51 protein-coding genes and 1 pseudogene (2 of these 52 only partly in view) are annotated in these 57,524 nt (G+C 60.2%); 21 read left to right on the forward strand and 31 right to left on the reverse strand.

Annotated features, from left to right (window positions below; genetic code table 11):
- Together ACI2KG_RS06120 and purL are read right to left on the reverse strand one after the other, a co-directional pair.
- Nucleotides 1-310: the 5' portion of an NGG1p interacting factor NIF3 gene (locus tag ACI2KG_RS06120; RefSeq protein ID WP_404661220.1), read on the reverse strand. Its footprint begins 2 nt before the window's first position; 310 of the gene's 312 nt are visible here — the first part of the coding sequence; the start codon lies at nt 308-310; only part of the stop codon is in view: it crosses the left edge, with 1 base visible at nt 1.
- A 3-nt stretch (nt 311-313) separates the two neighbouring features.
- Nucleotides 314-4,213 (reverse strand): phosphoribosylformylglycinamidine synthase, encoded by a 3,900-nt coding sequence (gene purL / locus ACI2KG_RS06125; RefSeq protein ID WP_404661221.1) that lies wholly within the window; start codon nt 4,211-4,213, stop codon nt 314-316.
- Between the two features lie 585 nt (nt 4,214-4,798).
- Here purL and mltF point away from each other — a divergent pair.
- A complete protein-coding gene (gene mltF, locus ACI2KG_RS06130; protein WP_404661222.1) occupies nt 4,799-6,256 on the forward strand; it encodes a membrane-bound lytic murein transglycosylase MltF in 1,458 nt (485 codons plus the stop codon).
- Nucleotides 6,257-6,381: 125 nt separating this feature from the next.
- On the opposite strand, the gene tadA is transcribed toward mltF, so the two are convergent.
- Both tadA and ACI2KG_RS06140 read right to left on the reverse strand, forming a co-directional pair.
- Nucleotides 6,382-6,861 carry a tRNA adenosine(34) deaminase TadA gene (gene tadA, locus ACI2KG_RS06135; RefSeq protein WP_404661223.1) on the reverse strand — a complete coding sequence of 160 codons (480 nt, stop codon included), beginning with the start codon at nt 6,859-6,861 and terminating at the stop codon, nt 6,382-6,384.
- Nucleotides 6,861-8,243, reverse strand: a complete 1,383-nt coding sequence (locus tag ACI2KG_RS06140; protein ID WP_404661224.1) for a multicopper oxidase family protein — start codon at nt 8,241-8,243, stop codon at nt 6,861-6,863. Before ACI2KG_RS06140 ends, tadA begins: the two co-directional genes overlap by 1 nt.
- 271 nt (nt 8,244-8,514) lie before the next feature.
- Here ACI2KG_RS06140 and tri1 point away from each other — a divergent pair, with 271 nt between their 5' ends.
- The 6 genes from tri1 to ACI2KG_RS06170 all read left to right on the forward strand — a co-directional run bounded on the left by tri1 (nt 8,515) and on the right by ACI2KG_RS06170 (nt 15,328).
- Nucleotides 8,515-9,582 carry an ADP-ribosylarginine hydrolase Tri1 gene (tri1, locus tag ACI2KG_RS06145; RefSeq protein ID WP_404661225.1) on the forward strand — a complete coding sequence of 356 codons (1,068 nt, stop codon included), beginning with the start codon at nt 8,515-8,517 and terminating at the stop codon, nt 9,580-9,582.
- A gap of 326 nt (nt 9,583-9,908) precedes the next feature.
- A complete protein-coding gene (locus tag ACI2KG_RS06150) occupies nt 9,909-10,727 on the forward strand; it encodes a hypothetical protein (RefSeq protein WP_404661226.1) in 819 nt (272 codons plus the stop codon).
- A 160-nt stretch (nt 10,728-10,887) separates the two neighbouring features.
- Nucleotides 10,888-11,892 carry a protein NO VEIN domain-containing protein gene (locus ACI2KG_RS06155; RefSeq protein ID WP_404661227.1) on the forward strand — a complete coding sequence of 335 codons (1,005 nt, stop codon included), beginning with the start codon at nt 10,888-10,890 and terminating at the stop codon, nt 11,890-11,892.
- Between the two features lie 651 nt (nt 11,893-12,543).
- On the forward strand, nt 12,544-13,434 hold the full coding sequence (locus ACI2KG_RS06160) for a sce7726 family protein (protein WP_404661229.1): 891 nt from the start codon (nt 12,544-12,546) through the stop codon (nt 13,432-13,434).
- Nucleotides 13,392-14,300 carry a sce7725 family protein gene (locus tag ACI2KG_RS06165; protein WP_404661231.1) on the forward strand — a complete coding sequence of 303 codons (909 nt, stop codon included), beginning with the start codon at nt 13,392-13,394 and terminating at the stop codon, nt 14,298-14,300. Before ACI2KG_RS06160 ends, ACI2KG_RS06165 begins: the two co-directional genes overlap by 43 nt.
- A 35-nt stretch (nt 14,301-14,335) precedes the next feature.
- A complete protein-coding gene (locus ACI2KG_RS06170) occupies nt 14,336-15,328 on the forward strand; it encodes an RES domain-containing protein (RefSeq protein ID WP_331844003.1) in 993 nt (330 codons plus the stop codon).
- A gap of 154 nt (nt 15,329-15,482) precedes the next feature.
- Here the strand turns inward: ACI2KG_RS06170 and ACI2KG_RS06175 are convergent, their stop codons facing one another.
- The gene (locus tag ACI2KG_RS06175) at nt 15,483-16,520 is read right to left on the reverse strand and encodes a PIN domain-containing protein (RefSeq protein ID WP_392483997.1); all 1,038 of its coding nucleotides are present in this window, start codon (nt 16,518-16,520) and stop codon (nt 15,483-15,485) included.
- Nucleotides 16,517-16,711, reverse strand: coding sequence for a hypothetical protein (locus ACI2KG_RS06180; protein ID WP_331844001.1), 195 nt, complete (start codon nt 16,709-16,711; stop codon nt 16,517-16,519). The genes ACI2KG_RS06175 and ACI2KG_RS06180 overlap by 4 nt, the downstream gene beginning before the upstream one ends.
- Nucleotides 16,712-17,416: 705 nt before the next feature.
- Between ACI2KG_RS06180 and ACI2KG_RS06185 the strand changes: the two genes are divergently transcribed.
- The 6 genes from ACI2KG_RS06185 (at nt 17,417) to ACI2KG_RS06210 (ending at nt 21,019) form a co-directional block, all read left to right on the forward strand.
- Nucleotides 17,417-17,626, forward strand: coding sequence for a TraC family protein (locus tag ACI2KG_RS06185; protein WP_331844000.1), 210 nt, complete (start codon nt 17,417-17,419; stop codon nt 17,624-17,626).
- Between the two features lie 2 nt (nt 17,627-17,628).
- Nucleotides 17,629-17,853, forward strand: a complete 225-nt coding sequence (locus ACI2KG_RS06190) for a hypothetical protein (RefSeq protein WP_331843999.1) — start codon at nt 17,629-17,631, stop codon at nt 17,851-17,853.
- A gap of 265 nt (nt 17,854-18,118) precedes the next feature.
- Complete coding sequence (gene trbJ, locus ACI2KG_RS06195; RefSeq protein WP_404661232.1) at nt 18,119-18,916, forward strand: P-type conjugative transfer protein TrbJ; 798 nt, start codon at nt 18,119-18,121, stop codon at nt 18,914-18,916.
- A 2-nt stretch (nt 18,917-18,918) separates the two neighbouring features.
- Entirely contained in the window at nt 18,919-19,107 is a 189-nt protein-coding gene (locus tag ACI2KG_RS06200) for a hypothetical protein (protein ID WP_404661233.1), read from the forward strand.
- A 2-nt stretch (nt 19,108-19,109) separates the two neighbouring features.
- On the forward strand, nt 19,110-20,696 hold the full coding sequence (gene trbL, locus ACI2KG_RS06205) for a P-type conjugative transfer protein TrbL (RefSeq protein WP_392483999.1): 1,587 nt from the start codon (nt 19,110-19,112) through the stop codon (nt 20,694-20,696).
- A gap of 2 nt (nt 20,697-20,698) precedes the next feature.
- A complete protein-coding gene (locus ACI2KG_RS06210; RefSeq protein ID WP_392484000.1) occupies nt 20,699-21,019 on the forward strand; it encodes a hypothetical protein in 321 nt (106 codons plus the stop codon).
- A gap of 301 nt (nt 21,020-21,320) precedes the next feature.
- Here ACI2KG_RS06210 and ACI2KG_RS06215 read toward each other — a convergent pair whose 3' ends face one another.
- From ACI2KG_RS06215 to ACI2KG_RS06255, 9 genes and pseudogenes are all read right to left on the reverse strand, one after another.
- Nucleotides 21,321-21,770: a GNAT family N-acetyltransferase gene (locus ACI2KG_RS06215; protein ID WP_085616738.1), complete on the reverse strand. Its 450-nt coding sequence runs from the start codon at nt 21,768-21,770 to the stop codon at nt 21,321-21,323.
- A 273-nt stretch (nt 21,771-22,043) separates the two neighbouring features.
- Nucleotides 22,044-22,796, reverse strand: coding sequence for an ABC transporter ATPase (locus ACI2KG_RS06220; RefSeq protein ID WP_392484001.1), 753 nt, complete (start codon nt 22,794-22,796; stop codon nt 22,044-22,046).
- A complete protein-coding gene (locus ACI2KG_RS06225; RefSeq protein WP_404661234.1) occupies nt 22,783-23,661 on the reverse strand; it encodes a helicase RepA family protein in 879 nt (292 codons plus the stop codon). Before ACI2KG_RS06225 ends, ACI2KG_RS06220 begins: the two co-directional genes overlap by 14 nt.
- Nucleotides 23,662-23,664: 3 nt before the next feature.
- Nucleotides 23,665-23,895, reverse strand: coding sequence for a helix-turn-helix transcriptional regulator (locus ACI2KG_RS06230; protein WP_404661279.1), 231 nt, complete (start codon nt 23,893-23,895; stop codon nt 23,665-23,667).
- 282 nt (nt 23,896-24,177) lie between these two features.
- A pseudogene (locus ACI2KG_RS06235) lies at nt 24,178-25,292 on the reverse strand (tyrosine-type recombinase/integrase).
- Nucleotides 25,293-25,598: 306 nt separating this feature from the next.
- Nucleotides 25,599-27,176 (reverse strand): glutamine-hydrolyzing GMP synthase, encoded by a 1,578-nt coding sequence (gene guaA, locus ACI2KG_RS06240; RefSeq protein ID WP_404661235.1) that lies wholly within the window; start codon nt 27,174-27,176, stop codon nt 25,599-25,601.
- A gap of 77 nt (nt 27,177-27,253) precedes the next feature.
- Nucleotides 27,254-28,723: an IMP dehydrogenase gene (gene guaB, locus ACI2KG_RS06245; RefSeq protein ID WP_392523648.1), complete on the reverse strand. Its 1,470-nt coding sequence runs from the start codon at nt 28,721-28,723 to the stop codon at nt 27,254-27,256.
- 86 nt (nt 28,724-28,809) lie between these two features.
- Entirely contained in the window at nt 28,810-29,367 is a 558-nt protein-coding gene (locus tag ACI2KG_RS06250; RefSeq protein ID WP_404661236.1) for a sugar ABC transporter ATPase, read from the reverse strand.
- A gap of 47 nt (nt 29,368-29,414) precedes the next feature.
- Nucleotides 29,415-30,170: a sulfite exporter TauE/SafE family protein gene (locus ACI2KG_RS06255; protein WP_404661237.1), complete on the reverse strand. Its 756-nt coding sequence runs from the start codon at nt 30,168-30,170 to the stop codon at nt 29,415-29,417.
- Between the two features lie 97 nt (nt 30,171-30,267).
- On the opposite strand from ACI2KG_RS06255, the gene ACI2KG_RS06260 reads away from it, so the two are divergent.
- From ACI2KG_RS06260 to leuA, 4 genes are all read left to right on the forward strand, one after another.
- Nucleotides 30,268-31,146 (forward strand): LysR family transcriptional regulator, encoded by an 879-nt coding sequence (locus ACI2KG_RS06260; RefSeq protein ID WP_404661238.1) that lies wholly within the window; start codon nt 30,268-30,270, stop codon nt 31,144-31,146.
- An 876-nt stretch (nt 31,147-32,022) separates the two neighbouring features.
- On the forward strand, nt 32,023-33,402 hold the full coding sequence (gene xseA / locus ACI2KG_RS06265; RefSeq protein WP_404661239.1) for an exodeoxyribonuclease VII large subunit: 1,380 nt from the start codon (nt 32,023-32,025) through the stop codon (nt 33,400-33,402).
- Nucleotides 33,403-33,405: 3 nt separating this feature from the next.
- The gene (locus ACI2KG_RS06270; protein ID WP_404661240.1) at nt 33,406-34,233 is read left to right on the forward strand and encodes a peptidoglycan DD-metalloendopeptidase family protein; all 828 of its coding nucleotides are present in this window, start codon (nt 33,406-33,408) and stop codon (nt 34,231-34,233) included.
- 432 nt (nt 34,234-34,665) lie between these two features.
- Nucleotides 34,666-36,339 carry a 2-isopropylmalate synthase gene (gene leuA, locus ACI2KG_RS06275; RefSeq protein WP_404661241.1) on the forward strand — a complete coding sequence of 558 codons (1,674 nt, stop codon included), beginning with the start codon at nt 34,666-34,668 and terminating at the stop codon, nt 36,337-36,339.
- A 113-nt stretch (nt 36,340-36,452) separates the two neighbouring features.
- Here the strand turns inward: leuA and ACI2KG_RS06280 are convergent, their stop codons facing one another.
- From ACI2KG_RS06280 to zwf, 5 genes are all read right to left on the reverse strand, one after another.
- Nucleotides 36,453-37,181, reverse strand: coding sequence for a monalysin family beta-barrel pore-forming toxin (locus tag ACI2KG_RS06280; RefSeq protein ID WP_404661242.1), 729 nt, complete (start codon nt 37,179-37,181; stop codon nt 36,453-36,455).
- Between the two features lie 26 nt (nt 37,182-37,207).
- Entirely contained in the window at nt 37,208-37,879 is a 672-nt protein-coding gene (locus tag ACI2KG_RS06285; RefSeq protein ID WP_404661243.1) for a monalysin family beta-barrel pore-forming toxin, read from the reverse strand.
- Nucleotides 37,880-38,017: 138 nt separating this feature from the next.
- The gene (locus ACI2KG_RS06290) at nt 38,018-38,698 is read right to left on the reverse strand and encodes a bifunctional 4-hydroxy-2-oxoglutarate aldolase/2-dehydro-3-deoxy-phosphogluconate aldolase (RefSeq protein ID WP_404661244.1); all 681 of its coding nucleotides are present in this window, start codon (nt 38,696-38,698) and stop codon (nt 38,018-38,020) included.
- Nucleotides 38,699-38,715: 17 nt separating this feature from the next.
- The gene (gene pgl, locus ACI2KG_RS06295) at nt 38,716-39,429 is read right to left on the reverse strand and encodes a 6-phosphogluconolactonase (protein ID WP_404661245.1); all 714 of its coding nucleotides are present in this window, start codon (nt 39,427-39,429) and stop codon (nt 38,716-38,718) included.
- Nucleotides 39,416-40,885 (reverse strand): glucose-6-phosphate dehydrogenase, encoded by a 1,470-nt coding sequence (zwf, locus tag ACI2KG_RS06300; RefSeq protein WP_201200136.1) that lies wholly within the window; start codon nt 40,883-40,885, stop codon nt 39,416-39,418. The genes pgl and zwf overlap by 14 nt, the downstream gene beginning before the upstream one ends.
- Before the next feature lie 211 nt (nt 40,886-41,096).
- Between zwf and hexR the strand changes: the two genes are divergently transcribed.
- On the forward strand, nt 41,097-41,960 hold the full coding sequence (gene hexR, locus ACI2KG_RS06305) for a DNA-binding transcriptional regulator HexR (RefSeq protein ID WP_201200233.1): 864 nt from the start codon (nt 41,097-41,099) through the stop codon (nt 41,958-41,960).
- Here hexR and ACI2KG_RS06310 read toward each other — a convergent pair.
- The 11 genes from ACI2KG_RS06310 to edd form a co-directional block, all read right to left on the reverse strand.
- Nucleotides 41,953-42,807, reverse strand: coding sequence for a D-hexose-6-phosphate mutarotase (locus tag ACI2KG_RS06310; protein ID WP_404661246.1), 855 nt, complete (start codon nt 42,805-42,807; stop codon nt 41,953-41,955). The two genes, hexR and ACI2KG_RS06310, sit on opposite strands and share 8 nt — an antisense overlap.
- A 117-nt stretch (nt 42,808-42,924) precedes the next feature.
- On the reverse strand, nt 42,925-44,268 hold the full coding sequence (locus ACI2KG_RS06315) for a carbohydrate porin (protein ID WP_404661247.1): 1,344 nt from the start codon (nt 44,266-44,268) through the stop codon (nt 42,925-42,927).
- Nucleotides 44,269-44,309: 41 nt separating this feature from the next.
- Entirely contained in the window at nt 44,310-45,464 is a 1,155-nt protein-coding gene (locus ACI2KG_RS06320) for an ABC transporter ATP-binding protein (protein WP_400615469.1), read from the reverse strand.
- Between the two features lie 3 nt (nt 45,465-45,467).
- Nucleotides 45,468-46,313 carry a carbohydrate ABC transporter permease gene (locus ACI2KG_RS06325; protein WP_404661248.1) on the reverse strand — a complete coding sequence of 282 codons (846 nt, stop codon included), beginning with the start codon at nt 46,311-46,313 and terminating at the stop codon, nt 45,468-45,470.
- Nucleotides 46,306-47,214 (reverse strand): carbohydrate ABC transporter permease, encoded by a 909-nt coding sequence (locus ACI2KG_RS06330; protein WP_009683405.1) that lies wholly within the window; start codon nt 47,212-47,214, stop codon nt 46,306-46,308. Before ACI2KG_RS06330 ends, ACI2KG_RS06325 begins: the two co-directional genes overlap by 8 nt.
- A gap of 180 nt (nt 47,215-47,394) precedes the next feature.
- Nucleotides 47,395-48,681, reverse strand: coding sequence for an ABC transporter substrate-binding protein (locus ACI2KG_RS06335; protein WP_404661249.1), 1,287 nt, complete (start codon nt 48,679-48,681; stop codon nt 47,395-47,397).
- 107 nt (nt 48,682-48,788) lie between these two features.
- Complete coding sequence (locus tag ACI2KG_RS06340) at nt 48,789-50,036, reverse strand: AGE family epimerase/isomerase (RefSeq protein ID WP_404661250.1); 1,248 nt, start codon at nt 50,034-50,036, stop codon at nt 48,789-48,791.
- 227 nt (nt 50,037-50,263) lie between these two features.
- A complete protein-coding gene (locus ACI2KG_RS06345; RefSeq protein WP_404661251.1) occupies nt 50,264-51,718 on the reverse strand; it encodes an ATP-binding protein in 1,455 nt (484 codons plus the stop codon).
- Nucleotides 51,699-52,424, reverse strand: coding sequence for a two-component system response regulator GltR (gene gltR, locus ACI2KG_RS06350; RefSeq protein ID WP_404661252.1), 726 nt, complete (start codon nt 52,422-52,424; stop codon nt 51,699-51,701). Before gltR ends, ACI2KG_RS06345 begins: the two co-directional genes overlap by 20 nt.
- Before the next feature lie 173 nt (nt 52,425-52,597).
- Nucleotides 52,598-53,560, reverse strand: coding sequence for a glucokinase (locus ACI2KG_RS06355; RefSeq protein WP_404661253.1), 963 nt, complete (start codon nt 53,558-53,560; stop codon nt 52,598-52,600).
- Nucleotides 53,557-55,383 carry a phosphogluconate dehydratase gene (edd, locus tag ACI2KG_RS06360; protein ID WP_404661254.1) on the reverse strand — a complete coding sequence of 609 codons (1,827 nt, stop codon included), beginning with the start codon at nt 55,381-55,383 and terminating at the stop codon, nt 53,557-53,559. Before edd ends, ACI2KG_RS06355 begins: the two co-directional genes overlap by 4 nt.
- Before the next feature lie 263 nt (nt 55,384-55,646).
- Between edd and gap the strand changes: the two genes are divergently transcribed.
- The 3 genes from gap to ACI2KG_RS06375 form a co-directional block, all read left to right on the forward strand.
- Complete coding sequence (gene gap, locus ACI2KG_RS06365; protein ID WP_404661255.1) at nt 55,647-56,648, forward strand: type I glyceraldehyde-3-phosphate dehydrogenase; 1,002 nt, start codon at nt 55,647-55,649, stop codon at nt 56,646-56,648.
- Nucleotides 56,649-56,896: 248 nt separating this feature from the next.
- A complete protein-coding gene (locus ACI2KG_RS06370; RefSeq protein WP_404661256.1) occupies nt 56,897-57,409 on the forward strand; it encodes an RNA polymerase sigma factor in 513 nt (170 codons plus the stop codon).
- Nucleotides 57,410-57,497: 88 nt separating this feature from the next.
- Nucleotides 57,498-57,524 carry the start of a FecR family protein gene (locus ACI2KG_RS06375; protein WP_404661257.1) on the forward strand. Its footprint extends 936 nt past the window's final position, so the window shows 27 of its 963 coding nt (coding positions 1-27); it begins with the start codon at nt 57,498-57,500; its stop codon lies off the right edge, out of view.

Consider the following 57,524-nt stretch of genomic DNA (forward strand, 5'->3'; position numbering starts at 1 on the left):
AGAACTCGGCGAGCCGCCAGACTTCATAGGCTGGCGTCTCGTACGGGTGGCTCTGCTTGAGCGCAGCGACGACCTGGGCTACCAGCTCGTCAGCCACCACCAGCTCCACCTTCCACTCTTCCACCACCTCGACCTGCCCGGTTTGCCCGAGGAACGGCTGGCTGCCGTCCAGCGGGCGGAACTGGCCATGGCCCAGGGTTTGCCAGGCGCAGTGGTCATAGTCACCGATGCGCCCGCCACCAGCGGCGAACACAGCGGCCTTGACCACGTCGACATGGCTGCCGGGGACGAAGAAGGCGAGCTTGTACACGCCTTAGTTCACCCACACCCGTGCGTTGCGGAACATACGCATCAGCGCAGCATCTTCCTGCCACTCGTCCGGGCGCCAGGAGTTCTGCACGGCGCGGAACATACGCTCCGGGTGCGGCATCATGATGGTTACACGGCCGTCACGGCTGGTCAGGCCGGTGATACCACGCGGCGAGCCGTTCGGGTTGGCCGGGTAAGCTTCGGTGACCTTGCCATGGTTGTCGACGTAGCGCAGGGCCACGCAACCGGACAGGTCCGCTGCCAGCAGTGCTTCTTCGCTGGCGAACTCGGCATGGCCTTCACCGTGGGCGATGGCGATCGGCATGCGCGAACCGGCCATGCCCTGCAGGAAGACCGAGTTGGACTTCTGCACTTCAACCATGGCCACGCGCGCCTCGAACTGCTCCGAGCGGTTGCGCACGAAGTGCGGCCAGTGCTCGGTGCCCGGGATCAGCTCGTGCAGGTTGGACATCATCTGGCAACCGTTGCACACGCCCAGGGCGAAGCTGTCGGTACGCTCGAAGAAGGCCTGGAATGCATCGCGGGCGCGGCCGTTGAACAGCGCCGACTTGGCCCAGCCTTCACCGGCACCCAGTACGTCACCGTAGGAGAAACCACCGCAGGCGACCAGGCCCTTGAAGGCTTCGAAGTCGACACGGCCCGCGAGGATGTCGCTCATGTGCACGTCGATGGCCGCGAAGCCCGCGCGGTCGAAGGCAGCCGCCATCTCGACCTGGCCGTTGACGCCCTGCTCGCGCAGGATGGCCACTTGCGGGCGTATACCCTTCTTGATGTACGGGGCGGCGATGTCGTCGTTGACGTCGAAGCCGAGCTTCACCGACAGACCCGGGTTGTCTTCCTCGAGCAGCAGGTCGAATTCCTGGTCGGCGCAGTCGGCGTTGTCACGCAGACGTTGAACCTGGTAGCTGGTCTCGGCCCACTGGCGCTGCAGCATGCGACGGTCGTCGTCGAACAGCACTTCGCCGTTCAGGCTGATGGACACTTCAGCGTTGTTGACCGGCTTGCCGATCACCGCGACGCACTCTTCGCCCAGGCCTGCGGCGCTGAACTGTGCCAGTACGTCCGGGGTGGCGTCCTGACGCACCTGGATGACTGCACCCAACTCTTCGTTGAAGAGGATGGCAGCCACGTCGGCCTTGCTGTCGGTCAGCGGGTCGAGTTGCAGGTCGAGGCCGCAGTGGCCAGCGAAGGCCATTTCCAGCACGGTGGTCAGCAGGCCGCCGTCGGAACGGTCGTGGTAGGCCAGCAGGTGGCCATCTTCGTTCAGGCCCTGGATAACTGCGAAGAACGCTTTCAGGTCTTCGGCGTCGTCGACGTCCGGCGCCTGGGCAGCGATCTTGCCGTAGGTCTGGGCCAGGATCGAGGCGCCCATGCGGTTCTTGCCACGGCCCAGGTCGATCAGGATCAGGTCGGTCTCGCCCTTGTCCATGCGCAGTTGCGGGGTCAGGGTCTTGCGAATGTCGGTGACCGGGGCAAAGCCGGTGATGATCAGCGACATCGGCGAGGTCACGCTCTTCTCGACGCCCTCGTCGCTCCACTTGGTCTTCATCGACATGGAGTCTTTGCCGACCGGAATGGTAATGCCCAGCTCCGGGCACAGCTCCATGCCCACAGCCTTGACGGTGTCGTACAGGCGCGCGTCTTCACCCGGGTGGCCGGCAGCGGACATCCAGTTGGCCGACAGTTTGATGTCGGACAGTTTGCCGATGCGCGAGGCCGCCAGGTTGGTCAGGGTTTCGCCGATGGCCATTCGGCCGGACGCTGGGGCGTCCAGCAGTGCCAGCGGGGTACGCTCGCCCATGGCCATGGCTTCGCCGGTGTAGACGTCGAAGCTGGTGGCGGTAACGGCGCAGTCGGCGACCGGAACCTGCCACGGGCCGACCATCTGATCGCGGGCAACCAGGCCGGTGATGGTGCGGTCACCGATGGTGATCAGGAAGCTCTTGCTGGCCACTGCCGGGTGGTTGAGCACGCGCTGCACGGCGTTGTCCAGGTCCAGCTCGCTTGGGTCGAAATCATCGCCCAGCTCGGCTTCGCGGGTCACCGAACGGTGCATGCGTGGCGGCTTGCCTAGCAGCACGTCGAGTGGCATGTCGACCGGGGTGTTGCCGAAGTGGCTGTCGCTTACGGTCAGGTGCGGCTCTTCGGTTGCCTCGCCCACGACGGCGAACGGGCAGCGCTCGCGCTCGCAGATGGCCTGGAAGCGCTCGAAGTCGACGGCGCTGACAGCCAGCACGTAACGCTCCTGCGATTCGTTGCTCCAGATTTCGTGCGGGGCCATGCCCGGCTCGTCGTTGGGCACGTTGCGCAGTTCGAAGCGGCCACCACGGCCACCGTCGTTGACCAGCTCAGGGAAGGCGTTGGAGATGCCACCGGCGCCGACGTCGTGGATGAAGGCGATCGGGTTGGCGTCGCCCAGCTGCCAGCAGCGGTCGATGACTTCCTGGCAACGGCGCTCCATTTCCGGGTTTTCGCGCTGTACCGAGGCGAAGTCCAGGTCTGCCGAGCTGGCACCGGTGGCTACCGACGAAGCGGCGCCGCCGCCCAGGCCGATCAGCATGGCCGGGCCGCCGAGCACGATCAGCTTGGCGCCGACAGTGATCTCGCCCTTCTGCACGTGGTCTTCACGGATGTTGCCCATGCCGCCAGCAAGCATGATCGGCTTGTGGTAACCGCGCACTTCTTCACCGTGCGGGGTGTTGATGGCCTGCTCGAAGGTACGGAAGTAACCGGTCAGCGCCGGGCGACCGAATTCGTTGTTGAACGCGGCGCCGCCCAGCGGGCCCTCGATCATGATGTCGAGGGCGTCGACGATGCGCTCAGGCTTGCCGTAGGCCTGTTCCCATGGCTGCTCGAAGCCCGGGATACGCAGGTTGGACACGGTGAAGCCGGTCAGGCCGGCCTTTGGCTTGGCGCCACGGCCGGTCGCGCCTTCGTCGCGGATTTCGCCGCCGGAGCCGGTGGAGGCGCCGGAGAACGGGGCGATGGCGGTCGGGTGGTTGTGCGTCTCCACCTTCATCAGGATATGCACCGGCTCCTGCACCGCGCCGTACTGGCGGGTTTCAGGGTTCGGGAAGAAGCGGCCGGCAACGTTGCCGACGATCACCGAGGCGTTGTCCTTGTACGCAGACAGCACACCTTCGTTGTGCATCTGGTAGGTGTTCTTGATCATGCCGAACAGGCTCTTTTCCTGAGCCTGGCCGTCGATGTCCCAACTGGCGTTGAAAATTTTGTGGCGGCAGTGCTCGGAGTTGGCCTGGGCGAACATCATCAGTTCGATGTCGTTCGGGTTGCGCTTGAGCCCCTGGAAGGCGTTGACCAGGTAGTCGATCTCGTCTTCGGCCAGGGCCAGGCCCAGGTCGACGTTGGCCTTGGCCAGGGCCTCGCGGCCACCGGCCAGGATGTCGACCGAGGTCATCGGCTTGGGCTGGGCGTGGCTGAACAGGTCAGCGGCCTGCTCCAGCTGGCCGAGCACGCGCTGGGTCATGCGGTCGTGCAGTTCGGCGGCGACCAGGGCGGCGTCAGCGTCGCTCAGGGTGCCGGCCACGTAGTAGGCGATACCGCGCTCCAGGCGCTGGATCGACTGCAGGCCGCAGTTGTGGGCGATGTCGCTGGCCTTGCTGGCCCACGGCGAAATGGTGCCCAGCCGCGGCACGACCAGGAACAGGCGGCCGGTCGGCTCCTGTACCGGCACGCTCGGGCCGTATTTGAGCAGACGGCCCAGCACCTGCTGCTGGTCGGCGGTCAGCTCGCCTTCAACGTCGGCGAAGTGGGCAAATTCGGCATACAAACCAGTAACAGCGGAGACTTTCTGGCTCAGTTGCTCGAGTAATTTACCGTGGCGAAAGGCAGAAAGGGCAGGAGCGCCGCGCAGGATCAACATCGTCGGGACAGCCTCAGGAAGGGGTGTGCTTAGAGGCCGTGCATTCTAGCCTAATTCGATTGCTTTCGGCACCCGCTCTACGCCATGGCTGCCGGGCGGCGGAACCGGACTTGCGGGTCAGATTTTGCAATGTCTGCCAGGGCCTGCCTTCAGATGTCTGGCGCCTGTGAGATCGAGCGCCGCCCGCGCGGCGCTTCGCGGGACAAGCCCGCTCCCACAGTCTGTTTCGGGCCAATCTGTCCTGTGCAATTACCGGTGCCCGCCTTGGTGCATGGCTGAAGAGAGATGAAAAGCAACTGCGCCACCTCAGATATCAAAGGGGACAAACAAGGCGGACTGTGGTGAGCTCACAGGAGGGACTGGCCCGAAACAGACTGTGGGAGCGGGCTTGCCCCGCGAAGCGCCGCGCGGGCGGCGCTCGATCTCACAGGCGCTGAAGATGTTGTGCCAGGCACCTGGCGGCCTTGATGCAATCCCCACCTAACCCACCACCATCTACCCACCTCATACCCCACAACCCGCTACCAGACAACCTAACAGTTGTCGAGATATGGTTGGGCCGGTCCTTTGCGTATACTGCAACCTATGTTCGCCCACACTGCTTTGCGCCAGCGTTGCGCCAAATGGCTCCTCGCAACCGGACTCTTTCTGCTGCTCGGTGCCTGCGTTGAAAAACCCAGCACCCTCGAGCGCGTGAAGGAGGACGGCGTGCTGCGCGTGATCACCCGCAACAGCCCGGCCACCTACTTCCAGGACCGCAACGGCGAAACCGGCTTCGAATACGAGCTGGTGCAGCATTTTGCCGACGATCTTGGCGTAAAGCTGCAGATCGAAACCGCCGACAACCTCGACGAGCTGTACGACTCGCTCGGCAAGCCCTCCGGCCCGGTGCTGGCCGCCGCTGGCCTGGTCAGCAGCGAGCGGCGCAAGGCCCAGGTCAAGTACTCGCACCCGTACCTGGAAGTGACCCCTCAGGTCATCTACCGCAACGGCCGCCCTCGCCCGACCAACGCCAAAGGCCTGGTCGGCAAGAAAATCATGGTACTCAAAGGGAGCAGCCACGCCGACCTGCTGGCCGAGCTGAAAAAGCAGAACCCGGGCCTGGAATATGAAGAGTCCGACGCCGTCGAGGTGGTCGACCTGCTGCGCATGGTCGACGAAGGCCAGATCGACCTGACCCTGGTCGACTCCAACGAGCTGGCGATGAACCAGGTGTACTTCCCCAACGTGCGGGTGGCCTTCGACGTCGGCGACACCCGTGACCAGCGCTGGGCGGTGGCGGCGGGCGAAGACAACAGCCTGCTCAACGAAATCAACGAATTTCTCGACAAGGCGCAGAAGAACGGCACCCTGCAGCGGCTGAAGGACCGCTACTACGGCCATGTCGACGTATTGGGTTATGTCGGCGCCTACACCTTCGCCCAGCACTTGCAGCAGCGCCTGCCCAAGTACGAGAAGCACTTCAAGAGCTACGCCAAGGTCGAGCAAGTGGACTGGCGCTTGCTGGCCGCCATCGGCTACCAGGAGTCGATGTGGCAGCCGGAAGTGACCTCGAAGACCGGCGTGCGAGGCCTGATGATGCTGACCCAGCGCACCGCCCAGGCCATGGGCGTGTCCAACCGCCTGGACCCGAAGCAGAGCATCCAGGGCGGCGCCAAGTACTTCATGAAGATCAAGGAAGAGCTCGACGACAGCATCCAGGAGCCAGACCGCACCTGGTTCGCCCTGGCGGCCTACAACGTCGGCAGTGGCCACCTGGAAGATGCCCGCACCCTGGCCAGGCGCGAGAAGCTCAACCCGAACAAGTGGCTGGACGTGAAGAAGATGCTGCCGCGCCTGTCGCAGAAGCAGTGGTACCGGCAGACCAAGTACGGTTATGCCCGCGGCGGCGAGCCGGTGCACTTCGTGGCCAACATCCGCCGTTATTACGACATTCTTACCTGGGTGACCCAGCCGCAGCTTGAAGGCCAGGTGGCCGAGGGCAACCTGCATGTGCCTGGGGTGAACAAGGACAAGCCGGCGGATCAGTCGCCGCCGATGTAAGCCTGCTCTGGCCTCTTCGCGGCGGTTCGTCGCCACGATGAACCCGCTCCCACAGGAATATCACACCTCTCAGGCCTGTATTTAACCTGTGGGAGCGGGTTTACCCGCGAAGAGGCCGGCACAGATTAGCCCTTGGCCCGACGCGCCTTGAAGAATTCACTCAGAATCTGCCCGCATTCCTCCGCCAGCACCCCACCCTCCACCATCACCCGATGGTTCAAAAAGCCCTGGCCAAAGAACTGCCCCTGGCTCTGCACGATTCCCGCCTTGGGCTCCAGCGCGCCATACACCACGCGCATCACCCGCGAATGCACGATCAGCCCCGCACACATGCTGCACGGCTCCAGGGTCACGTACAGGGTGCAGCCAGGCAAACGGTAGTTGCTGGCCGCCTTGGCCGCCGCGCGGATCGCCACCATCTCGGCATGCGCACTCGGGTCGCTGTCGATGATCGGCCGGTTGAAGCCCTGGCCGATCACCTGCCCGTGTTGCACCAGCACCGCCCCCACCGGCACCTCACCCAGCGCCGCACCTTCGGCAGCCAAGGCCAGGGCCAGGCGCATGAATTCCTGATCGCGGCTGCGATCGACGATCTGCGGGCGCATCAGACCACCGCAATCGCGGCCATCAGGCCGGTTTCCATGTGGTCGATGACGTGGCAGTGGAACATCCAGGTACCCGGGTTATCCGCCACCAGCGCCACCTGGGCGCGTTCGTTCTTGCCGAGCAGGTAGGTGTCGGTAAACCACGGTTCCTTGATGTCATGACGGTTGGAGGCGATCACCTTGAAACTCATGCCATGCAGGTGGATCGGGTGCTGGTACTGGGTCATGTTCTTCAGCTCGAAGATGTAGCTCTTGCCCTTCTTCAACGTGGCAATCGGCCGGTCGGCGCAGGTCTTGTCGGTGATATCCCAGGCCTGGCCGTTGATCTGCCACATGCTTGATGGCTTGCTCTCGTCAGGGGTGACCGAGACGCTTGCCGACCACTCGAAATTGAAGTTGAGCTTTTCGGCATTCTCCAGGTCCGGCTCGGCGATCGGGTTAGGCGGCAGCGCGGGTGGCCAGTCGCTCGGCGCGTCGTTGCTGGCTACCGAACGCAGGGTGCCCAGGCGCACGAAGCCGTCGCGCAGGGAAATCTCCTGGCCCGCCTCGGGAATGCGGATGGCCAGGCAGATGCGCATGCCGGGGCCAAGCCAGTAGTCATCGTCCAACGGCCGTGGCGTCACCGGGTTGCCGTCGAGGGCATAGATTCTCGCCTCGCAGTTGCCTTTGAGGTTGATGCGGTAGGTCCAGGTGTTGTCCAGGTTCAGCAGGCGCACGCGCACCACCTGGCCGGCCGGCAACTCGGTGACCGAGTCGGGCTGACCATTGATGGTGATCAGCCGCCCTGCGGTGCCGTTGCGCGCGGCCTCACGCGGGATACTGAAAGGTAGCCAGGCGCCCTGCTCGTCCACGTGCCAGTTCTTCAGGCTCAACGTGCGCTCATGCTGGAAGCCGGTCGGCTCGCGCTCCTCGACAATCAGCGGGCCGACCAAGCCGCGCCCCAGCTCCTCGGAGCTGCTGACATGCGGGTGGTACCAGTAGCTGCCGGCATCCGGCACGCGGAACTTGTAATCGAAGTACTCGCCCGGCTTGACCGGCAGTTGCGACACATAAGGCACGCCGTCCATTTCCAGCGGCAGGCGAATGCCGTGCCAGTGAATGGTGGTTTCCACCGGCAGGTGGTTGATGAAGCGCACCCGCAACCAGGTGCCCTGGCGCACACGCAACTCGGTGCCCGGTGCCGAGGGGCCGAAGGCCCAGGCCTCGGTCTTGAAGCCCGGCACCAGCTCGACGTCCAGGGGCGCGGCGATCAGCTCGTAATCATGCCCGGCATTGTCATCTTCGACCTTGCCCAGCCAGTAACGCGCCGCGCCCCCGGCGCCCAGGCCAACCACAACCAGGCCAGTCAGGCCTTTGAGCATTTGTCGACGGGTGAAGGACATCGGTGCGGGTACCTCGTGTTCTGCGCAATCAAGCTGCCAGCAGTGGCTGGCGATGAAGGGCGAATACGATACACCTGCAAATGGGAAATATTAAGTGAAGTATCCAGCCATTGCTCGCTTTGGCTACCGTGTTGGCCATACGACAGGCGTGACGGAACCAATCGACAAGAATGAGATCAGATTGACACCATTGCCAGAGGCACCTCAGGTGAGAAAATGCCTCGCAATTCAATCGCCAGCTCGCTTGGCGGTTGGCTTGAGAAGAAGTTCTATGATCGACCTGCACAGCCCCACCCTCGAAGTTACCGAGTATGCCTACCGGTACAACCACTTGTTGCCAGCGCCCACCCCACGCGAGTCAGCAGGCCGCGCCTACGTGCACCCGCAATGGCAAAGTTCGCGCGCCTGCACATTAACCCCCGATCAATCGCTCGACAGAGCCAAGGGTGCATTACTGGGGTTGGCCATTGGCGATGCCGTAGGCACCACGCTGGAGTTTCTGCCCCGTGATGCCAAGCATGTCGATGACATGGTCGGCGGCGGGCCGTTCAGGCTCAAGCCAGGTGAGTGGACCGATGATACGAGCATGGCGCTTTGCCTGGCGGACTCGTACCTGGCTTGCATGCGATTTGACCATGCAGACTATCTCGACCGCTTGTGCAGGTGGTACAAGCGTGGGGAAAACAGCGCAAACGGTGTCTGTTTCGACATCGGCAATGCTACACGCCTTGCCCTGGAAGGGTGGCTACGGCAAGGCCTGGACTGGATAGGCAACACAGAACCGAATACGGCCGGCAACGGCTCGATCATCCGGCTCGCCCCCACCGCCATATTCAGGCGCCACATTCTGCCATCCACGTGGCGCGAAGCCCAAAGCCAGAGCCGGGCCACCCATCGGGCGCCCGAAGCAGTGAGTTGTTGCGAACTGCTGGGCGCGCAGCTGCACCTCGCACTAAACGGCACGGACAAGGATGAAATGTGCAGCCCTAGGGTCCGCCCGCTGCAACCCCGTGCCACCATCATCAATGCTGGCGAGTACAAGGACAAAACACGCGACCAGATCCGCTCCTCAGGGTATGTCATCGATACCTTGGAAGCTGCGCTATGGGCGGTTTGGAATACCGACAATTTCAGGGACGCAGTGCTTCTGGCGGCAAACCTGGCAGACGACGCCGACAGTGTGGCAGCCGTGGCTGGGCAACTGGCCGGAGCCTTGTACGGGGTATCCGGCATGCCCGAGGAATGGGTAAAGACAGTGGCGTGGTCCGAACACATCCAGGACCTCGCCCAAGCGTTGCACGACCAGGCGCCTGAAAGCGACCCGTTTTACTCGCTGTGATGGTGCGCCCGGCGGCGCAGACTGCAGAATGACAAAGGCCCGCGATTAAGCGGGCCTTTGTGTATCCCTCGTCATCTGACACTGGCGACAGCCGTATGCCGGATCACTCCCACTCTATTATAAATAACAGCAGGAAACCTATAAAAACATGGTACTTACCAACGCGATGCATTCTAGTACCATGAAAAACACCATTAAACTATCCTTTAGTGGAGAGCATCCATCTAATGTCATTTTTGAGCCTCGGTGAATCGCCCCGCGTCTGAAAGGCTCAACAAGCGTGCCGATCCCACGCGCCTCGATGCCTCATTAAAGTGATAATGGGGATGAATGATGGCATTCTGTATCCCTTTTCTCCTTGTCCGATCTCAATCAGTAAGGACGTGGAATCGCATCTCAGAACCACTATTGAAAAAGGATTTTTAATGAGCCTTCCTTTTGTAGACACGTTCGTCCCCCCTTACCAGAAATGGGAAATGAGGCGTCCCTCCTTTGAGGAAATGCTGTCATCCGGCAATCCGCACATGTGGATAAGGGTCAGATTAGAGGCGACCGTCGCGAACGCTCACGACGCCGCCACCTACATGGGCCGCGTCGGTGCCGACAACGGCCTTGGGGATTCCATCAACAGAGCACTGGATAACAGTGTCGCCTATAAGCATTGGCGGCAAGCTATGCCATCCAAAACTCCTGATGCACTGTCGCGATATCAGAAGTCGTACCCAAATTGCGACTTTGCACAGGTCTCAGCAGAGATTGAAGGAATCGGGCAGGTGCTTAGTGAAGGTCAATGCCTCTTTCATGCAGGGTTGTGGCCGGGGGGCGACAGATTGACCACAGATCGCCCTCTATCTTCGTCATTTTGCCCCCAAGTTGCGCTGCGGAACGCAGACCATAAGGGCAAGGGATACGACGCAGGCCGTATTGATCTGTTCGTACTAAGAGCGACCAACCCGAGGACCAATGTCTTCGCATATAAGCGCAAAGGCACGAACCTCGGCCATGAGAACGAGGTCTTGTTTGCCGCAGGCGCGAATCTAACGCTGACATCGAGCGAATTGGTCAATGTCGACTACACCGCAGGGAAGTATGGACTCCCTAACAAGCTAATATCGGTTCGAGTACTCGCCATCGACATCTCATAGTCAATCTTCGAAGTAACGCACTTCGTGTTTACCTGCGCATGGAGCAGTGTTGTTGCATGAGAAGCACCGCTTCCTATCTGCAACCGATAGCCGCCAGGTCTCTGACGGCCTGCTGATCAAGCTCGATAGACAGGAATAAATCTGAAAAAGGGAATAGTCTGTGAAAAAGATCCTGTGGGTGAAGTTTGGTTGGTCAGAATACTATCGCGGCGGACCGGTCGACGGTAATTTTGGGTGGCTCAACGAAAACAAGGGCAAAAAAAACGAAGGACGGGGACACGAGGCGTTCAACTTCAACTCTGGGCCTGATGGAACCTACTATTGTTATGTTCCGCCCCAAGCAAGCGAGTATGCACCGTCAAACGACGATCCAAATGGCTGGACAGTGATTTGCCTCGCAAAAAACCCAAAGCATACTGGCGTCCATGTTGTCGGTTGGTACGAAAATGCTACCCTACATGGCGAATGGCTTGATCCTCCAGAAAGCCTGATCAAGAAGCGAGGGGATGCTGCGCACCCGGCCTATGACTGGTCGTACTGCATTTCTAGTAAGACCGCATACTTCGTTCCACCTGAGTACCGAACTATGCCTTTCTCGGACCCATCCGTAAGGCAGGGCAAATATTCCTTTCTAGAAGGGCCAGACGTAAACACCAATAAGAATAAAATTCGTGTACTGAAACTTCTCAACAGTCGTCTGAAAATGATGACCCAATTTGCTATTCAGAACCCTAGCGAGGGCTCGTTACCCGATCCCGAACTCGACGCAGCCGATCCTCTAAAGGGATTCGGTACACCAGAGCATCGGAAAAAGGTGGAATTTGCAGCAGAATGCGCCGTCATTGAGCATTACAAAACTAAAGGGTACACCTGCGAACGCGTTACTCACCTACCCTGTGGGTATGACTTTGTTTTTACCAAAGGCAAATCGGTGCGGCACGTCGAGGTAAAAGGCACATCCAGTCCCACCCCCCAATTCTTTATTACTCGGAATGAGTATGGGAAAGGTCTACAATCCAATCCAGCATGGCGTCTTGCTATGGTTACCTCTGCACTTTCCGAAGCCCCAAGCATAACTGAATATGATGCTCTCGGGCTGAAGCGAGCGTTCGACCTGGAACCTTACGTATACATCGGAAAATTCATACCAAAGTCGGAGAGCTAGTCTATTGACCTTACTAATATAGCCCATACGCTATATTAATGAAGAGCCCATACTAGTTAAATAATATGCTCGCCGGAGCATCCCGATGCCATGTCAGCAATCCCAAATTTGACATGGTACCGATGTCCTGTTTCCAGTGAACGTGTTGGCTTGGCTTGGCTTGGCTTGGCTTGGCTTGGCTTGGCTTGGCTTGGCTTGGCTTGGCTTGGCTTGGCTTGGCTTGCGAAGCGTGAAGGTTGAGCAGCCCGCGTCAAGATGCATGAGTCCAGAGTATCGAGGAAAATCTATCCACCCCATTCACCCGCTTACCCCAACAGAGCAAGAGCAATCCCAGCTGGTGAATCGTAAGGGTAAGGCGCATGCGGCTTCGTTAGCACCGCCCTCCTCCAGCGAGGGTGGATTGCTACTGGTTAGGCCGCCCATTTCTAGAGCTGAGCAAGCATTAGCTTGTGCGCGGCCTTTCATGTTGGCGTATCCTTACCCACAGGTACGTGCTGGCCATCATGCACTGACCGAAACACCCTGTATTCTGCTCCCAGGGTGCTGCATTCAGCGTATTTTGGCTAGCGTAGAAATGAAAATAGCACCGTCTGTCGGAAAGATGCCAGCCAAGGGATCAACGATCGCTGACGTGGTGTAAGAGGTCCAAAAGTGTTCACTACAAGAGATGCAGCGAGACTGTTCTCCAGCAAACGGCTCACGGAAGTGGCATCCGGAAATTTCGACTTTCTTTTGAAGGTTGCCACCCATTTTAGAGGTGAGCTCAGAGAAGAGTTTACGGCCGCAGAAGTATTTGAACACTCATACTCAGCCCTCTCAAGAGAATATAGGACTGAGTATTTTTTTAAAAACATTGTCGCCGAGCGATTGCTTTTGGGGAGGCACTCCCTTAATACAGCAACTGTATTGCCAGAATTCAGAGTTGGCCGAAACAAGGCCGATTGCGTTATTTTAAACGGCAGTTCTACATGCTACGAAATAAAATCAGACTTCGACAATCTAGATCGTCTTCCCGAGCAACTAGCCTCCTACAAGAAATTATTTGACAAAGTTTATGTTGTCGTAGGGAAATCGCACTTATCAAAAGTATTGAGCTCTATCGATAGCGACGTGGGAATTCTGGAGTTAACCCCTAGAAAAAACCTCCGGACAATCCGAGAAGCAGTGACATCAACAGAGCCGGTGGACATCTCAATTCTAATGCGCTCACTTCGCGTGCATGAATATCGAGATATTGTATCGGCGCTTTCAGATCAAAGCTTAGATTACCCAAACACAGAAATCTTTTCTGCATGTGAAAACATTTTGCAGAAATTACCCTCTGTTGATGTTCGAAGAGCATTTTGCACAACTCTTAAAAAAAGCAGAAAGATTGAAAAAGATTTCATCCTATCTCTTCCGCGTTCCTTATTGATGGCAGGAATTGGATTTAAACTACGAACTGATCACAGGCGAAGCCTGGCAGAAAACCTAAACAAGACCTTTAGTAAGGACACTACATGTACTACCCAATATTACGGGGCAAGCAATTTGAACTGCTAGCTCTGAGAGAGCTAGCAGAAACAATTTCTCCTGAGCTCATCCGCCCTGTTATTGAGCCTGTACGGGGGAACCTTGCCCCTCTACATAAAACAATAGAAGCATTACACAAGTCAGGAATCAAGCCGCTTGTGATTATAAACCCTAGCATTGGGGACTTTTCTAAAAGCGAAAAAATCGTACTTGAAATCGCAGGAGATCGAGACTCGTTTGTTCCCTGTATCAAAGCAAAAAGTATCGCAGACCTCTCTATCTTACCAGATTTTGGTTTCTCCCTGTCTGACAGCGCAATTTTGATAGATGGAGGTATCGACAAAGAGTTTGTCGAAAAACTTAGCTCCGCGTCCTGCGTTCTTGTTAACAAAGAAAAAATCCATCCCGGCGCGCTGTCTTTATTGAAAAATGTTGTTCTATTTGGCGATTTTTTTGATAAAAAAATCCGAAATGCCGATTACGAGGACAAGTCCTTTTACTCATCATTACACACCGAATGGAAATCCTACTCAAACGCCATTGGTTTTGGTGATTATACAATTCTAAGCGAGGAATATAGTGAGGCCGGTGGTCCCGCATATGTGGTAACTATCCACCTAAGCTATATTAATCGAGTCGAATTTGACGCCATGTACGTTCGTCATTTCTCCTCATTCAACGATGACTCACCCGCCAACCCGGGCGGCAAGTTTAAATCGGCGCTTGAAAAACTTTGGGAATTCTCCACCGCAAACCCTGGGATATTCAATAAAACGCAAGGCTTTCAAGAACTTGTATCACTAAGAGGCAATCCGTTCCCTGGGCTAGGTCAAGTAAAAAAATACTCAATTAAGCATCATATTGAAACCACTTGCGATTTCGTCAGAGGTGAGTGATGCCTAGATGCTGCGTTCAGTGTTTTCATGACTCCGTGATAGTTGCCAAAATAAACGCAGAGGGCGAGATAAGTCGATGCAGTTACTGTGGCACGAGCCAGGTTTCCTGTATCGACCCCGCTGGCCTAGCTGACAAGCTGGAACTATTCACCTACGGTTTACGCGAGGATGAAAATGGGATTCCTTTCTCTGAGGTCTTAAAATCCTATGGCGTTTTGAGTAACGGGATTCGACAGACAGAGATACTCGTTAACGATATTTTTGGGAACAACACAGCAGAAAAGCGCTTTGCGTTTGATTTCGATGTCGCTAGCTATACCGATCAATGGGAAGATTTCAAGATCGAGTTGAAGCACAAAAATCGATTTTTTCCAAAGGCCACTATACACTCCTCACTATTTAGCAGATTAACACCCGGCAGTAATGAAGGTGTGCTATTCCAGCTTTTAGAACAGCTTAAAATCCCGGTCGATATTAGGGAAAGTTTCTTCAGGGCACGAATATCAGAAACACCCTTGGATGCAAATCAGATGGGCTGCCCTCCACGCGAGATAGTGACAGGAGGCCGAGCGAATCCGCTGGGAATTCCATATTTATATGTAGCGGACAGCCTGATTACTTGTATAAGCGAGGTGCGCCCAAGCAATTCAAGCGGTGTATATGTTGCGCAGATGACTCCTGTGCGCGAGCTGTCGGTCCTTGATTTGACAACACCAAGAAAACACTGCTCCGCCTCAGCTTTCGGGGAGGAACAACTATCAGCTGTATTAGGATTTCTTGGACTACTTGAACTGTTCTCCAACGAGCTTTCTAAGCCTATCAGACCTGAAAACAGCAATCTGGACTACATCCCCACTCAGTTTTTATGCGAATTCATCAAAAGCGAAGCAAAATTTGATGGCATTGTCTTTAACAGCTCGTTCGGCCAAGGCAAAAACTATGTATTCTTCGATGGAGAATCATTAACTCCAGCACCCCCAATAAAATACATCGTAAACAAGACAGTTCATCATTACGAGCAGGCCTAATCACGAAACGCATGAATTACTAAAAAGCCCGCTACTGCGGGCTTTTTGGAGTTAGCCAGCCACACCATTACACATAACCACAAACAACGCAATAAAACCAAACAACAAGCAGCAAAGCCTCTAGCCCTATAAAAACGCAGCTCTATCCAAAGACTCAAGTATCTAGCATATCCCACTCGTCACCGAGAACCCAACGGATCGCCGACAACTTTCCGTTGATCATTCCCCATTCAAAATCAGTCCAAGGACCAAGCTCTTCCTCCCCGAGGTCCTCCTCAGCCCGCTTCATAGCGGCGATCATTCCCTCCCAGATTGAGTCCACGAGCAAGCCTCGCCGCTCCACGGGACTGGCCGCATCCCAAATTTCTCTCGATACAATTTTATCTTCACCGTCTTCAACGCGAGCAATGATTCCCCATTTCCTGTTGTACCAGACCTGTGTTGTAAGCTTGTTTTCAGCATCCAACAATTCAGAAAGTTGTCGAGGATCCTGGCTATACTCTCGTTCAAATCTAGTTTCTTCCACCAGCTCGCTAGCAAATTCGCTAAGTAAAATACTAAGGTTGGTTTCATATCGGGACGTCGCGCCATCAAAAATGGATGCTAGATCAGGGTGCGGTACACGGGTATCAGCCCCTTTTTGACTGAAGTCATGAATATTGTGGGTGACGAATGCGAACACATCCCCTTCTTCACGCGCAGACAGGGCATCAATGTAGGTTTCGATGATGATCGCATCGCCAATTCCATTCATCTGCCGATGGAATGGGGCGATTTTTGAGATCGCTCGATCTGCCGCACGTACTTTAATCTTGTCGCTGACTGGGATTGACCTGCATTTGCCGAAAAGCCCTTCGATCAACTCAACCGCTTCATTTACCGCTTCTCCGCCAGTCGCTACCCGGTGATCAACCTCATTGAGCTGTCTCAACGTCGCATCCCGCCCTTCCTCGGGAGCGAATTGGAGAATTGCCTCTCTTACCCGCTTAAAGTGACTGGAAAGGCTGGCTCGGCTCGCAGCCATCACTCTATCTCGGTTCCGTTCAAATTCCTCAAGAATGATTTGAGGCATTACGAGCACCGCTTCTTCCGCTTCGACCATTGCAACAAGTGCGTCCAGCAAAGGAAGGTGCCTATGGTCCTTGGTGAGGTCAAGCCATACCGACGTATCTATCAATAGATGAAGACTCATTCAGTGCCCTTCTCGCAAACGATCCATGTAAGAGAGGAGTCAACGTCATGGACACCTCTTAATTGGCGGAACAACACAGCTATTTCATCACAAGCACCGTCTTTGCCGAGTTCATCCAGCAAAGCTTGGCCGTAAGCTGGGTTGTCCCGGAAATATGCAGCCATCACTTCGTCATGTGCCTTGTCTCTCATTTAACGCCTGGCCTCCATCGGCATCGTGCGGTTCTGGCCGATCAGTATTGAGGATCGGCTAGAAAAGCAGATTTCAAGGCTCCAAAATACATTGAAAGAGAAATTTTTCACACATCATGGCCCCAAGCTCACAAATTGCGCATCTTGCTGCTCTACAGCTAGATCCGAGGGCCCGTTACCAATATCGGCCTTCTGCACCGCCGAGGATGAGCCATTCCTTTGGTGCCCTCTGACATTGCTAGTGCTCCTGTTGTTGCTTTCCGCTCTTACACGCGGCAGCGGCTGCGGGCCTCGCAGAGCAAGGTGCCGTTGAGCCGAAGGTGAATAAGGGGCGGTGTTGGATGGGGACGGGCTTGCCCGTACCCGTACAACACACATCTTGCCGTCTATTCCTATGCGCTTCTATGCAACTGGAGCAGAGATGCCATTTGCATTTCGTCTAATCGCGTAGGTTCGCATACATCCGCATAGCGTCGCATTAATAAATGGTTTCAATCGCATAGAGTCGCGCAGAATCGCATAAAGCCGTCACAGTGAACGAGGTCAATTGAATTATCTAGCCTCTGGCACCAATACAGACTGTTTAGCGGCGAGCGCTGCTAATGTGCAAAGCATGCACCTTGAAAATTACGCACCTCGAATGAGAGCATTCATAGGCTTACGCACTTTAACCGAAGAAAATCATCAGAAATATCGGAGCAATCAATGGCACGCAAAACTCTCGCTGAGCGCCGTTCTGACGCCATTTCCGAACTGGAAACCGCTAAAGCACGACTGGCAAAACTCGACAATGAGGCCGCTGAGAGAATCGGCAGAATTGCAATAAAGTCAGGATTGGTTAATCTGAAGCTTACGGACGATCAGGTCCGGGAAGAATTCGACCGCATAGTGGAAAAGATCTGCAAGGGGAATTGACCATGAAGACAGCTCACCGCATCAGCGCATTTGCCAGTCGACTCGATGAATTGCAAGCCTGCCTCGGTCGAGCCAGTAACCGGGCTGCAGAAAATGTTACCGAAGCCCAGCGCATCGCGGCTGAGCTGGCTTTATCCCTCGAAGACTGGCATCTCGACGCGCTGCGCATACCTAAGGCGGAGCGTGCGCCCTACCGAGCACAGAATCCATATTATTCAGCACATTGACTCTGCCGCTCTCGTTAAAAAGTCCACTCCGGTGGACTTTTTTGTGTCCGCAAAACGTATAAAACCGGACAAACCTAACCCCTCCCCTCCTCACAACTAACGCCTTATAAATCAGACCGATAGTTATTATTTCTCGCCCAGATACCGGACAGTTTACGGACAGACCACGAAAACTTTATGCGGATAGCATAGTTATCCGCATATTTTAAACAGGCCAATATCGGTAAATAATCGAGCCACCAAGGTTAGAAATGAGGTATTCGGCATGAAAAGGGAATTACTCATAAAAGCGTCGTCCCGTGTACGCAAAGCCGGGCGTCATGCGGTTTTGAGCATTGCGATGGTCGGAACCAGCTTAGTTGGCGGGACCTTATCCGTTGCACCTGCCACGGCTTACGCCATCTACTGCGCAAATTGTTCCACGTTCTATCAGCAAATGTTTGAGTACGCTGAGGCGGTTAACACGGCTCTGAACACCGCCGAGCAACTGCAAACCCAGGTGCAGCAGTATCAAAGCATGATCACGCAGGGCACAGGCTTGCCTGATTCGATGTTCGGCAGTATCGCGGCCGATCTTAAAAACGTGATGAACGTCTACGACCGCTCGCAGGCGTTGGGCCGTCAAATCCAGAACATGGATTCGCAGTTCAACACGGCTTTCCCCGGTTTCAATTCGTACCTGAATCAAGCTGCCAACTCGGCTGAATCACCGGCACAAGATCGCTATCAGACGTGGTCTGAGCAAGGCCGCGACAACGTGAAAGCTGCGCTAAAAGCGGCGAACCTCAATACCAGCACCTTTGAGTCTGAGGGCGAGCAGCTTGACCGCATGATGACCCGTTCACAGTCGGCTGTGGGCCGGATGCAAGCACTTCAGGCGGGCAACGAAATAGCCTCACAGAACGTACAGCAGTTGCAAAAGCTGCGCGATCTGGTGGCTACGCAAATCAACATGCAGGGCAACTATCTGGCTCAGCAGGGTGACCGTGCAGCAGCCAGCGAAGCTACCGAACAGCAGTTTGAAGCGCGCAAAAATACACGCGGCGGCGTGAAGGGGTACTGAGAATGACTATTTCGAAATGGCTCATCGCGTTGATCTGCTCCGGCTCTGCACTAATCGGTTCTATGGTCACCGTGGCGGTTCAACGCAACAGCGAATGTACATCGGCGGCGGAGCAGCAACAGCAACAGCGCGATGCTGATGCCTCGTTTGAAGCGCGCCCGAACACTCGCGGCGGCGTTAAGGGGTACTAGCTATGGATCATCGCCTACTGTTCTTCCTCGTCTTGGCGAGTGTATTCGTGAGCGGAGATGCTATGGCCGCGACCGACCTTTCCCATGCTGACACTTCGGTCCAAGGCCTACTCGACCTCGTTTTACAGCAGTCGCACCAGTGGTCAGGAAAGCTGTATGACTACGCGATCAGATTATTCTGGCTGTTGGCCTCGATTCAGTTCATCTGGACGTTCATGCCTCTTGTCATGAAGCAAGCCGACTTCGGCGAGATTGTCGGAGAGCTGCTGCGCTTCGTCCTGGTGGTCGGTTTCTTCCTTGCCGTTATGAAGTACTCGGTGGAGTGGTCATCTGCCATTGTCGATAGTTTCCGCGATGCTGCGGCATCCGCTAGCGGCCTCGGACGCGCATTAGAACCCGGCGATATGCTGGCGGTCGCACTGGATTTTGGCCGCACCATGGTGAAGGGCATATCAGTGTTTTCTCCGGCCAAAGGACTTCTGATCGCAGTTTGCGCAATCCTTGTGTTGGCGTGTTTCGCCTTCATCGCTGCATTCATGTTCGTAACGCTCGTAGAGTCTTACGTCATCATCAATGCTTCGGTGCTGTTCTTTGGCTTTGGCGGGTCACAATGGACGCGTGATTTTGCAATCGCCCCAATGCGCTTCACCGTCGCAATCGGAGCCAAGCTGTTCGTCTTAACGCTGATCGTCGGCCTGATCGTTCAGTCGGCCAAGCAGTGGTTGGCCGCCTACACCAATGACGAAGCCTCGTTGATGACGATGGTTGGTCTGGCCTTGGTGTGCTGCTATCTGACAAAGACCATTCCTGACCTCATCGGCGGCATGATAAGTGGCACCTCGATGGGTGGTGGATCAGCCATCGGTGGTATGGCGGCGGCTGGTGCTGCCGGCGCAGCGGCGGCAATCGCAACCATCGCCACCGCCGGGGCGGCCGCTCCTGCCGCAGCCGGTGCTCTCGGCGCTGCTGGCAGCAGTGGTGCTGCCGGTGCAGCGGGTGCCGGTGGCATCAGCAACGGCGGTCTGGCAGGAGCTATCAACTCCAGCTTTGCCGGTGCAACCTCCGCCGGTGGTGCCGCTTCGTCTGTAAGTGGCGCTACGTCCTCCGGCGTGGGGGCCAGCACTGGCGGCGGCGCAGCGACCAAGGGGGCAAGCTCCGCAGGTGCAAAGACTGGCGGTGGTGTAGCTTCCCCATCGGCTACACCCAGCAACGGCGTCCAACAGGCCGCTAAGCAGGCCGGGAAGGCCGCGCAGAGCGGCGGTGACAATGATCAAAAAGCGACACCAAAAAGTGGAGCTGTCAGCTCCGGCAGCGCACTATCCCAAGCGGCCAATGGTGGAGCAAAAGCACTCGGCGTGATCGCCTCGCTGTCAGTGCCCGGCATGGAGAATGCGCACTCAGCGTCTCTTGGTGCTGGTGTTCCAACATCAGCTCTCGGCGAAGCCAGATCGACCACAAGCGCAGAACCGCCCGTGGAAACGGTAGGCGCGGAGTCAAACGTCATCCGACCTGATGCCAACACCAGCACCAATCCCGGTCGCGTCGACGCTTCGAGCATGACCTCGAGCAACGACCAACAGGAGAAATAACCATGAATGACATTCTGATGTTCGCTGGATTCGTAGTACTCGCCTCGACCTTGGCCATCGGTATGTGGGCGCTCGGCCGGTGGCTGCGTAGCAAGGGCTACGGGGCGCAGCTGGATAATTTGAATCGCTTATTCACGGCCTTACAGCTTCGGGTCAGGCCGCTTGCTCTGTCGGCCTCCTATCGCATGTTTGCGGGAACGCGGACCTTGAGTCGTCTACCTCTGCTGGGAAGCAAGAATAGCGCTGCTCTGAGCCATCAAGTGATGATTGCCATCCAGGCTGCGCAGGAAGCACAGAAGCGAGAAAACCCCGGCAATCGCTGATCGCTGGCCAGCCTCCCAAACACCCCGCCTCAGTGCGGGGATTAATTTTCTGCATCTAGCCTCTTCTGCCTCATAAGGAGTCCTGGAGGATCGCGGGAGCACTTTCATCATGAACACGGACAACGGCCGTTTACAGTTCGGGGCTTCATGATTAGTAATACGCACGGACTTTGAACAGCCTGATACTCCCCCTTAAAGGCCCTGAGCTGCGTTCTCAGCGACTCTATCGGTCCTTCACAAGCGGGCAAGTGGGATCACTACTTTGTTGCCGCATCAGTAGGGTAAGCAGCCTGGACTAATCCTAGAGCCGTTTTTCCATAACGATGGTGCGTTCAGCCCCATGAAACTCGTCGCGGATTTTCTGATAGCCCAACGTGGCATAAAACTTTTCAGCTGTAATCGACGACGGCACACGTACAACTCCAATTCCAGCGCTGGCAGCAGTTGCATGAATGACATCCATCAAATGCCTACCGATACCGCCTTTTTGGTGAGCCGGGTCAACGAAAACACTTCTGACCACGTCACCGTCGAGACCGGCAGTACCAATAATGTTTTCGCCCAGCAAGGCGACGAAAACCCTGCGCTTAGCAAGTTGTGTGGTGATGGATTCAGGAGAAAAGCTTTGCTCAACCTGAGCGATCACATCAGGCGGGTAGTCTTGTGAGTTTGACTCACGCAGGGCAGCTAGAACTACATGACTAATCGCTGCTGCATCTCTGCTCGTGGCAGGACGAACGTGACATTCCATGCTGAGACCTCAATCCTAAAGGGGTACAGATTAGCCCAGCGCAATGTCCCAGGTGCTCGAAGTGGTGTGTGTTCGACGGAACCGCCCTTTCTTTTGGTGCCCAACGGCCGCAGGCCGAGTAGCAAGGCCGGACCGCGCCTAAGCGCGGGCTGCGCCGCGCAGAACTGAATATCCTGAATATCCTGCCAACTCCGAGCGGGTGTGCGACGTTTCGGGCGGGTGTGCGACGCTCTCGGGCGGATGTGCAACGCTATCGGGCGGGTATACGACGCTTCAAGCTTCACCAGTACCTTTTTTCTTTACCCTCACGCCGTCCAGAAGCAGGCCTAACGCTTTCAATTCGGCGGCGTCTTCCCTCAACCTGTACCGCGCATCGCGCATCGCCTTACTCTGCACCGCACCGGCGACAGCCACGATGACGGTGTCAAGATACCAACCACCTGACGGCTCGAACTTGTGGCTCAAAACGTGCCGCGCAACCGCTTGGCTGATGCCATGCTGGAGGCGGGCAATGGGTGCCGGGTCGTAGTACAAACTCAAATCATGCTCAAGTAGCATCACTAGTGCTACGCCAAGCCGCACCCTCCACAGATATCGCTCTCCCCTTGTCAGCGGATCAAGCCGCGTCATCGGAGAAGGGATAACGTGATCGATCAATCCGCCGATTATTGGGAAATCGAATTGTGGCGTTTCGATTGTGATCGTCGCGGCTCGCAGTTCGGTCAAAAGCTTTTCGATCTGTGTAAAGCTGTAGCGACTGTCAGACAGTGTTTTTCTCACCCGAGCGGGGTCAACCAGAAGCTCTACACCGCCATCAGAAACATCGCGTCGCCGCTCCGCGCAATACAAGATCGCTTCGACTATATCGGCGTGTCTCTGGCCTAGTCTGCCTGTCACACGGCAGCGACCGAATGACGTATCGGCCCAGTCACTTTCCCGTAATCGAGGGCGCTGGCTAGGTTGATAGAGCATCACGCGCGCCTGCGCGCTTGTACTGGTGGGGGTCACCGCATTACCACCGCTCATCGTCGCCTCCATTGACGATGTGCAGAGCTCCTCCCTTCTTCGTCTCCAGCAGTTCCACTGGCACAAGGACACCGCCGTCATGGCGCTTGTACCATTGGTCGACTGGGGTGACATCGTAGTTCTGTTTGCTGACACCGAAGCGGACAAACAAGCTCCTTCGGTCATTGCCGATCGGCTGTCGATCATAGGCACGGTCGCTGAGGGTCTTGGCCTGTTCCTCTGTCATTTTGGCGACGAAGCCGCACCAACGGGCGTTGTCGATCAGGGCGGAGGCGCCCCGCGCCGCCTGCTGCTGGTCAGTCTGCCCCTCACGGGCACTCCCCTTGCTGACGTGATGCAAGTACAGGACGGATGCCCCAGTGCTCGTCGCGGCGCACTCCAGCGTAGCGACAAGTCGTGCCATATCGCCGTTGCTGTTCTCGTCCCTATCGTGAATCCGGCTTAGAGTATCCAGTACGATCAAGCGGGCACCGGCGCAGAATTCGATAACGCGGGCAAGATGCTGGTCATCCATCACGTTCATCCGTTTGCCCATGATGGGCTGGATGATCAGGTTCTCCGCGATGGCTTCACGTGCCTGCTGATTCAGGTGCTGGCCGATGGCATGGATTCGGCGGACCAGTGCGACTTCTGGGTCTTCTCCAGCAAAATACACCACGCGGCCAGCGCATGCGGGACCGAGCCCGACTAGATCACCACCGGCAACGCTGCACGCGATGGCCATTGCGGCCTCCAGCGCCCAAAAGCTCTTTCCTGTAGCTCCCGGCGCCACCAATGCGCCTACCGTTCCAGCGAGGAAGCCCGGCCAAATAAAGTCTAGAGTGGGCGGTTCGTTCTCGAACGCAGCCCGCAAATCAATCGCCACAGTTCAGGCCCCCATTCCGGGGCGAGGGGCCGAGCCGGAAAGCTTGCATGTATCAATCCACGCCTCCACCTCGGCCAAATCCCACACAACCTTGCGACTACTCACCGCGATGCGCTGCGGGAATTTCCCTTGCTTCTCGAAGTTGTAAATCGTGCGCTCACACAGCGGGATCATTGCCAGCAGTTGCTTCTTGCTGATCAAGACCTTGCTCGTTTTTTGCGATTCTTTTTCCACAAGGAATATCCCTTCCGTCATCATCCAAGGCCCAAGTATTGCCCCACGATTCCGGTATTTTCCAGCAAAAACAGAGGTATTTTTCAGCATTTTCAACAAGTTAGCGTCCATTAACTTATCGCTTTACGGACAGTCCGGGCGACATAAATAGCTGATTTTGTTGAAGTAGATTTACGCTAGGTTTCCTCATTTGGTTTTTCCCGAAACTCATGTGTTTTCGGACAAAAAAAATCCCACCGAAGTGGGACTATGGCGCAGTAACGTCAGCTGAGAAGCCTCGAATCACCCTTTGAGTCTGGTCTTTTTGGCGGTCCACTCGTCGATCATATCCGCCCAGTCTTGGAGCATCGCTCGGCGCTGATCCCGGTACTCGGCCTTGTTGTAGACGGCTCGCACACCCTTCTGCTCGTGCGCAAGACACTTCTCGATCCAGTCGGAGTTGTAGCCCGCCTCATGCAGCAGCGTGCTGGCCGTGCGTCGCAGATCGTGGGGACCGAATTTGCCTAATGGCACCCCTTCCTTTTGCGCAAGGCGATAAGTGAGCGTCAGTACTTGGTTGATCGTGGCCGCACTCATTGGTAAATCGGAGTCGTAGCGTGACGGCAGAACGTAGTCTGAACCTCCAGCCAAGGTTTTCAACGCGATGAAGAAATCCAATGCCTGCTGGGACAGAAACACCAAATGAGGGTTACGACGCTTCATCCGCTCTTTGGGGATCGTCCACAGCGCCTCGCTGAAATTGTTCTGTCCATGTACTGGTACATCAGCGCAATTTCATCAGGCGTCAACGCACGGTCACGTGGCTCAAATTTCGCGATGCTGGCAGGCCGTACCAGATCTGCCGGGTTTTCAACCTTCTGGCCACGCTCAATGGCCCAACGGGAGAGTTGCAGCACGATCTCCCGTGAGTGGACGGCGGTTGCAGGGGCACCCCGCTCCACTATGGCATCCGTCAGCGCACGCAGATCCTCATGGGTGATTTCTACCAGCTTCTGATTGCCAAATTTCGGCTTCAATTCACGCTCGTAGACTGATCGACGCATGTCTCGCGTCGAGTCCGCCATCTGGTAACCGCGCAGCCATTTTTCAGCCCAAGCGTCAAAAGTCTCAGCACCCTTCGTGCGCGCCTTCGCACGCGCTTTTTCCTTAGCTGGAGACTTGCCAGCGGCGACCATCTTCTTCGCCTCCCCTAGCCGCTCGCGAGCCTCTGCCAGAGTGATCCCCCCTAAACCGTAACGACCGAAGGTGATGGTCTCCTGCCGGCCGTTGATGGAGTAGTTGTAGCGAAAGGAGATTGAGCCGGCTGGGGTGACGGCCACGTACAAGCCGTCACGGTCAATCACCTTGTAGAGCTTGCCCTGGGGCTTGAGATTTCGAAGCTTGGTATCGGTGAGCATGGCTTCCACTATTTCCTTGAAAAAATACCATGTTCTGAAAAGCGCGGAAAAATGGGTCTTTCCCCAGTAAAACCGGGCCTTTAGACCAACTCGATACCATGCCAACACTGAGGCAAAGGACATGGTATTGAGCGTCATGCATGGCATTAGATGCAGTCAATACCCCGTACCATGCCACACATACACCGTGCTTGGCGATGCAGAACGCTACCCGAATTTGCCAGACCCCAAAAGCCAAAAGCCCGCAATTACGCGGGCTTCAGGGCATTTTTTGCTAGATCGTGCCGGGCAGTGCCGGACGCAGGATCATTCCCACTCGATGGTAGCCGGCGGCTTGCTCGACACGTCGTAGGTAACGCGCGAGATACCGTCGATTTCGTTGATGATACGGCCGCTGACGGTTTCCAGCAGCTCGTACGGCAGGTGTGCCCAACGCGCGGTCATGAAGTCTACGGTCTCGACGGCACGCAAGGCCACGACCCAGGCGTAGCGACGGCCGTCGCCAACAACGCCAACCGACTTGACCGGCTGGAACACCACGAAGGCCTGGCTGGTCTTGTGGTACCAGTCAGCCTTGCGCAGTTCTTCGATGAAGATGTGGTCGGCGCGACGCAGGATGTCGGCGTATTCCTTCTTCACTTCACCCAGGATGCGCACGCCCAGGCCCGGGCCCGGGAACGGGTGGCGGTAGACCATGTCGTACGGCAGGCCCAGCTCCAGGCCGATCTTGCGCACTTCGTCCTTGAACAGTTCACGCAGTGGCTCGACCAGCTTGAGGTTCATTTCCTCTGGCAGGCCGCCGACGTTGTGGTGCGACTTGATCACGTGGGCCTTGCCGCTTTTGGCGCCAGCGGACTCGATCACGTCCGGGTAGATGGTGCCCTGGGCAAGGAACTGGATGTTGTCCAGCTTGCTGGCTTCGGCATCGAAGATGTCGATGAAGGTGCGGCCGATGATCTTGCGCTTCTTCTCCGGGTCGGCTTCGCCTTCCAGGTTGTCGAGGAACTGCTTTTCAGCGTCGGCGCGGATCACTTTGACGCCCATGTTCTCTTTGAACATGGCCATCACCTGGTCACCTTCGTGCAGGCGCAGCAGGCCGTTGTCGACGAATACGCAGGTCAGCTGGTCGCCAATGGCGCGGTGCAGCAGCGCAGCAACCACCGAGCTGTCGACGCCGCCGGACAGGCCCAGCAGGACGTTGGCCGAGCCAACCTGCTCACGCACCTGGGCGATGGCGTCTTCAACGATGTTGGACGGGGTCCACAGGGCTTCACAGCCGCAGATGTCCTGCACGAAGCGGGACAGGATGCGACCGCCCTGCTTGGTGTGGGTCACTTCCGGGTGGAACTGCACGCCGTAGTAGCCGCGGGTATCGTCGAACATGCCGGCGATCGGGCAGCTTGGGGTGCTGGCCAGTACGTGGAAGTCGCCCGGCATCTGGGTAACCTTGTCGCCGTGGCTCATCCACACGTCCAGGCCCAGTACACCGTCGTCGTCTACGTGGTCTTCGATGCCGTCGAGCAGGCGGCTTTTGCCGACCACGTCCACGCGGGCATAACCGAACTCACGCAGGTCGGAACCTGCGACCTTGCCGCCCAGTTGCTCGGCCATGGTCTGCATGCCGTAGCAAATGCCCAGCAGCGGTACGTTCAGGTCGAACACGGCCTGCGGTGCGCGCGGGCTGTTGGCTTCGTGGACCGACTCGGGGCCGCCAGCGAGGATGATGCCGCGCGGGTTGAATTCGCGGATCGCTTCGTCGTCCATGTCGAACGGGTGCAGTTCGCAGTACACGCCGATTTCGCGCACGCGGCGGGCGATCAGCTGGGTGTACTGGGAACCGAAATCGAGGATCAGGATACGGTGAGCGTGAATGTCGAGGGCCATGACTCAATCTCGTCAGTGGAAATCGGAAACGACGCGGGGCTGTTCGTGACAGCCCCGTTCGGTTATTGCTTGAAGCCTTAGCCTACGCGGTAATTAGGGGCTTCTTTGGTGATCTGCACGTCATGCACGTGGGACTCGGCCATGCCGGCACCGGTGATGCGCACGAATTCCGGCTTGGTGCGCATCTCTTCGATGGTTGCGCTGCCGGTGTAGCCCATGGACGAACGCAGGCCGCCCATCAGCTGGTGGATGATCGCGGCCAGGGCGCCCTTGTAAGGAACACGGCCTTCGATGCCTTCCGGTACCAGCTTCTCGGCGCCGGCCGAGGAATCCTGGAAGTAACGGTCGGACGAGCCTTGCGCCTGTGCCATGGCACCCAGCGAGCCCATGCCGCGGTAGGCCTTGTAGGAACGACCCTGGAACAGCTCGACTTCGCCCGGGGCCTCTTCGGTACCGGCGAACATCGAACCCATCATCACGCAGGAAGCACCGGCAACGATGGCCTTGGACAGGTCACCGGAGAAGCGGATGCCGCCGTCGGCGATCAGTGGCACGCCAGTGCCTTCCAGTGCTGCAGCAACGTTGGCAATGGCGCTGATTTGCGGCACGCCGACACCGGCAACGATACGGGTGGTGCAGATCGAGCCCGGGCCGATACCGACCTTGACTGCGTCCGCGCCCGCTTCGGCCAGTGCTTTGGCGGCGGCGCCGGTGGCGATGTTGCCGCCGATTACCTGCACTTGCGGGTAGGTTTCTTTTACCCAGCGCACGCGGTCGATCACGCCTTTGGAGTGACCGTGGGCAGTGTCGACCACCACCACGTCAACACCGGCAGCCACCAGGGCAGCAACGCGCTCGCCGGTGTCCTTGCCGGTGCCGACGGCAGCGCCGACGCGCAGACGGCCTTGGTCGTCCTTGCTGGCCAGCGGGTAGGCCTTGGCCTTTTCGATATCCTTGACGGTCATCATGCCCTTGAGGCTGAACTTGTCGTCAACGATCAGGACTTTTTCCAGACGGTGCTTGTGCAGCAGCTCGCGCACTTCGTTCTTGTCGGCGCCTTCGCGGACAGTGACCAGGCGCTCTTTTGGCGTCATCACGTCACGGACCTTGGCGTCCAGGCGGTTTTCGAAGCGCACGTCACGGGAGGTGACGATGCCGACCAGGTCGCCGTTCGCCAGCACCGGAACGCCGGAAATGTTGTTAAGGCGGGTCAGCTCGAACAGGTCGCGCACGGTGGCGTCGGCGTCGATGGTGATCGGGTCCTTGACCACGCCAGCCTCGAACTTCTTGACCTTGCGGACTTCGCCGGCCTGCTGTTCGATGGTCATGTTCTTGTGGATGATGCCGATACCGCCTTCCTGGGCCATTGCAATGGCCAGACGCGCTTCGGTCACGGTATCCATGGCAGCGGAAACCAGCGGAATGTTCAGCTCGATGCCACGAGTCAAACGGGTCTTGAGACTGACTTCATTGGGCAGTACCTCGGAGTAGCCAGGTACAAGGAGGATATCGTCGAAGGTCAGGGCTTCTTGGCTGATACGCAGCATCGCGGGGGCTCCCGGGCGGGAAAAATGGAAGCGCGCCATTATACTCATCCACGGCGCGCCGCTCAATGCAAAATAAGGGCCTTCGGTCAGCCTTGTGGCAGTTTTACCTGCACCACGGTCACCGGCTGGTCGAGCCAGTCGGCAAAGCTGTCGAGGAAGGCCTGGGTAAACCCGGCCTCGCCCCAGTTGTTGAAGATGAACCCCAGGTTGGAAAAGGCACATGGCTGCAGGTAAATGAAGCCATTGATGTCATCTTCGAAGCCGCACAGCGGGCAGGTGAAGTTGTCGCTCACCGCCGGCATCCATTCTTCCAGGCTTTCGAACAGCGGCTCGCCCACCTCGCGCCGGCACTCGGGGCAGCCGGCCTCTTCGAGAAAACCGTCGGTGGGGGTGTAGATGCAGCGCTTGAGCATGACTTCCAGGCCGTTGACCGGCGCGCCGAACGGCAGCTTGTCTGGGTGCAGGGCCATTTTGCGCGCGCCGGTGGCCAGGGCATGGCCCATGCGGTTGCCGGTACGGCCGCAGGTGGTCAGTTGTTCCTCGACCACTTTCTCGCGCACCAGCCAGCGCAGTATCGCGCGGGCGCGGGCTTCGTGCACTGGCACGGTAGACAGCTTGGGAACGATGATGCTCTGGGTGTTCATGAACGGGACTGGCCTGCAAAACTGCGGTAATGGTGCAATTCTACCGCTCAGGCGCCGAGGTAGCGACCGATCAGCGCCACGCCACTGGCCAGCACCAGCCAGGTGACCAGGCGCACGAAGGCTTCGCGGGACAGCCGGTGAGTCAGCCGGCGCCCTACCCAAAGGCCGGCGAACATTACCGGCAGCAAGCAGGCCGCGAGCAGCAACAGGCTTTGGTCGGCATATACCCCCGCGATCAGGAACAGCGTCAGGCGCACGACCGTGCTGCAACTGATCAGCGCGCTCTGGGTGGCGCGCACCTGCTCCTTCACCTCCAGGCGCGCACTCAGGTACAGCGCATAAAGGAAGCCGCCACTGCCAAACAGCGCACCGAACAGCCCGCCCGCCGTCCCCATCGGCATGGCCCAGAAACCGGACAGATGTGCCGGCCGCACCCTGACTGCCAGGCCGTACAGCGCGTAGGCCGTGACAAACAAGCCCATCAACAGCAGCAACAGGTCGGACTTCAGTTGCAACAGGAACACCACGCCCAACGTGCAACCTACGGCCATGAACGGTAACAGCCGCAGCAACTCGCCACGCACCACATCGCGGCGTGAAGGCAGCAGGTTGCCGAAGGCCGCGACGAAGTCGAGCAGCACCAGCAGCGGAATGATCCGCGACAACGGCATGAAATGAATCAGCACCGGGCCAGCCACCAGCGCGGTGCCGAAACCGGCAATGCCAAAGACGATATAGGCGACACCGACGCCGAGCAGGATGGGCAGCCAGTCAAGGCCGGACAACGACAATTGGGCAAGCATGACAGCAATTCCTGGGAAGACAGCTAAAGGTTAGCCATCCGCGAGCCATGCCGACTAATATGGCTTTATCGCCACAGCCATCTCGAAAAGGCATGACATGACGTCGATCCGCCAGTTGCGTTACTTCGTGGAAATCGCCGAGTGCGGCAGCTTCAGCGCCGCCGCCGAGCGGCTGTACGTCGCCCAGTCGGCACTGAGCCGGCAGATCAAGGAGCTGGAGCAACAACTGGGCACGCCGCTGTTCGAGCGCACTGCACGCCTGCCACGCCTGACGCTGGCCGGGCGGGCCTTTTTGCAGCGGGCGCGGCGCTTGCTGGCCGACCTGGCGCAAGCAGAGCGGGTTACCCGCGACATTGGCGAAGGGTTGCAGGGCAGCCTGCGCCTGAACCATTCCAGTACCGTGCCACTGACCGGCCTGTTGCTGGCTCGCCTGGGCGGTTACTTGCGCGACAACCCTGGGGTTTCACTGGAAATTGCCCAACAGTCGTCGGAGGCGCAGCTGGAGGATATTGCTGGCGGACGGCTGGATATCGGCCTGCTGCGTTTGCCGGTGTTGCGCCAGCATGAGGGCGTGTTACTGCATGAACTGTTCAGCGAGCCATTGCTGCTGGCGGTTGCCGCCGGGCATCCGCTGGCTGAAGCGGCACAGGTGAAGCTGGAACAGTTGCGCGAAGAGCGCTTCATTTCCATTCCGCATCGGGATCGTGGCGGGCTGAGTTACCTGTCGGCTTCGTTGTGTATGGAGGCAGGCTTTTTTCCGCGCGCGGCGCAGGTGCTGTCGCGCAAGACCACGCAGTTGCAGCTGATTCAGGCGGGGTTTGGGGTGGCGTTGCTGCCGGCGTGCATGCGTGAGATCGCGCCGGCTTCGGTCAGCTTCGTGGCGCTGGAGGGAGGCTGTGAGAGTACCGTGGCGCTGGCTTGCCGGCGGGATGCGGAGCAGATGGTGCGTCAGTTTGTGATGGCGATGCAGGCCTGAAGGGCCTCATCGCAGGCAAGCCAGCTCCCACAGGGACAGCGTGTGGCGCCAAGCCAGCGCGCTCCCACAGGGACAGCGTGAGGCGCCAAGCCAGCGCGCTCCCTCAGGGATAGCGCGAGGCTCCAAGCCAGCGCGCTCCCTCAGGAATAGCGTGAGGCTCCAAGCCAGCGCGCTCCCTCAGAAATAGCGCGAGGCGCCAAGCCAGCGCGCTCCCTCAGGGATAGCGCGAGGCTCCAAGCCAGCGCGCTCCCTCAGGGATAGCGCGAGGCTCCAAGCCAGCGCGCTCCCTCAGGGATAGCGTGAGGCTCCAAGCCAGCGCGCTCCCTCAGGGATAGCGCGAGGCGCCAAGCCAGCGCGCTCCCACAGGGACAGCGCGAGGCGCCAAGCCAGCGCGCTCCCACAGGGACAGCGTGAGGCGCCAAGCCAGCGCGCTCCCTCAGGGATAGCGCGAGGCGCCAAGCCAGCGCGCTCCCTCAGGGATAGCGCGAGGCGCCAAGCCAGCGCGCTCCCTCAGGGATAGCGCGAGGCTCCAAGCCAGCGCGCTCCCTCAGGGATAGCGCGAGGCGCCAAGCCAGCGCGCTCCCTCAGGAATAGCGCGAGGCTCCAAGCCAGCGCGCTCCCTCAGGGATAGCGCGAGGCTCCAAGCCAGCGCGCTCCTCAGGGATAGCGCGAGGCTCCAAGCCAGCGCGCTCCCTCAGGGATAGCGTGAGGCTCCAAGCCAGCGCGCTCCCTCAGGGATAGCGCGAGGCTCCAAGCCAGCGCGCTCCCTCAGGGATAGCGCGAGGCTCCAAGCCAGCGCGCTACCTGTGGGAGCTGGCTTGCCGGCGATAGGGCCGGGACAGACAACCAGGGCCGATGTCCTTTATGATGCAGGCCATGATCAGAGACCCTTTCGAACGACTCGGCCTGGACCGTGAGGTCCTTACCGTCAGCCAACTCAACGGCCGCGCCCGCGTGCTGCTGGAAGACGTGTTTCGCAGCGTGTGGGTGGAAGGCGAGATTTCCAACCTCGCTCGCCCGGCGTCCGGCCACATGTACTTCACCCTCAAGGACAGCGGCGCCCAGGTGCGTTGTGCGCTGTTCCGGCAGAACGCCACGCGGGTGCGTCAGGCCCTGCGTGACGGCTTGGCGGTGCGGGTGCGTGGCAAGGTTTCGCTGTTCGAGGGGCGTGGCGACTATCAGCTTATCCTCGACACCGTCGAGCCGGCCGGCGATGGCGCGCTGCGCCTGGCCTTCGAGGCACTGAAGGAAAAGCTCGGTGCCGAGGGGCTGTTCAGCGCCGAACGCAAGAAGCCGCTGCCGGCCCACCCGCAGCGCATCGGCGTCATCACCTCGCCCACCGGCGCGGTGATCCGCGACATCATCAGCGTCTTCGGCCGCCGCGCCCCGCAGGTGGAACTGAACCTGATCCCCACTGCAGTACAGGGCCGCGAAGCCATCGCGCAGATCGTGCGGGCCATCCGCCTGGCCGACAGCCTCGGCTTTGATGCGCTGATCCTGGCCCGCGGTGGCGGCTCGCTGGAAGACCTCTGGTGTTTCAACGAAGAAGCGGTGGCGCGCGCTGTGGCGGCCTGCGTCACGCCGATTGTCAGCGCCGTCGGCCATGAAACCGATGTGTCGATCAGCGACTTCGTTGCCGACGTGCGCGCCCCCACGCCATCTGCCGCCGCCGAACTGCTGGCCCCCGACAACAGCGGCCTGCAGCAACGCCTGGACGGCCTGCAGCGGCGCTTGCTGCTGCGCATGCAGAACCGCCTGACCCACGATCGCCTGCGCCTGGAATCGCTGACCCGGCGCCTGCGCCACCCCGGCGAGCGCCTGCGCCAGCAGGCCCAGCGCCTGGACGACCTGGACATGCGCCTGCGCCGCGCGTTCATGCTGAGCCTCAACCAGCGCCGCGAGCGCCTGGCACGGGTGGAAACGCGGCTGGCCGCGCAGCACCCGGGGCGCAACCTGAAGCTGCTGAGCCAGCGCCTGGACAGCCTGGCCGAACGCCTGCCGCGGGCCATGCGCGAGGTGCTCAAGGACCGTCGCCAACGCTTCCAGGCGCAGTTGCAGACATTGCAGGTGGTCAGCCCGCTGGCCACCCTAGCCCGCGGCTACAGCATTCTGCTGGACGAACAGGGCCAGGCCATCCGCAGCGCCGACCAGACCCGCAACGGCCAGCGCCTGACCGCCCGCCTCAACGAAGGCGAGCTGCTGGTACGCGTGGAAGACAACCACCTGACCCCGGTCACCCTCTCACTACTGGACTGACACATGCCCCGCCTGCTCGCGCCCCTGCTTGCCCTTTCCCTGTTGCTGCTGGCCGGTGGCGCCCAGGCCAGCTACATCACCCGCACGCTGAACAAGCCGGTGCCCGGCGGCGTGGCGGTGGTCGACCTCGGCCCTGCTGCCAGCGCACCCAGTGCCCGCTTCGATGGCAAGCCGGTATTGGTGGTGAAGGAGCAGGACAACTGGCTGGCCATCGTCGGCATCCCGCTGACCCAGAAGCCCGGTACCGCCGTGCTGAGCCAGGGCGGTCGCACCCTACCTTTCTTGGTTGGCAGCAAGAAATACCCCGAGCAGCGCATCACCCTGAAGAACACCCGCCAGGTCAACCCGAACCCGGCCGACCTTAAACGCATCGACGGCGAACTGGCCGAGCAGATCAAGGCCTACCGCAGCTTCAGCCCGGGCCTGCCGAGCAACCTGATCCTCGACAAGCCGGTGAATGGCCCGCTGTCGAGCAAGTTCGGCGTGCGCCGCTTCTTCAATGGCGAAGAACGCAACCCGCACGCCGGGCTGGACTTCGCCGTGCCGGCGGGTACGCCAATCAAGACCCCGGCCAATGGCAAGGTGATTCTGGTAGGTGATTACTTCTTCAATGGCCGCACGGTGTTCGTCGACCATGGGCAGGGCTTTATCAGCATGTTCTGCCACATGTCGAAGATCGATGTGCAGGTGGGGCAGCAGTTGCGTCGTGGCGAGGTGGTCGGGCGTGTGGGGTCGACAGGGCGGGCTACCGGGCCGCACATGCACTGGAACGTCAGCCTGAATGATGCGCGGGTGGACCCGGCGATTTTCATTGGGGCGTTTCAGCCCTGAGACCGCGGCGCCTACATCGCCGGCAAGCCAGCTCCCACAGGTCCCGCCCAGGATTCGAGGCCTGTGGTGATCCTGTGGGAGCTGGCTTGCCGGCGATGAGGCCAGAGCAGGTCAACTTGATTCCACTCTGTTGCGCCATCGAAAAATACAACGCAACAATCAATAACAAGCCAGAAAATATCAGCCAGAAAATCTCGCCCAAGCACTTTTTTTAAGCATTCCTCTCAATTTTTCCCGAACGCTTGCCATCCCCCACCCCACTGGTTAAGTTTGAAGGCATGAAAACCTTCAGCACCCTCATTCTGCTCCGACAACATCGCAGCCTCTGCCTGGTCAGCGCCCGACTACCAGGCTGAATCGCGTCGCCTCGCCTCTTCATCTCGTTACTGCCCGGCAGGCCCGATCTCGGCCGCACACAAAAGGATTGCTTCCATGTCCATGCTCAAAGACCCTTCGAAGAAGTACCGCGCTTTCCCGACCATCGACCTGCCTGACCGTACCTGGCCGTCGAAGACCATCACCGAAGCGCCTATCTGGTGCAGCTCCGACCTGCGTGATGGTAACCAGTCGCTGATCGAGCCGATGGATTCAGAGAAGAAGCTGCGCTTCTGGAAGACCTTGGTGCAGGTTGGCGTGAAGGAAATCGAAGCGTCGTTCCCGTCCGCTTCGCAAACCGACTTCGACTTCGTGCGCACCTTGATCGAGGACGGCCACATCCCGGACGACACCACCATCCAGGTGCTTACCCAGGCCCGCGAAGACCTGATCGCCCGTACTTTCGAGTCGCTGCGCGGGGCGAAGAAGGCCATCGTCCACCTGTACAACGCCACCAGCCCGTCGTTCCGCCGCATTGTCTTCAACCAGGACAAGCAAGGCGTGAAGGACATCGCGGTGAACGCGGCCAAGCTGTTCGTCAAGTACGCGGCCCAGCAGCCGGAAACCCACTGGACCTTCCAGTACTCGCCAGAAACCTTCAGCGCCACCGAGATGGAATTCGCCAAGGAAGTCTGTGACGCGGTCATCGAGGTGTGGAACCCGACGCCTGAGCACAAGATCATCCTCAACCTGCCGGCCACCGTCGAAGTGTCGACGCCAAACATCTACGCCGACCAGATCGAGTGGTTCTGCCGCAACGTCAGCCGCCGCGACAGCGTGATTATCAGCCTGCACTGCCACAACGACCGTGGCACCGGCATCGCTGCCACCGAACTGGGCCTGATGGCCGGTGCCGACCGCGCCGAAGGCTGCCTGTTCGGCAACGGCGAACGTACCGGTAACGTCGACCTGGTGACCCTGGCACTGAACCTCTACACCCAGGGCATCGACCCGTTGCTGGACTTCTCCGACATCGATGGCGTGCGCAAGGTGGTCGAAGAGTGCAACCAGCTGCCGGTGCACCCGCGTCACCCGTACGTGGGCGACCTGGTGCACACCGCGTTCTCCGGCTCGCACCAGGACGCCATCCGCAAGGGCTTCGCCAAGCAGCAGGAAGGCGAACGGTGGGAGGTGCCGTACCTGCCGATCGACCCGGCCGACATCGGCCGCAGCTACGAGGCGGTGATCCGCGTCAATAGCCAGTCGGGCAAAGGCGGCATCACCTACCTGCTCGAGCAGGAATACGGCATCAGCCTGCCACGCCGCATGCAGATCGAGTTCAGCCAGGTGGTACAGGGTGAAACCGACCGCCTTGGCCTGGAAATGACTGCCCAACAGATCTACAGCCTGCTGCACAAGGAATACCTCCAGGCCAACGCGCCGTATGCGCTGGTCAGCCACCGCCTGCAGGAAGAAAACGGCCACAGTGCTGTGGAAGTGGAAGTTGCCGGTGAAGGCGAAACCACCCTGCACTGGCGCGGCAAGGGCAACGGTGCCCTGGAAGCACTGGTAGCCGGCCTGCCGATTGCGGTGGAGATCATGGACTACAACGAGCACGCCATCGGTGCAGGCACCAATGCCAAGGCTGCGGCCTACATCGAGCTGCGCGTGGCCGGTGGCCGCCCGGTGCATGGCGTGGGTATCGATGAAAACATCACTACGGCCAGCTTCAAGGCCCTGTTCAGCGCACTGAACCGCTCGCTGAGCCAGCAGGAAGCCAAGGCGGCCTGAGCCCTGGCGCAATGAATGAGAAAGCCCGCATCTTCTGATGCGGGCTTTTTTGTTGGTCTTGCACCGGCCGCTTCGGGGAGATTCGCGCGCGATAGCCGCCACAGGCACTGTAGTCAGTAACGGCTGCCGGGAAGGTTGCGAGCCTTCCAGTCGAAGGCGAAGCGGCCACTGTTGAACTCCGTGTTATACCCTTTCATCAGCGCTGCAATCTGAATTTCCTCCCATCCCAGCGGCGCGATGGAATGTTTGGCGGCGACAGCGACGGTGGCGTCACTCGCCACCGATGTCAGAATGAACAGGTCTTCCCGCTCGTTGACTTGCTTGAACTTCGAATAGTTGAATGAGTCTGCGAAAGCACCTGCCGAAGTGATGCAATGAGCATGCACATAATGCAACTGGTAGATATTGAATACGCCTGGCCCTTCCATTTCAACTTTCCGGGTATTGACCGTGGACCCATGAATCCCCTCGTTGGAACTGCTTGTCAACTTACCGCCAATCGCACTCAGCAAGTATCCCGCCCCCAGCCCAACTTCCACCTCCAGGGTTGAGGTGAATGTCGAACTGTACCCTTCGGTCACTGCCACCTCCTGGATATGCTTCACGCTGCTGGGTACCCGCACGGTATTCAAATGGGCAAGGTAGGCCAGCACCGGTGTACTGTACGTGGCCCAGTCCTGAGGCCCCAGCCGCATGTCACCATACACGGTCTTGTCATACACCCAACAACCGGCATTGACTGCCCCGTCGCTGCCGAACAGATAATTTTCGACTTCATAAGAACCGCGCTTGTGCGGGAAATCAGCAATACGCTTGACCATTGCTTCGTCGACAAAGCTCATATCAGGTACATTCCTTTTAAAGGTTTTTATTTATAGCGAAAGAAGGGAACATCTTTTGCCGAGTAGTCGAACTGCAGCGCACCCTGCCCCGCCCGCTGCAGCACTTCCTGCTTGGCAGCCTGCCAGTCAACAGCACTAAAGGCCTGCGCCTCAGCCACTGCGACCAGGCTATTGGTCGCTATGGCGGACGTCAGTAGCTGCTGCCCGCTGACCTCACTGAACACTGCGCTGCCAGCGCCGCCCGCAGCGAGGCAATGGGCATAAACGATATTCACCTGATAAATCAGGAAGGGGCTACTGCCGCTCAGGTAGACATCGCGCGCAAAACCGCTGGGTGCGCCCCACAACACGCCAGCCGGTAAATCGGTAACAATACGAGACAGTGCGTTTACCCGATTGATTCCGGCACTGACTTTGAATGAAACACCGACATCCGCGAGAAATTCCCGACTAAGCCCGCACCAATAATGTTGCCGACTGACATAATCATCTGTACGGTTTTCCTGCACCCTTGAGCAATACGAAAGGTAGGCATAAACAGGGCGGGTGAAGCATTCGACAGCCACACCATCTGCTTCGATTTTTCCAAAAACCGTTTGCCCGGCAACCCAACTTCCCGCTTGCAGGCCCTGCGCGCCATACAGGTAGCGCTCTATTTCATACGAGCCTTTCCGTTCGCTTGCTTCTTGGCTATTCATTGGGCAACTTCCTGCTTGCTGACTGATGCCTCACACTAGCGTTTGGCAGATTGCCCCATCAGCAGGAATGCTTTCTCGCAGGCAAAAAAAAGGGGCGCCGACCAAGCGCCCCCACAAGCCGTAAAGCACACAACAAATTCAGTTGGCGTCCAGCAGCGCCATCGCCTCCGCACTGCACGCTTCGATCCGCGCCCAATCACCATTCTTGATCCAGCTGCTGTCGAGCATCCAGGTCCCACCTACGCACATCACATTGGGCAAGGCCATGTAATTGCGCACGTTGGCCGGGTTCACCCCGCCCGTAGGGCAGAATCGAATATCCCCGAACGGCCCGCCAAAGGCCTTGATCGCCGCCACGCCACCGCTGATTTCCGCCGGGAACAGCTTGAAGCGGCGGTAGCCCAGGGCGTAGCCCATCATGATTTCGGACGGGGTGCTGATACCCGGCAGCAGTGGGATTGCGCTGTCCACACCGGCTTCGAGAATGTCCTGGGTAATACCCGGGGTAACGACAAACTGCGCACCCGCGGCTTCAACGGCAGCAAACATGCGGCGATCAAGCACGGTACCGGCGCCGACGCACAGCTCCGGACGCTGCTCGCGCAGTACTTGAATGGCCTTCAGGCCATACTGCGAGCGCAAGGTCACTTCCAGGGTACGGATGCCGCCTGCGGCCAGGGCATCAGCCAGTGGCAGGATGTCTTCCTCACGGGCGATGGTGATTACCGGCAGGATGCGCGCCTTTTCGCAAATGGCGTCGATCCGCGCGGCTTTGTCGGCCATCGAGAGCTTTGGCTGTGGGCGTTCGAGGGTGGTCATGACTGTGGATCCTTGGCTCATGGGCACCAGTAGATGTCCAGGGGGTCGTGAAGAAAAGCGCGAATCGGCATTTCAGTAAGGTCGTTGCCAGCCAGCGCGGCGCGCAGGGTAGCGAGTTTGCCCTGGCCTTGCACGGCCAGCGCGATAAAGGCGGCGCTGGCCAGCAGCGAGCGGGTCATCGATAAACGCTGGTGCGGCACGCTCGGCGCCTGCAACGGCAGGCAGCGGCGCGGGTTGGCCAGGTCCAGGCCTGCTTCCAGGTTGGGGCTGGCCGGGAACAGCGAGGCGGTATGGCCATCGTCCCCCATGCCCAGCACCAGCACGTCGATTGGCGGCAGTGCAGCGAGGGCCTGATCGGCCATGAGCGCAGCGGCATCGAGGTTTTCCGCCTGCTGGTACAGGCCAACGAAGCGCGCCTTGGCCGCCTCGCCCTTCAGCAGGTGACGGGCCAGCAAGCCGGCGTTGCTGTCGGCGTGTTCTACCGGCACCCAGCGTTCATCGGCCAGGCTGACCGTGACCTTGGCCCAGTCCAGGTGCTCGCTGGCCAGGTTTTCCAGAAACGGCACCGGGCTGCGGCCACCGGACAGCACCAGGCAGGCCTGGCCCCTGGCAGCGATCGCCGAACGCAGGCGTTCGGCCACATCGTGGGCTTGAGTGGCGGCCAGCGCCTTGGCATCTGCCAGCGCGTGTACCTTTACCGCCGCCGGCAGTTTCAGTTCAGATATCCCCATACCACGCCCTCCCATCGCGTGTGATCAGTGCAATCGAGCTCATTGGCCCCCAGGACCCCGCTGCGTATGGCTTGGGCGCATCGCCCGCATTACGCCAGCCGGCGATCAACTGGTCGCACCACTTCCAGGCATACTCGATTTCGTCCTTGCGCACGAACAGGTTCTGGTTGCCACGCATCACTTCGAGCAGCAAACGCTCATAGGCATCCGGAATCCGCGCACTGCGCCAGGTGTCGGAAAAATTCAGCTGCAATGGGCCACTGCGCAATTGCATGCCCTTGTCCAGGCCCTGCTCCTTGGTCATGACCCGTAAAGAAATGCCTTCGTCCGGTTGCAGGCGGATGATCAGCTTGTTACCGATCTGCAAACGCTGTTCCGGGGCGAAGATGTAATGCGGCGTTTCCTTGAAGTGGATGACGATCTGCGAAAGCTTTTGCGGCATGCGCTTGCCGGTGCGCAGGTAGAACGGCACGCCCGACCAGCGCCAGTTGCGAATGTCGGCGCGCAGGGCGACAAAGGTTTCGGTGTCGCTCTGGGCGTTGGCGTTGTCTTCTTCCAGGTAGCCTGGCACCGGCTTGCCGTCGCTGTAGCCGGCAATGTACTGGCCACGCACCACGCGGGTGCTCAACCCGTCACCGGTGATCGGTGCCAGGGCCTTCAGTACCTTTACCTTCTCGTCGCGGATGGCATCGGCGGACAGTTCGCTGGGCGGGTCCATGGCAATCAGGCACAGCAGCTGCAGCAGGTGGTTCTGGATCATGTCGCGCAGCTGGCCGGCCTTGTCGAAATAACCCCAACGGCCCTCGATGCCGACTTTTTCCGCGACAGTAATCTCCACGTGGGAGATGGAATTCTGGTTCCACTGGGTTTCGAACAGGCTGTTGGCAAAGCGCAGGGCAATCAGGTTCTGCACTGTTTCCTTGCCCAGGTAGTGGTCGATGCGGTAGACCCGGTTTTCCGGAAAGAACCGCGCGACGGCATCGTTGACCCGGCGCGACGACTCCAGGTCGTGGCCAATGGGTTTTTCCAGCACCACCCGGGTGCGCGCAGCCAGGCCGGCCTTGTCGAGGTTCTCGCAGATGGCCCCGTACACCGCTGCCGCCGTGGCGAAGTAGGCAATCAACGGCAGTTCGCCTGGCAGTTGCTCGGCCAGCGCCTGATAGCCCTCGGGCTGCAGGAAGTCCAGGTGCTGATAGCTCAGCCGGGCGAGGAAGCGGCCCAGTGCGGCGGGTTCGATATCAGCTTCAGGCACATGCCGGCGCAAATGGGCTTCGATGTGGTCCAGGTGCGCCTGCGCGCTGCCGGCTTCGCGGGCCAGCGCCAGCAGGCGGGTATCTGGATGCAACAAATTGGCCCGATCGAGCTGGTAGAGCGCAGGAAACAGCTTGCGCAATGCCAGGTCGCCGAGGGCGCCAAACAGGGCAAAGGTGCAAGGTTCGACACTGATAGCAGCCATGATGTTGGTTCTTTCCTAAAGTTGGTCTAGGAATACCGCTTTCACATACGGTTTTCAAGGGATAATGTAGTAAAAACCACAACATTACACACAAGTGTTACAGACAAGTGGTACGCCAACCGCACCGACAGTACGATAGACGACCGTGCAAAAAGCCTGCTGCTCCCACAGCCGGCTGTCTTCCCGACCCAAGGACACACCCATGGACCGCGTGCGAAACCTCCTGGAACAGATCCAGGGCCGCCTCGACGAGCTGAACAAGGCCGAACGCAAAGTCGCCGAAGTCATCCTGCTCAACCCGCAACAAGCCACCCGTTTCAGCATCGCAGCGCTGGCCCAGGCGGCCAAGGTCAGCGAGCCGACCGTCAACCGTTTCTGCCGCTCGTTCGGCGTCAGCGGCTACCCGGAACTGAAGCTGCAACTGGCACAAAGCCTGGCCAGCGGCGCCGCCTATGTCAGCCGTGCGGTAGAGGCCGACGATGACCCGGCGGCCTATACCCAGAAGATCTTCGCCAGTGCCATCGCCTCGCTCGACAGCGCCTGCCAGCAACTCGACCCGGCGCAGGTCAGCCGCGCCGTGGACATGATGATCCAGGCGCGGCAGATCCACTTCTTCGGCCTCGGCGCCTCGGCCCCGGTTGCCCTGGATGCGCAGCACAAGTTCTTCCGCTTCAACCTGGCGGTGTCGGCCCATGCCGACGTACTCATGCAACGTATGCTGGCCTCGGTGGCCCACACCGGCGACCTGTTCGTGATCATTTCCTACACCGGGCGCACCCGCGAACTGGTCGAAGTGGCACGCCTGGCCCGCGAAAACGGCGCCTCGGTGCTGGGCCTGACCGCCGCCGGCTCGCCGTTGGCCAACGCCTGCAGCCTGAGCCTGCACATTCCGCTGCCGGAAGACACTGACATCTACATGCCGATGACGTCGCGGATCATCCAACTGACCGTGCTCGACGTGCTGGCCACCGGCATGACCCTGCGCCGCGGTGTGGACTTCCAGCCACACCTGCGCAAGATCAAGGAAAGCCTCAACGCCAGCCGCTACCCGATCGAGGACGACGAACTCAGCTGAGCCGGTGCGCCTGCAAGCGCAGGTGCGCACGCTGCCCAGGAGAGAGGCTAAGGCCCTCACCGCTGCCGCTGGCGGCTTCGACGCAGACAAAACCCTGCGTTTCGCGGCCGGTCACGCCCATCAGCGGGCGATTGCCCGGGTGCCACACCACGGTATCGTCGCTGTCACCGGTATCGATGCACAGCTCGCGCTGCCAGGCCGGGTCCTGCAGTTGCACGCGCGGCGTGCCGGGGTAGACCTTCTGGCAGCCGCCCTTGAGCTTCAGGGCGCCATCTTCACGGCAGGCCTGGCGGTTCAGGCGGTCGTAACCTTCGATGTCCTCGAGCCCGGATAGCGCTATCTCGGACACGTCACTGATGCGCCAGTAGGCCAGCAGGGCATGGCTCAGTTGGCAAGGTTCGCTGTCCTGATGCTCGGTGCTCAGGCTCAGCTCCATGCGACTGCCCAGCCGGGCATGCAGGTCGACTTGCCAGTCGCACAGGTCCAGCCGCCACTTCAGCGTCACGCCCTCCTCGTCCTCGCGGCTATCTACCAGTTTCCAGTCCAGCAAACGTGCCCAACCATGAGCCGGCCACAGGTCTTCGCTGGGGTGGCGGCCATACCAGGGCCAGCATACCGGCACACCACCCCGTATCGCGCCCACCTGCGGCCATTGCTCGGCACACCACAACCAGGGCCGCTCGCCTGCCGGCTGAAAGTGCAGCAACTGCGCGCCCTGGCGGCTGAACACCGCCTGGCAACGGGGGTGATCGATGATCAGCACATCGCGCTGCTGGTAACGCTCCCACTCGAATGTCGGCCGTGGCCGCTGCGAGGTGAAGAAGCGATGGAGCGGATGTTCGGGCATGGTTCAGAGCTCTTGTTTTTTGAGATAGCGCTGTCTCGGCCTATCCCTGACAACCACTGCAGGCCAGTGGTTGCCGGGAGCCGAAAATGGATTGGCGTAAATTTACAACAAATGCCCTCAGAATGACGACTGAATCTTCAAGCCTGCGACCAGCGCGTTGTCCACCTGGTCCACCCCGCCGGGGCTCTTGATGTACTGCAGGTTGGGCCGCACGGTCAGCCAGTTGGTGACGTGGAAGCCGTAGTAGAGCTCGGCGTTGTACTCGGTCCGCTGCAGCGGCACGAAGCCCGGGTTGTCGTAATCGTTGATGCCGCTCTGGGCGTTGAGCAGCTCGGCGCGTTTCTTCACGTCGTCATTCACATGAATACGTGCCACGCCAAAACCGATGTCGTCCTTGGGCCGGGCATCGAAGGCGCCCTTGTAGACCAGCCCCACCTGCTGGTAGTTGTCGACCACGTTGGTGGCCTTGTCGTGCACGGTGAAGTTGGCGAACAGGCTCAGGCCACGGTTGACGTCCCCCGCGTGGGCGGTGACCTGCTGCTGCGCCACCACCCACCAGCCATGCTTGCTGGAGTGCGACTTGAAGGCCTCGCCGCTCAGCGCCTGTGGGTTGCCGTTGACGTCGTCGAACACATCGTCAGCCTTGGCGGTGCTGTAGTAGTAGCCCAGGCGGTACTCGCCCGGCAGGCCGTTGACCTTGGGTGACCACACCGCCTCCACCGGCAGGATCGCCCCTTTGGTGCCACTGCCACTGAGCTTGAAGCCATTGCCGGTTTCCAGGTTGGACGGGTTCTGCTCGAAAGCGCCGACCTGCACGAAGAATTCCGGGGTGATGTTGTATTTCACCCGCAGCGCCCACTGGCTGACCGGCCAGTTGTACCAGATGCCGCCAACCCAGTTACCCACCTGCGAGCCACAGAAGGCCAGGTTCTGGAAGTCGCACGGGAAGCTGTTGAAGTCCTCGCCCTCACCAAAGCGGCCAAATTTCACATCCAGCGCGCCGTCGAAGTATTTCTGCTTGATCCACATCTGGGTCAGGCGCCAGGTCTGGCCACGGCCCCACACTTCCTGTACCGAGCTGAACTGCCCGGCACGCGGGTCGCTGATGCGGTCGTTGGACAGGTTGCGGCCGCTGCGCTCGGTGATCGCCAGCTTGAACTCGGCGTCATGCCAGCCAAAAATCTTCTGCAGGTCCAGGTGCGCGCCGAGGGCGAACTGGTCGCTGTAGCGGGCGGTCTTGTCGTCGTTGAAGCCGCCGTGCAGGTTGCCGGCCACCTCGCCAACGTAATCGAGGGTGAAGTCATAGCCCTTGTCCAGCAGCTCGGTACGGGTGCCGCCCCAGTCGCCGGTCATCCATTTCGATTCACTGGAAAAGGCCTCGGCAGCCTGTGCGCCGTTGCTACCAACGATGGCAAGCAGGGCCAGCGAGCCTAGTGTTCTGATGCGTTTGCGCTGTTCCATCCCTTTGCGTCCTCTTTTTTCTTATTGATGGTGTAGACGAGTTAGCGGCCTTTGAAGTGAGCCACGTTGTCCTTTACGGCTGCGGCAGTGCTGGCCAGGTGCAGGCGCTGGCCGCTGTTGGCGTCGAACAGCAGTACCCGCGCCGGGTCGAACTGCAGGTTGAGACTGTCACCCACCTGGCACGCCACATCCGGCGCCAGGCGGCAGCACACCTTGGTCTGGTTGAGCGTGACGAACACCAGCAGGTCCGGCCCGGTGGGCTCGGTCACCTGCACTTCGGCGCGGATGCCTGGCAGGCCGTTGCCCTCCCCTGCCCCCAGGGCAACCTGCTCGGGGCGAATGCCAAGGATGATCTCGCGGCCATCCAGTTCCTCGGTGGCCAGCCCCAATGGCAGCTCGCAGCGCGCCTGGCCGCTGTCGAGCAGCGCCAACACGCGACCGTCTTCTTTGGTCAGGTGCACCGGGATGAAGTTCATCGGCGGTGAACCAATGAAGCTGGCGACAAACTGGTTGGCCGGGTCGTTGTAGATCTGCTGCGGCGTACCGAACTGCTGAATGATGCCGTCCTTCATCACGGCCACCTTGTCACCCAGGGTCATGGCTTCGATCTGGTCATGGGTGACGTACACGGTGGTGGTCTTCAGCCGTTGGTGCATCAGTTTCATTTCGGTGCGCATCTCGACCCGCAGCTTGGCATCCAGGTTGGACAGCGGCTCGTCGAACAGGTAGATCTTCGGTCGCCGCGCCAGCGCCCGGCCCATGGCCACCCGCTGCTGCTGGCCACCAGACAGCTGCGCCGGTTTGCGCGCCAGCAGGTGCTCGATCTGCAGCAGCTTGGCCACCCGTGCGACCTCTTCGTCGATGGCGGCCTGGGGCAGCTTGCGGATTTTCAGGCCAAACTCGATGTTCTCGCGCACGCTCATGGTCGGGTACAGCGCGTACGACTGGAACACCATGGCAATGTCACGGTCCTTGGGGCTCATGCCACTGACGTCTTGCTGGTCGATGAGGATCGCCCCGCCGGTGATCTGCTCCAGGCCGGCGATGCAGTTCATCAGCGTGGACTTGCCGCAGCCCGACGGGCCGACCAGGATCAGGAACTCGCCGTCCCTGATCGACAACTGGATGTCCTTGAGGGTATCTGGCAGGCCGCTGCCGTAGGTCTTGTTCACATTGCGCAGTTCGAGCGTTGCCATGACTTACCCCTTGACCGCGCCGGCGGCCAGCCCGCGCACGAAATATTTGCCTGCCACCACGTAGACCAGCAGGGTTGGCAGGCCGGCGATCATCGCCGCCGCCATGTCGACGTTGTATTCCTTGGCCCCGGTGCTGGTGTTGACCAGGTTGTTCAAGGCCACGGTGATCGGTTGCGAGTCGCCGCTGGAAAACACCACGCCGAATAGAAAGTCGTTCCAGATCTGGGTGAATTGCCAGATCAGGCAAACCATGATGATCGGCGTCGACATCGGCAGGATGATGCGGCGGAAGATGGTGAAAAACCCCGCGCCGTCCAGGCGCGCCGCCTTGACCAGCGCGTCGGGAATGCTCACGTAGAAGTTGCGGAAGAACAGCGTGGTGAAGGCCAGGCCATACACCACGTGCACCAGCACCAGGCCGCTGGTGGTGCTGGCCAGGCCGAGCTTGCCGAGGGTGAACGAGGCCGGCAGCAATACGGTCTGGAACGGCAGGAAGCAGCCGAACAGCAGCAGGCCGAAGAACAGCTGCGAACCGCGAAAGCGCCACATCGACAGCACATAGCCGTTCAGCGCACCGATGGCGGTAGAGATCAGCACTGCGGGCACGGTGATCATGATCGAGTTCCAGAAATACCCGCTGACCGTGCCCCAGGCCTTGACCCAACCGATGCCGGTGATCACTGTCGGCCAGCTCAGCAGGTTACCGCTGCTGATGTCTTCCGGGGACTTGAAGCTGGTCAGCAGCATCACCACCAGCGGCACCAGGTACAGCAGCACGGCGATCAGCAATACCGCGTGGATGGCGATGCGGCTTGCGCTCAGCGGCGCCTTGTCGACAGGGCTATGCATGGCGTTTGCTCCGCAGCTCCGAGTACAGGTACGGCACGAGGATCGCCAGGATTGCCCCGAGCATGAGGATGGCGCTGGCCGAGCCCATGCCCATCTGGCCGCGGCTGAAGGTGAACGAATACATGAACATGGCTGGCAGGTCAGACGAGTAGCCCGGGCCACCGGCGGTCATCGCCGCGACCAGGTCGAAGCTCTTGATGGCGATGTGCGAGAGGATCATCAGTGCGCTGAAGAACACCGGTCGCAGGCTGGGCAGCACGACCGTCCAGTAGATGCGCGGCAGGCTGGCGCCGTCGATCTGCGCGGCCCGGATAATCGACTGATCGACGCCGCGCAGGCCGGCAAGGAACATCGCCATGATGAAACCCGATGCCTGCCACACGGCGGCGATCACCAGGCAGTACACCACCCGGTCGGGGTCGATCAGCCAGTCCAGGCGAAAGCCCTCCCAGCCCCAGTCACGCAGCAGCTTGTCCAGGCCCATGCCAGGGTTGAGCAGCCACTTCCAAGCGGTGCCGGTAACGATCATCGACAGCGCCATGGGGTATAGGTAAATGGTGCGGATAAAGCCCTCGCGGCGAATGCGCTGGTCGAGCAATACCGCCAGCAGCACGCCGATGGCCAGGCTGATGGCGATGAACAGGCCGCCGAACAGCAACAGGTTCTTGCTGGCGACCCACCAGCGGTCGTTGTCGAACAGCCGGGCGTACTGCGCCAGGCCGGCCCATTTGTAGGTGGGCAGGAAGGTCGAGGTGGTGAAGGACAGCACAAAGGTCCAGAGGATGTAGCCGTAGAAACCCACCAGGACAATGAACATGCTCGGCGCCAGCACCAGCTTGGGTAGCCAGCGCTGCAGCGCGTCCAGGGGTGAGGCCCGCAGTTGGGCGGTGGTTGTGGTCATGGTTCACCTCAAAGGCGTAGCACTCCCCTGTAGGAGCGGCCTTGCGTCGCGAAGGGCTGCAAAGCAGCCCCAAGGACTCAAGATCAACACCTACCTGAAATATCGAGTGCGCAGGTTTTGGGGCTGCTGCGCAGCCCATCGCGACGCAAGGCCGCTCCTACAACGGGATTGCGTCAGCCCTTACTGGGCAGCCTTGATCGCCGCTGCCAGCTTCTTCGCCGCATCGGCCGGGTCGGCCTTGGGGTCGTTGATGTAGTTGGTCACCACATCGAAGAACGCACCCTGCACGGCCAGCGTGGTAGCCATGTTGTGCGCCATGCTCGGCTGCAGGCCACCGGTTTTGGCGTCTTCGAGGAAGTCCTTGGCGGAGGTTTGCGCGCAGGCGTCGAAGCCGTACTTGCCCATGTCGGCAAGCATGTCGTTGCGCACCGGGATCGAGCCTTTATTCGTGCTGAAGACCTTCTGGAAGTCCTCGCCCAGCACCTTGCGCGCGATGTCCTGCTGACCGGCAGAGGTGCCGGCATTGTTCTGCTTGAACACCACCAGCGAGTCGATGTTGTACAGGAACGCGTTGTCGGTACCGGGGAATGGCACGCACTGGTAATCCGTGCCGGCGGTTTTCTTCGCCAGGGTCCACTCGCTCTTGGCCCAGTCGCCCATGATCTGCATGCCGGCCTTGCCGTTGATGACCTTGGCCGCTTCCAGGTTCCAGTCCTGGCCTTTGCCATCCGGGTCCATGTAGGTGGCAACCTTTTTCAGCTCGGTCAACGCCTTGACCATCTGTGGGCCGGTCAGGGTCGCGCTGTCAAGGTCGACCATGGCCTTTTTGTAGCCATCGGCGCCCATCACCGCCAGCACCACGCTTTCGAACACAGTGCTGTCCTGCCACGGCTGGCCACCGTGGGCCAGCGGGATGAAGCCGGCGGCCTTGAGCTTGTCGGCAGCGGCGTAGAATTCGTCGAGTGTGGTGGGCGCCTTGTCGATGCCGGCCTTCTTGAACACCTCCGGGTTGATCCACAGCCAGTTGATGCGGTGGATATTCACCGGAACGGCGACGTAGTCACCGTCGTACTTCACGGTGTCGGCAACCGTTTTGTCGAGCAGCGAGTCCCACTTTTCTTCCTTGGCCACATCCTTGAGCACATCGGCGTCGAGCAGGCCGGTGGCCGCCCAGTCCTGGATGTCGGGGCCTTTGATTTGCGCCACACCTGGCGGGTTGCCAGCGACGGCGCGGCTTTTGAGTACGGTCATGGCCGTGGCACCGCCACCACCGGCAACGGCGCCGTCCTTCCAGGTGAAACCGTCTTTTTCGACCTGTGCCTTGAGCACATCGACCGCCGCTTTTTCACCGCCGGAGGTCCACCAGTGCACCACTTCGACACTGCCTTTGGGTTCGGCTGCCTGGGCGCCGAGCGGGAGTAAAGAGGCCAAGGATATAGCGGCAGCGAGACGGAGCGTGGAATTCATCGAAGCACCTTTCTTGTTGTTATGCCGTGCAAGTCGATCGCTTGCGTAGCATGGAGTCTAAACAGCGAGCCCGCTTCGCCAGGTAACGAAGCGATGCGTGAATGTCATCATCTGGTTACATTGCCGGCCAGGTTGCTGGCCAGGCTGAGAGCCAGCGGCAAGCCTGGCAGCAGCAGCGCCTGATAGGCGTGATACAGGTCGGGTTTGCCCGGCCAGAGGGTCCCGGCTGGCCGGGTGTGGGCATCGAGTTCGTGGTGCCAGCTGCCAGCGACAGGGTCGATGAAATGGTTGGCGATGAAGCCCCAGCAGTTGCGGTACCACTGCTCGTACCGTGCCTCGCCGGTACGCTGCAACAGGGCGGCAGCGGCGGCGCAGGCTTCCGCGTGCACCCAGTGCAAACGTGCATGCACTACCGGGCGATCGGCCCAGTCCAGGGTGTAGACGAAACCCGGTTCGCCATCGGCGTTCCAAGCCTGCTGGCAAGCTGTATCGAACAAGGCGCGGGCACACCCTTGCAGCCATTGCGGCGCATGCAGGCCGGCTTGCTCGAGACTGGCCTCCAGGTGCAACAGCAACCGCGACCATTCCAGGGCATGCCCAGGCGTTATGCCATACGGCCGGAAGGGGTCGGCGGGGTGTTCGTGGTTGTAATCCGGCAGCGGCTGCCAAAGGGTGTCGAAATGCTCGATGACCCGATAACCGTTGGCAGCGGCATGGGTATGGATGATGCGTTCGGCGATACGCAACGCGCGTTGCAACCACAGGCTGTTGCCGGTGACATCTGCCAGGGCCAGGAAGGCCTCGGTCGCGTGCATGTTGCTGTTGGCGCCTCGGTACGGCTCAGGCAGTTGCCAGGCGCGGGAAAAGGCTTCCCGAAGGGCGCCTTCGGCTTCGCTCCAGAATTGCGTTTCGAGCACCTGGATGGCGTCTGCCAGCAAGGCGTGGGCAGCAACGACGTCGGCTACCACGGCAGAGCTGGCGGCAAGGGCGACGAAGGCGTGTAGGTAAGCGGCCTTGCCACTGTCTTGCTGGCCACCGGGGTGGGCGAACCAGCCGCCGTAGCTGACGTCCTGCATGGCACCTCGCAGGGCGGCCACACCGTGTTCGGCGTAGGCGAGGCAACCGGGGATGCCCTGCAGGTGGGCCAGGGCAAAGCAGTGGGTCATGCGTGCGGTGTTCATGGTGTCGGCGCGGGCGCCGGGGGCGAGTTGCCCGTTGGCGTCGAGGTTGCCGAAGCCATCGGGCAGCTTCGCGGCCTTGGCGAAGGTTAGCAGGCGCTGTGCTTCGGCCTGGCGCCAGCTGGAATGGGCCGGGGCGTTGAGCCAGCTGGTGGAAGGCAGATTGAGGGCGTTCATGGGCCAGCTTGATCCTTGCCAGTCGTTTGCGAATTTTAGCCAGTGGGGTTTTGGGAGATGTCACGAAGGACGGTGGGATTGTCACTGGGCAGTGACATTTGTGTGACCTGCAATGGCCCTATCGCCGGCAAGCCAGCTCCCACAAGGACCGCACAAACCTCAAGGCTTGCGCTGTACCTGTGGGAGCTGGCTTGCCGGCGATAGGGCCAGACCTGCCAACAAAAAATTCAGTCCATACCCCGCGGCAGGTACAAGGTCACCCGTAACCCGCCCTCACGCAGGTTCAACAAGCTCACCTCACCGCCATGGCTATGGGCAATATTGCGCGCAATACCCAACCCCAGCCCGTACCCCTGCTGCTGCCCGGCCAGACGGAAATGCGGCTCGAACACCTGCTCCAGTTGCTGTTGCGGCACCCCCGGCCCTTGGTCGTCCACTTGCAGCACAAAGCCCTCGGCCCCGTCGATGATGCGCAGCCGTGCCCGCTCGCCATACTTGATGGCGTTGTCGATCAGGTTGCCGATGCAGCGCCGCAGCGCCAATGGCTTGCCCGGGTATGGCGCCAGTGCCCGGCCGTCGACCGTGATGCGGCCATCGCCCAGGTAAGGTTCGGCCAGGATTTCCAGCACCTGGTTGAGGTCAACCGGCTCGATGTTCTCGTGGATGTCGGTGTCCTTCACGCACTGCAACGCGCCTTTGACCAGCAGCTCCAGCTCGTCGAGATCCTGGCTGAACTTGGCCTGCAAGCGCTCGTCCTCCAGCAATTCGACACGCAGGCGCAAGCGGGTAATCGGCGTGCGCAGGTCGTGGGATATGGCGCTGAACAACTGGCTGCGTTCGGTGAGGTAGCGGCTGATGCGCTCGCGCATGCTGTTGAATGCCCGGCTGACCTCGACCACTTCGCTGCCGCCACCTTCGGCCACGGGCGCCACATCGGCACCTAGTGACATCTCCCGCGCGGCCCGCGCCAGGCGTTTGAGTGGCCAGCTTTGCCAGTGCACCAGCAAGCCGATGAACAACAGCAACAAGCCCGTGGTCAGCACGATGAAACCGATCTGCTGGCGCGGCAGGCTTTCGGCTTCCAGGCTGGTGTACGGCTCGGGCAGCAGCGAGGCAATGTACAGCCACTCGCCCTCAGCCAGGCGGATCTGCGTCACCAGCACCGGTGGTTTCAGTGGTTCCAGGGTCAGTGAGTAATGCGCCCATGAACGTGGCAACTCGTCGAGCTTGAGGCCGCTGTTGAAGATGCGCAGGTCGTCTGGCCCGACGAACTCCACGGAAATTTCCATCTGCGAGCCCAGCCGCTCATGCAATACCTGCTGGAATACATCGATCACCGCCTGCTTGCGCGGGGTGACGGGCAGGGCCTGCATGTCCAGCGGCGTGGCGTTGAGCGACACGAAAAACCGCGTACCGCCCATGCTGCGCAACTGGTCGAGCACCAACGGCCGATAGCCCACCGGCAGCGAGCGGAAGTAACTGACGCTGGCGCTCATCGAATGGGCCAGGCTGCTGGCACTGGCACGCAGGCCTTGCAATTGACTGGCGCGCAATTGCGAAACCCAGATGATGCTGGACAAGCCTTGGGCCAGCAGCACGACCAGCAAGGTCAGCAGCAGCATGCGCCCCAGCAGCGAGCGCGGCAGCAGGCGCCAGCGCCGCTCAGGGCGCACAGCAGACATGTGCCGCCAGCAGGTAGCCACTGCCGCGCACGGTGCGGATCAGCCGGGGAGGCTTGTCGGTATCACGCAGGCGCTGGCGCAGGCGGCTGACCGCCATGTCGACGATACGGTCCAGCGGCATCGGCTCGCGGCCACGGGTGGCGTTGCCGATGGTGTCGCGGTCGAGGATCTGTTGCGGGTGGTCGAGGAACAGCTTGAGCAGGGCGAAATCGGCGCCAGAGAGGATCACCTCTTCACCATTACGGTGAAACAGCCGGTGGCTGACCGTGTCCAGGCGCCAGTCATCGAAGGCCAGCACGGCACTGCCCGGCGCCGCCTGGCCGAATTCGGCGCGGCGCAGCAGGGCCTTGATCCGCGCTTGCAGCTCGCGCGGGCTGAAAGGTTTGCCCAGGTAGTCGTCGGCGCCCAGTTCCAGACCGATGACCCGGTCGGCTTCGTCGGAACTGGCGGTGAGCATGATGATCGGCACGCGGGCTTGGCGCGGGTGCTGGCGGATCCAGCGGCACAGACTGAAACCGTCTTCGTCGGGAAGCATGACATCGAGAATGACCAGGTCACAGGGGGTGCTTTCCAGCGCGCGGCGAAAGCCGGCGCCATCGGCCTCGGCATGCACCTGGAAGCCGGAGCGGCTCAGGTAGGTTTGCAGCAGTTCGCGGATTTCCTGGTCGTCGTCGACCATCAGGATCGATTTGCCGGCAGTGCTCAAGGTGGTCCTTCCTCTTGTTGATTACAGGTCTTGGTTGCCTGTTATTGGGGCCGCTTCGCGCCCCATCGCGACACAAGGCCGCTCCTACAGGGCCGCGCAATGCCAGAAATATCTGCGGTCCCCTGTAGGAGCGGCCTTGTGTCGCGATGGGCCGCGCAGCGGCCCCTTGTCAGCTATCCGTGATCCAAAGCCTGCTGCAAAGCCACCCCGGCCCCCAGCAACCCGGAAAACTCCGCCGTCACCAGCCACACCGGCACGCCAGCGAAGTAGCCACTCATGCAACCCTTGTCGGAAAAGCTTGCGGCAAACCCGCTGCGCAGGAACAGCTCGGCAAAGCGCGGGATCACCCCGCCGACAATATAGACCCCGCCCCGCGCACCCAGCGTGAGCACATTGTTACCAGCGACGCGGCCGAGAAACCGGCAGAACTGCTCAACCACCGCCAGCGCCCGCGGCTCGCCGCCCAGCGCAGCATCGGTGATCTGCGCCGGGGAAGTGTGCCGAGGTATGTCACTGTCCAGCGCGCACATCGCCTGGTACAGCCGCACCAGGCCGCCGCCACTGAGCACGGTCTCGGCACTGACATGGCCGATCTGCCCGTGAATCTGCTGGTGAATCGCCGCTTCGCGGGCATTGCCCACCGGCAGGTCGACATGCCCGCCCTCTCCTGGCAAAGCCTGCCAGTGCTGCTCGCCAAGGCGCAACAGCGAGCCCACGCCCAGGCCGGTACCTGGCCCGATCACCAGCGCCGGTCGTGCCGGGTCGGCCTGGCCGGGGCACACTTCGCGGAACTCACCCTCGCGCAGGCGGGTCATGCCCAGCGCCATGGCGGTGAAGTCGTTGATCAGTAACAGCCGCTCGACCTGCAAGGTCTTGCAGAAAGCACTACGGCTCAGGCGCCAGTGGTTGTTGGTAAAGCGAAACTCATCGCCATCGACCGGCCCGGCCACCGCCAGGCACACCGCCGCCAGGCCGCCACGGGCGATACCCTGGCCATGCAGGTAGGCCTCGATGGCCTGCTCCGGGCTGGTGTAGTCCGCGGTGGCGAAGACTTTTACCTCATGCAGCTGGTTGTCACGCCACAACGCAAAACGGGCATTGGTGCCGCCGATGTCGCCAACCAGCAGGTCCTTCATTTGAGGTTCTCCAGGGCCGAGGTAAAGGCACTGGCGCCCTGCTCTGCCGGGCTGAACGCCATGCGCATGAAGCCGAACAGCTCGCGCCCGCAGCCCAGGTCGTTGCCCTGGGGCGCCGGCGGCAGATCTCGGCTGGCCAGTTCTTCGGCCGACACCATCACCCGCAGCGTGCCTTCGACACCATCGACCCGCACCATATCACCATCGCGCACCCGCGCCAGCGGGCCCCCGTCATAAGCTTCCGGGCAAACGTGGATGGCCGCCGGGATCTTGCCCGAGGCACCGGACATGCGCCCGTCGGTCACCAGCGCCACCTTGAAGCCACGGTCCTGCAACACGCCGAGGAACGGCGTGAGCTTGTGCAGTTCCGGCATGCCGTTGCAACGTGGCCCCTGGAAACGCACCACGGCGACAAAATCGCACTCCAGCTCACCGGCCTTGAACGCATCGGCCAGCGACTGCTGATCGTGGAACACCCGCGCCGGGGCCTCGACCACCTGGTGCTCGGCGGCGACGGCCGACACTTTCATCACGCCACGGCCGAGGTTGCCTTCCATCACCCGCAGGCCACCTTCGGCCGAGAACGGCCGCGCCACCGGGCGCAGGATGCTTTCGTCCAGGCTGTGCTGCGGCCCCTCGCGCCACACCAGCTTGCCATTGTCGAGGAACGGCTCTTGGGTGTAGCGGCGCAGGCCATGGCCGGCGACGGTGTTGACGTCTTCGTGCAGCAGCCCCGCGTCGAGCAGCTCGCGGATCAGGAAGGCCATGCCGCCAGCCGCCTGGAAGTGGTTGATGTCGGCCTTGCCATTGGGGTAGACGTGCGACAGGGTCGGCACCACTTCGGAGAGGTCGGCCATGTCTTGCCAGGTCAGCTGGATACCCGCTGCCTGGGCAATCGCCGGGATGTGCAGGGTGTGGTTGGTCGAGCCACCGGTGGCGTGCAAGGCGACGATGGAGTTGACCAGGGCCTTCTCGTCGACGATTTCGCCCAGTGGCATGAAGCTGCCGCTGGCCTTGGTCATGCGCGTGACCTGCTGCGCGGCCTCGGCGGTGAGCGCGTCGCGCAGTGGGGTATACGGGTTGACGAACGAGGCGCCCGGCAGGTGCAGGCCCATGACTTCCATCACCAGCTGGTTGGTGTTGGCGGTGCCGTAGAACGTGCAGGTGCCAGGGCTGTGGTAAGACTTCATTTCCGATTCCAGCAGCTCTTCGCGGCTGGCTTTGCCTTCGGCATAGCGTTGGCGCACGTCGGCCTTCTGCTTGTTGGAAATGCCGGAAACCATCGGCCCACCCGGGACGAAGATGGTCGGCAAATGGCCGAAGCGCAGCGCCCCCATCATCAGGCCGGGGACGATCTTGTCGCAGATGCCCAGCATCAGCGCGGCGTCGAACATGTTGTGCGACAGCGCTACCGCAGTGGACATGGCGATGACTTCGCGGCTGGCGATGGCCAGCTCCATGCCGGGCTCGCCCTGGGTCACACCATCGCACATGGCCGGCACGCCACCGGCGAACTGGCCAACCGAACCGACCTCGCGCAGGGCCTGCTTGATCTGCTCGGGGAAGTGCAGGTACGGCTGGTGGGCCGACAGCATGTCGTTGTAGGCCGAGACGATGGCCACGTTGGCCGCGTTCATCAGGCGCAGGGCCTGCTTGTCGTCGCTGCCGCAACCGGCCACGCCGTGGGCGAAGTTGGCGCACTGCAGGCTGGCACGCATGGGCCCGTCACTGGCCGCGCCGCGAATCAGCTGCAGGTAGCGTTCGCGGGTGGCACGGCTGCGTTCGATCAGCCGCTGGGTGACCTCAAGGATGCGCGGATGCATGTACTGGACTCCAGGCTAATTGTAAGGGCGGTTTACGGGCATTTCCCCTCCAAACGATTGCGGCCTAGGCTCAAGGTAAGGAGCCCGCTGCATCGGCGGAGGCACATCGCCCAACCACTCGTTGTATGTTTAAACAAAATACTGCCACTAAAAAGGCTTGTTTTCTATCTGATAGTGAATAATCTTGTAATTCCAACAACAAAACCGTTTCAGTGAAGCTCCTTTGTGCCACAGGTTTCACTCGGACTGCCAGAGGTACTGCCATGACCCTACGCATCGCCATCAATGGATTCGGCCGCATCGGGCGCAACGTCCTGCGCGCACTGTATACCCAAGGCTACCGCCAGGACCTGCAGGTCGTCGCCATCAACGACCTGGGCGACAGCGCCATGAATGCCCACCTGCTCAAGTACGACAGCGTGCACGGCGCCTTCGACGCCACGGTAGAGGCCGACCACGAAAGCATCACGGTCAATGGTGACCGCATCGCGGTCAGTGCCATTCGCAACCCGGCCGAACTGCCGTGGAAGGCCGAAGCCATCGACGTGGTGTTCGAGTGCACCGGGTTGTTCACCGAGCGCGCCAAGGCTGCCGCCCACCTGGCCGCGGGTGCGAGCAAGGTGATTGTCTCGGCGCCGGGCAAGGGTGTCGATGCCACGGTGGTGTACGGGGTCAACCATGACATCCTGCGGGCTTCCCACCAGGTCATTTCCAACGCCTCCTGCACCACCAACTGCCTGGCGCCGATTGCCCAGGTGCTGCACCGCGAGTTCGGTATCGAGCAGGGCCTGATGACCACCATTCACGCCTACACCAACGACCAGGTGCTGACCGACGTGTACCACGGCGACCCGTACCGCGCGCGTTCGGCCACCCAGTCGATGATCCCGAGCAAGACCGGTGCCGCCGAAGCCGTGGGCCTGGTGCTGCCGGAGCTGGCCGGCAAGCTGACCGGCATGGCGGTGCGTGTGCCGGTGATCAACGTGTCGCTGGTGGACCTCACCGTCAACCTCAGGCGCGAGGCCACGACCGAGCAGGTCAACCAACTGTTCCTCGAGGCCAGCAAGCATTCCAAGGTATTGGGCTACAACGCATTGCCACTGGTTTCTTGCGATTTCAACCACAACCCGCTGTCGTCGATCTTTGATGCCAACCATACCCGGGCCAACGGGCGCATGCTCAAGGTGCTGGCGTGGTATGACAATGAGTGGGGGTTCAGCAACCGGATGCTGGATAACTGTTTGGCGTTGTGTAGCGCCCGCTAAGCCTTGGCACGCTCCCTTGTAGGAGCGGCCTTGCGTCGCGATGGGCCGCAAAGCGGCCCCAGGATTTCAGCCTTTGGGCATAGATTTCTGGGGCTGCTTTGCAGCCCATCGCGACGCAAGGCCGCTCCTACAGTGACCGCGCAGGGCCTGCAGACTCACACTCTTTACCTTTTCCTAACATTTCCACACTTGACCTTCGACATGGATGATAAGCATTATCATTAACCTTTCGTCGGCCAGGTCCCCCCGTGAGTCAGTCCCGGTTCAACTCTGTCTTCCTCGTACAGCGCCTTACCCTGCTGCGCACCCTGCAGCGCATGGTCGGCAACCCCAGCACGGCCGAAGACCTGCTGCAGGAAACCTACCTGCGGGTGTCCCGTGCCCTGGGCGAGCGGCCGATCGAGCATATCGAGCCGTTTGTGTTCCAGACGGCGCGCAACCTCGCGCTCGACCACCTGCGCGCGCGCCGGGTGCAGGCGCGCATGCTGGTCGACGACGTGCCCGACGAGGTGCTGCACAGCGTGGCCGCGCCCGCCAGCAGCAGCGAGGATGCTGCCCATGCCGAACAGTTGCTCAGGCACCTCAGCGTCAGCCTCAACCAGTTGAGCGAGCGCCAACAGCGCATCTTCTTCCTCAGCCGCCTGCATGGCGCCACCTACCTGGAAATTGCCGAACAACTGAATGTTTCGGCCAGCACGGTACAGAAGGAACTGAAACTGATCATGGCCATCTGCATGGGTGTAGCCGATCGCCTCAAGTGAGCCGCGAACAGGCGAGCGGTAGCGCAAAGCGCTTGCCACACCCTGCCCAAGCCTTGATCATTCGCAAAAAACCACGCAAGGATTCACCGTGACCGACCGCCCTGCCCCTCGCCCG

Source organism: Pseudomonas sp. NPDC089407 (genome assembly GCF_044900445.1).
Taxonomy (GTDB): Bacteria; Pseudomonadota; Gammaproteobacteria; order Pseudomonadales; family Pseudomonadaceae; genus Aquipseudomonas.

Excerpts from the sequence above, each read along its gene's own strand:
- ACI2KG_RS06315 (WP_404661247.1), bottom strand. The coding sequence starts at position 44,268 with ATGGAACAGCGCAAACGCATCAGAACACTAGGCTCGCTGGCCCTGCTT.
- ACI2KG_RS06255 (WP_404661237.1), bottom strand. The coding sequence starts at position 30,170 with ATGCTTGCCCAATTGTCGTTGTCCGGCCTTGACTGGCTGCCCATCCTG.
- ACI2KG_RS06320 (WP_400615469.1), bottom strand. The coding sequence starts at position 45,464 with ATGGCAACGCTCGAACTGCGCAATGTGAACAAGACCTACGGCAGCGGC.
- ACI2KG_RS06355 (WP_404661253.1), bottom strand. The coding sequence starts at position 53,560 with ATGAAGGACCTGCTGGTTGGCGACATCGGCGGCACCAATGCCCGTTTT.
- ACI2KG_RS06345 (WP_404661251.1), bottom strand. The coding sequence starts at position 51,718 with ATGTCTGCTGTGCGCCCTGAGCGGCGCTGGCGCCTGCTGCCGCGCTCG.
- ACI2KG_RS06280 (WP_404661242.1), bottom strand. The coding sequence starts at position 37,181 with ATGAGCTTTGTCGACGAAGCAATGGTCAAGCGTATTGCTGATTTCCCG.
- ACI2KG_RS06220 (WP_392484001.1), bottom strand. The coding sequence starts at position 22,796 with ATGAGCGGTGGTAATGCGGTGACCCCCACCAGTACAAGCGCGCAGGCG.
- ACI2KG_RS06260 (WP_404661238.1), top strand. The coding sequence starts at position 30,268 with ATGACGTCGATCCGCCAGTTGCGTTACTTCGTGGAAATCGCCGAGTGC.
- gap (WP_404661255.1), top strand. The coding sequence starts at position 55,647 with ATGACCCTACGCATCGCCATCAATGGATTCGGCCGCATCGGGCGCAAC.
- ACI2KG_RS06200 (WP_404661233.1), top strand. The coding sequence starts at position 18,919 with ATGACTATTTCGAAATGGCTCATCGCGTTGATCTGCTCCGGCTCTGCA.
- ACI2KG_RS06330 (WP_009683405.1), bottom strand. The coding sequence starts at position 47,214 with ATGACCACAACCACCGCCCAACTGCGGGCCTCACCCCTGGACGCGCTG.
- ACI2KG_RS06210 (WP_392484000.1), top strand. The coding sequence starts at position 20,699 with ATGAATGACATTCTGATGTTCGCTGGATTCGTAGTACTCGCCTCGACC.
- ACI2KG_RS06340 (WP_404661250.1), bottom strand. The coding sequence starts at position 50,036 with ATGAACGCCCTCAATCTGCCTTCCACCAGCTGGCTCAACGCCCCGGCC.
- ACI2KG_RS06325 (WP_404661248.1), bottom strand. The coding sequence starts at position 46,313 with ATGCATAGCCCTGTCGACAAGGCGCCGCTGAGCGCAAGCCGCATCGCC.
- guaB (WP_392523648.1), bottom strand. The coding sequence starts at position 28,723 with ATGCTGCGTATCAGCCAAGAAGCCCTGACCTTCGACGATATCCTCCTT.
- ACI2KG_RS06140 (WP_404661224.1), bottom strand. The coding sequence starts at position 8,243 with ATGTCCTTCACCCGTCGACAAATGCTCAAAGGCCTGACTGGCCTGGTT.
- tadA (WP_404661223.1), bottom strand. The coding sequence starts at position 6,861 with ATGCGCCCGCAGATCGTCGATCGCAGCCGCGATCAGGAATTCATGCGC.
- ACI2KG_RS06250 (WP_404661236.1), bottom strand. The coding sequence starts at position 29,367 with ATGAACACCCAGAGCATCATCGTTCCCAAGCTGTCTACCGTGCCAGTG.
- ACI2KG_RS06190 (WP_331843999.1), top strand. The coding sequence starts at position 17,629 with ATGAAGACAGCTCACCGCATCAGCGCATTTGCCAGTCGACTCGATGAA.
- xseA (WP_404661239.1), top strand. The coding sequence starts at position 32,023 with ATGATCAGAGACCCTTTCGAACGACTCGGCCTGGACCGTGAGGTCCTT.
- tri1 (WP_404661225.1), top strand. The coding sequence starts at position 8,515 with ATGATCGACCTGCACAGCCCCACCCTCGAAGTTACCGAGTATGCCTAC.
- ACI2KG_RS06185 (WP_331844000.1), top strand. The coding sequence starts at position 17,417 with ATGGCACGCAAAACTCTCGCTGAGCGCCGTTCTGACGCCATTTCCGAA.
- ACI2KG_RS06175 (WP_392483997.1), bottom strand. The coding sequence starts at position 16,520 with ATGAGTCTTCATCTATTGATAGATACGTCGGTATGGCTTGACCTCACC.
- purL (WP_404661221.1), bottom strand. The coding sequence starts at position 4,213 with ATGTTGATCCTGCGCGGCGCTCCTGCCCTTTCTGCCTTTCGCCACGGT.
- ACI2KG_RS06215 (WP_085616738.1), bottom strand. The coding sequence starts at position 21,770 with ATGGAATGTCACGTTCGTCCTGCCACGAGCAGAGATGCAGCAGCGATT.
- ACI2KG_RS06165 (WP_404661231.1), top strand. The coding sequence starts at position 13,392 with ATGTACTACCCAATATTACGGGGCAAGCAATTTGAACTGCTAGCTCTG.
- ACI2KG_RS06310 (WP_404661246.1), bottom strand. The coding sequence starts at position 42,807 with ATGCCCGAACATCCGCTCCATCGCTTCTTCACCTCGCAGCGGCCACGG.
- edd (WP_404661254.1), bottom strand. The coding sequence starts at position 55,383 with ATGCATCCGCGCATCCTTGAGGTCACCCAGCGGCTGATCGAACGCAGC.
- ACI2KG_RS06270 (WP_404661240.1), top strand. The coding sequence starts at position 33,406 with ATGCCCCGCCTGCTCGCGCCCCTGCTTGCCCTTTCCCTGTTGCTGCTG.
- ACI2KG_RS06285 (WP_404661243.1), bottom strand. The coding sequence starts at position 37,879 with ATGAATAGCCAAGAAGCAAGCGAACGGAAAGGCTCGTATGAAATAGAG.
- trbL (WP_392483999.1), top strand. The coding sequence starts at position 19,110 with ATGGATCATCGCCTACTGTTCTTCCTCGTCTTGGCGAGTGTATTCGTG.
- ACI2KG_RS06335 (WP_404661249.1), bottom strand. The coding sequence starts at position 48,681 with ATGAATTCCACGCTCCGTCTCGCTGCCGCTATATCCTTGGCCTCTTTA.
- ACI2KG_RS06180 (WP_331844001.1), bottom strand. The coding sequence starts at position 16,711 with ATGAGAGACAAGGCACATGACGAAGTGATGGCTGCATATTTCCGGGAC.
- trbJ (WP_404661232.1), top strand. The coding sequence starts at position 18,119 with ATGAAAAGGGAATTACTCATAAAAGCGTCGTCCCGTGTACGCAAAGCC.
- pgl (WP_404661245.1), bottom strand. The coding sequence starts at position 39,429 with ATGGGGATATCTGAACTGAAACTGCCGGCGGCGGTAAAGGTACACGCG.
- ACI2KG_RS06150 (WP_404661226.1), top strand. The coding sequence starts at position 9,909 with ATGAATGATGGCATTCTGTATCCCTTTTCTCCTTGTCCGATCTCAATC.
- guaA (WP_404661235.1), bottom strand. The coding sequence starts at position 27,176 with ATGGCCCTCGACATTCACGCTCACCGTATCCTGATCCTCGATTTCGGT.
- ACI2KG_RS06290 (WP_404661244.1), bottom strand. The coding sequence starts at position 38,698 with ATGACCACCCTCGAACGCCCACAGCCAAAGCTCTCGATGGCCGACAAA.
- leuA (WP_404661241.1), top strand. The coding sequence starts at position 34,666 with ATGTCCATGCTCAAAGACCCTTCGAAGAAGTACCGCGCTTTCCCGACC.
- zwf (WP_201200136.1), bottom strand. The coding sequence starts at position 40,885 with ATGGCTGCTATCAGTGTCGAACCTTGCACCTTTGCCCTGTTTGGCGCC.
- mltF (WP_404661222.1), top strand. The coding sequence starts at position 4,799 with ATGTTCGCCCACACTGCTTTGCGCCAGCGTTGCGCCAAATGGCTCCTC.